Below are 49,471 nucleotides of genomic sequence, written 5' to 3'. Positions count from 1 at the left end.
AAAAGCCAGACATGCTTCGTCTGGCTTTTGACTTTATTATAACTTGGAGAGAAACACGCACGAGGCCGAATGCTTACTTAGCACTCTAGTGATGAAGTTTCATCATCCTAGTGAAACAACTTCATCACTAAAGTGAAACGATGAATTAGTCTAGGAAGCAAATGAGTATTCTTCCTGTCTTGAAAGTTAAGATGGAAAGCAGGTGCAATCTTTTGACCACGATATTGTATGACTCATTCTTGTCCTTTAGCATGATGGTCAAGGACATCGGTCCGGTGCGGGTGTTGCGGCGGCTGAAGGTGCTGACAGCGCACTGAAGGAACTACTGTCAGCCTTATGCGCTGTATATCAGATTTTTATTGTGGCTGAACACACTGAAGGATACTTTGAATTCCAGGGTATTGGTGAAGTGAGAATGATAAACGGGAAACTGGATAGGGTACTGCATACGTTTGCTTCTTACTGATTTTATAAAAAACGAAACTTCTGCCCGTAAAGATGAATCGGGCAGAAGTTTCGTTTCTCGAATATGGATTGCCGGAGTATTATCCCAGTAATTCTTTCACTTTAGCCGAGATGGCACGTCCTTCGGCTTTGCCTGCCAACTTTTTGGTGGCGACACCCATGACTTTACCCATATCCTGAGGACCGGCGGCACCCACTTCTGCAATTATTTCTTTCAAAGCGGCTTCCAGTTCTTCGTTACTCATTTGTTTGGGCAGATAGGCTTCAAGCACTGCCACTTGGGCCAGTTCGGCTTCAGCCAAGTCTGCGCGGCCCTGACCTTGGTAAATGGCGGCTGAATCTTTCCCTTGTTTTACCAGTTTCTGCATGATTTTCAATGCAGCGTCATCCGTCAAAGTGTCGTTGGCGCCCGGTGCTGTCTTTGCTTCAAGGAAGAATTTTTTCACATTACGCAAAGTTTCCAGTTTCACTTTGTCCTTGGCTTTCATAGCCTCTTTGATATCGTTGCTGATTACGTCAAATAAATCCATGGTTCTTTTCTATTTTAGTTGTTAAAATGTGATCGTTATTCCGCCGTTTTCGGCATCGTTATTGAATGTTTCCTCTTCTTCGGCTATTGCTTTAGACTGGATACTTTCCAACACAGTTTTGGTACGTTGGAAAGTAGGGGTCGTTTCCACCATACTGATAATGTCATCATTGTCCAGATCCTCCAGGCTGAAGATGTAAATGTTATGGCGTTTCTTCTTGTTGCTGTTCTTGAAGGTGTCTTTGCCGTAGTAATCTCCACGACGTTCATCCTTGCGCTGTTCCTCTTCTTCCAGTTCTTCCAGTTTCTTTTGTTCCTCGATGGTGCGTTTGTTCATCATGTTGTCCATGCCCGGTACATCCTTGATGCCGAAGCCGGTGGCAAGTACGGTGAACTTCACCTGTTCTTCCAGCGACTCGTCGATATAGAGCCCCCATTTGGTTTCCACGTCTTTGCCGAATTTGCTCATGAAGTCATGAACCTCATTCATCTCTTCCATCATCAACTCGCTCTTGGTGCTGAAAGAGATGTTGAACAGGATCTTCTTCGAGTTGAAGATATCGTTGTTGTTCAGCAGCGGGGAATGGAGCGCATCATTGATAGCCTGGCTCACGCGGCTTTCCCCTTTGCCGTATCCCGTACTCATAATGGCTACCCCACCATCTTTTAGTACTGTTTTCACGTCATTGAAGTCCAGGTTGATGGTACCGCGGATAGTGATAATCTCGGCAATACTCTTGGCTGCTATGGATAAAGTGTCATCCGCTTTGCCGAAAGCGTTCATCACGCTGAAGTCCGAATAAATATCACGCAGACGTTCATTGTTGATCACCAGCAGGGCATCTACATGCTGGCTCATTTTCTCCACGCCGTCCAGCGCCTGGTCAATCTTCCGGTTTCCTTCAAAAAGGAACGGAATGGTGACAATACCTACGGTGAGGATATCCATATCTTTGGCTGTCTTGGCAATGATCGGAGCCGCACCGGTTCCGGTACCTCCTCCCATTCCGGCAGTGATAAATACCATTTTACAGCCGTCGTTCAACATTCCTTTTACGTCTTCTATACTTTCTTCGGCTGCTTCACGTGCACGCTCCGGGCGGTTTCCGGCTCCTAATCCTTCTTTTCCCAGTTGCAACTTCACGGGAACGGGGGATTCGGCCAACGCCTGGTTATCTGTGTTGCACACAACAAATGTTACATCGTGTATACCTTCTTTATACATGTGATTTACGGCATTGCCGCCGCCACCTCCCACACCGATTACTTTAATGATAGTCGGGTTTTCTGCCGGGAAATCGAATGGCATTATAGTTTCATCAGACATAATCTTCTATATTATATTAAGGTGATGTAATTCGTTATTATTCTTCCAGAATCCTTCCAAACAAGTCGGTCAGCCGTTTGATCGGATTGTTGGCTTCTTTCAAACTCTTGATTTCTTTTTCCAGGTCGCGTATTTGGTTCAAAGCTTCTGCCACTCCCAGATCGCGTGCTTTGGCCAGTTGCGACAAGGCATTTTTGTATTTGCCTGCCTCTTTCAGCTCTTTTGCGTTTCTTATCAGGCTCTCGCAAGTGGCTTTTCGCAGCTTCTCCTCTTCCTCTGCTTTCTTGGCTGCCGCTGCTATTCTGGCTGCTTCTTCTTTCTCTCTTTTCCTTTTGTCTTCCACATTCTCGCCGCTTTCATCGAAGAGAGGTACTTGGATAGGACGTTCCGGGCGGTAACAGTTCTCTTTCCCGGCTCCTAGCAAAGCGATGATTGTATTGCATGTACCATCTTTTTTCAGTTCCATCATGCCACCTTTCAGGCTTAGCTGGCTTTCTTTGGCCATTCTTACCTTTTCTACTTTGGTACGGTTGCTGAATGCTTCCTCCATATTCTTTAGATTGGCGGCACCGCCGGTAATGATAGCTCCTGCCAGCAGTTTGTCTTCATATCCCGAAAGAACAATCTGGTTCCATACATTGGCCAGTATCTCATTGACACGCGCTTCTACGATGTCTTCCAGTAAGTGTGACTCAATACTGCATTTCCCGTCCAGCGAGTAGGTAGGGTTGTCATCTCCGTCTTCCGACTTGTCGGCATAGGCATTGCCGTATTTCTTTTTCAGTTCTTCGGCATCTTCCTCTTCAATCTGCTGGCTGCAAATGTCTTTGGTGATGTTGCTTCCTCCCAGTGGGATGACTGCCAAATGGCGGAGTATGTTGTTTTTGTAGACAGATACGGTAGTCGTATCTGCGCCAAAGTCGATGAACATGCAGCCCGAGCGTTTTTCACTGTTGGTCAGTACGGCATTGGCCAGAGCCAACGGTGAGATGATATAGTCGGCTATTTCGATTCCTGCCTGTTTGAAACATTTGTCAATGTTCTGCTTCACGCTGCTGCGGGCGATGATATTAAGGAAACGCCCTTCTATATGATCGCTGGGAACTCCTACAGGATCGGCCAGCAGGTTGATGCCTACTTTATATTCCTGGGGGGCCACTTCCAGTATTTCCTGGTCTATGATGGGGACTTCGCGGTTGCTGTCCATGATGGAGTCAATCAGTTCCTGTGAAATTTTGGTTTCTTCTTCCAGATGACGTACCTCCGTATTACGGATGGTGCGTAGAGATTGTCCTCCGATACCTACATAGACCTTTCCGATAGAAGCCTTTAATGTCGATTCCAGTTTCTTGATAATCGAAGTAAGGCTTTGTGCGGTTTTGTCCAGATTGTAAATCACTCCCTTACGGATAAAATCCGAAGAGTTTTCGCTGGCGAGGGCCAGCACTTGTATGCTTCCGTCCGCATGTTTCTTTCCTGCAATACCTGTGATCTTGGAGGATCCCAGTTCTATTGCTACTATAAAATCTGTTGCTGCCATATCTTACTTCTCTTTTTTAGTACAAATAATCTGATTATTAAATTCCAGACTGATGCGGCTGTACTTGTTCCAGCCTACTTGGTTCAGTCCTTTCTCATAAAAAGTTTTTAGTTTCTCGAACTTTTCCTCATAATTCCCGGGCTTGCCTAAGAATATGATATGTTCGCCAACCCGTGGAACCAGTTCCAGTTCTTTGGCTTGTGTCACGTTGATCTGCTCTATCTGGGCATCCCATAGCGGATGGGCCTGTAGAAAGACTCCTAAGGTATATAGTTCCTTGACGGCAAAATCACGATCCACGTATCCTGTAACAACAGCTACGTGTGCCGAACTGTTGGGTATCGGCATGATTTTTCCTTTATTGTCAATATAATAGTTGTCTCCGTTGTTTGCCATCACTCTGAGGATGGGGAGGCGCTGTGTCACTTCGATACCTATCTTGCATCCCGGTGTACGGTAACATTCCACATTTTCAATCAAGGGATGTTGGCTGAGTTCTTCTTCCAGCAGGCGGGTGTTGATGTCGCCCATCTTCTTACCCACAGGGGAGAGCTTCTTACCGTTCAGTAAGCGGAGTATCCCTTTCTGGCTGATAAAACCATGGTCTATACTGTCCTTGATAATCAATTCCATACCCTTGCAAACCTGGTCGGCAGGCTTGGTGTTGAAAGCGGTAACGGCTACAATAAGGTAGGCGGTTATCAGCAACAGAAACAGGAGTATGAGAATTTTCTTTATCATTTTTTATTCAGTAATCCGCAGATTTGGGGTACATAGTTATCTATGTCGCCCGCACCCAGGGTGATTAATACTTCTATATCTTTCTTGCTCAGTACGTCTAGAATTTCTTCTTTCTTGCACATGCTCTTCTCGATGCCCGGACGCAGATGGTCGTAAATCAGTTTGCTGGTGACGCCGGGGATGGGTTGCTCGCGTGCCGGATAGATATCTACCAGGATGACTTCGTCCAACAAGGAAAGGCTGTCGGCGAAATCTTTGTAGAAATCACGGGTACGTGTGTAGAGGTGCGGCTGGAAAACAGCCGTCAGCTTCTTGTCCCGATAGAGGGCACGCATGGAGAGTATGCTTTGTTTTATCTCGGAAGGATGGTGCGCATAGTCGCTCAGGAAAACCACCTTGTCGTTCTTTATCTTGAAATCGAAACGACGGTCTACTCCGCGGAAACTTGCCATACCTCTCTTTATTTCTTCATCAGTCAATCCGCTCATCTGCGCCAAAGCCATGGCGGCTACCCCGTTCTCAATGTTGATGCTGACGGGGACACCCAACTGTATATTGGGGATATTTCCCAAGGGTGATACGTAATCAAAGAAAATCTCACCGTTCCCAATACGGATATTCTCTGCATGAAAGTCACCCTCTTCTTGGGAATAGGTGTACAGTTTCACACCATTCTGCAAAGCCGGTTGCAGCTCGATGCCTTTACGTATAATCAATGCACCTCCCGGCTGGATGAGTGAGGTGTATTTGCGGAAGCTTTCCAGATAAGCCTCTTTGGTTCCGTAGATATCCAGATGGTCGGGATCGGTTGCGGTGATCACCGATATGTAGGGCGAGAGCCAATGGAAAGAACGGTCGAACTCGTCGGCTTCAATAACCATGTATTCACTGCTGTCAGACAACAGCAGGTTGGTGCCGTAATTCTTTGAGATGCCTCCCAAAAAGGCGTTGCATCCTACATGGGATTGGTGTAACAGATGGGCTGTCATGGTAGAAGTGGTGGTCTTACCGTGAGTGCCGGCTACACAAAGTCCTTTTCCTGCATGGGTAAGCATTCCCAATACCTGCGAACGTTTATGTATCTCGAAACCGTTTTCCCGGAAATAGGTAAACTCTTTATGTGTATCGGGGACAGCCGGAGTATAGACAACCAATGTAGTTGCCGGGTCGCGGAATGCATCCGTTATCAGTTCCGTGCTTTCTTCGTAATGGATGGCTGCTCCTTCTTCTATCAGCTTTTCTGTCAGTTCACTGGGCGTACGGTCATATCCGCCTACCTTCTTGCCTTTTGACAGGAAGTAGCGTACCAATGCGCTCATGCCGATACCTCCGGCACCGATGAAATAAACTGATTTTAATGTGTTAACGTCCATTTTCTTTTCTGTATTTATCAGCCAGTTTGAATACCTCCCGGGCAATAACGTTGGCTGAGTCGGTAAAGGCTAATTTAGCAATATTTGTACTTAAACTTTTCAATGTTTCCGGCTGTTTCACGGTTTCAACCGCTTTGTCCAGCAGAGCTTCTTTGGCAGCGGCGTCCTTGATATAGAGTGCTGCGTTTTTATTGACCAGCGCCAGTGCGTTCTTGGTCTGATGATCTTCGGCCACATTAGGCGACGGAACCAGAATGACGGGTTTCTGCAACAAACAGAACTCGGAGATGGAACCTGCTCCGGCACGGCTGATTATTAAATCGGCAGCACTGTATGCGGCGGCCATATCGCTGATAAAATCGGTTACGTGGAGCATTGGTAACTCACCGACCTGGGCTACTGCGGCACGTGCTTCGCCGATATATATTTTCCCGGTTTGCCAGATAAACTGCGCGCCGGATGCTTTAATCTTGTCCAAACCTTCCATCACGCAGTTGTTGATGGTGCGTGCTCCCAAGCTTCCTCCTACAATCAGGATTGTTTTCTTGGATGGGTCCAGCCCGAAGGAGCGGATAGCCTCTTCACGGCTGATGTGATGGTTGCGCAGTCCTTGGCGGACAGGGTTTCCGGTCAGGATAATCTTGTCTTTTTCAAAGAAACGTTCCATGCCGTCGTATGCCACGCATATTTTGCAGGCTTTCTTTGCCAATAGTTTGTTGGTTACTCCGGCATAAGAGTTCTGCTCTTGTATCAGTGTCGGAATACCCATCATCCCGGCCATTTTCAAAGTAGGACCGCTGGCATATCCGCCTACACCTACTGCTGCATGTGGCTTGAAATCCTTGATGATTTTGCGTGCCAATAGCTGGCTTTTGACCAATTTGAAAAGAACCGAAACATTTTTCAATAAGTTCTTACGGTCGAATCCGGCAACAGGTAATCCTTTTATAGGGTATCCGGCAGCAGGAACGCGTTGCATCTCCATTCTGCCTTCAGCGCCTACGAACAGGATTTCCGCTTCGGGATGTTGTTCCTTGATGGCGTTGGCAATAGAGACTGCGGGGAAAATGTGTCCCCCGGTTCCTCCTCCGCTGATGATGATTCTTAAATTTTCTTCCATAATTCCTTTTTAGTCGAATTATTCGCAAAAGTATAAATAATACTTTTAAAATGAATGGTTTATATTATATTTCTTCTTCCGGCTCCCGCTTCCCGGCTGCATTCAGCATTGCCTTCAAGTCATCGGGCAGCGAGTTCTCCTCCGGCGGGAGGGAAGTGGTGGCATTGTCACCCGACGGAAGTGTGGTAATGGCTTCCTGCATGGCAGCTACCATTTCCTGATGCCGTTCGGTCTTGGCTGCCAGTTCGGCTTCTTTCTGCGCTTGTTGCTCGGCGGCTTTCTGTTCTTCTTTCTCAGCCACGTAGCGGCTGACACTTAATATCATACCGATGTAGGCGCAGTTGATGAGTGTAGAGGTTCCTCCTTTGCTGATAAGCGGCAGGGGTTGTCCGGTGACGGGGAACAGACCTACGGCCACCATCATGTTAAGCATCGCCTGAGATACCAGTAACAGGGCGATGCCCATCACCAGAAAGGCAGGAAAACTTTTTTCACTTCTTCGGGCTATTTTACCCGCCCGCATCAACAGCCAGATGTAGAGAATCACTACAAAGGCGCCTCCCAGCAACCCCAGCTCTTCTATGATTATAGCAAAGATGAAGTCCGAGAATGCTTGTGACAGGAAATCCCGCTGCACACTGTTACCCGGCATCTTTCCTATGATGTTGCTGGAGGCGATAGCAATATTGGCGTGTGCTATCTGGGCGTCCTTGTCTATATCATATTTGGCGGCGGGAACGGCTTCTTTGTCCTCAAAGAAGCCTTTTATACGGTTCTGCCAGGTTTCTACACGGTGCATCATGGGGACTTTGTTCAGTTTGTGTGTGGGCATAATCATCACTATGCCTACAAAAAAAGCCACCATAACTCCGGCTATTCCCATTAACTTGGCCAATTGCTTCCAGGGTACCCGGCCGATCACCATCATTAAAAAGACTACTCCGAAAAGCAGTGCTGCGGTAGAGCCGTTTTCGGGAGCAATCAGAATGAAAACAATTCCGGTGATCCACATGATATATTTAAATGCTTTCGGATTGGCATTGTCTTCTTCCTGAAACTTGGATAGAATAAATGCGGTGACAATAATCACGGCCATTTTTGCCAGTTCGGAAGGCTGGAACTGGATACCGAAGAAAGTCATCCAACGGGCTGCACCATTGACACGGTCTCCGGTAATCAATCCCATACCCATTACAAATATCAGCAATAATGTCGATAGGGGTAGCAGGAAGACGGGAAACACACGGAAATATTTGTAGGGAATGTTATGTACCAGTACCACAATGCACACACCTACCATCAGGATGACACTGTGCTGGGTGATAGGTCCCCAATGATCCCCACTTTTGTAGGTAAGCGTGCTGGCGGCACTAAATACCTCGACGATAGAGATCAGACAAAGAAACAGGAAAATAATCCAGATTACTTTGTCGCCCTTGAACAAGTCTTTTATCAGATCCATTATCTATATACCTTAATACTATATTACAGGTTTCTTACACATTCCTTGAACTGCTCGCCACGGTCTTCGTAACTTTTGAAAAGGTCGAAGCTGGCGCAGCATGGACTTAATAATACGGTTTCGCCTTTCTTGGCCATCCGGTAAGCAGCGTCTACGGCATCCTTCATGCTTTGTACATCGGCTACAGGCAGGCCGAACTTGTCAAAGAAATCATGCAATTTCTCATTGTGCAATCCCATGTAGATCAATCCGGTACATTTTTCTTTTACCAAGTCGGCAATTTCGTTATAGTCGTTGCCTTTGTCTTTCCCGCCTAATATCAGGATGGTTTTGGTTTTCATGCTTTGCAAAGCATACCAGCAGGAATTCACATTGGTAGCCTTGGAGTCATTGATATAATCCACCCCTCTTACCCGGCAGACTTTTTCAAGGCGGTGTTCCACTCCCTTGAAATCACCCAAGGCCTCGCGGATACACTCTTTGCGGATACCCGCCAGGTTGGCAGAGATACCGGCCGCCATGGAGTTGAACAGATTATGGGTTCCGGTCAGCGCCAGTTCCTCCTGTTCCATGTTGAAAGCGATTGGTTCTGTAAAATAAACCTTGTCCTGTTCCACGTATGCGGCGGTTCCTTCCTCTTTCCTTTCGGCAAAAGGGTAGTAATGGCCATGAATGCCATATTTGTGTAATTCACGCTGGATGATGGGGTCATCGTTCCAGAAGATGAAGGCATCGTCCGGGGTCTGGTTCTGGATAATGCGGAATTTGGCATCCACATAGTTTTGCATCTGGTGGTCGTAACGGTCCAGATGATCCGGCGTGATGTTCATCAATACGGCAATGTTGGCATGGAACTTGTACATATTGTCCAATTGGAAACTGCTTAACTCGATCACATAATAATCATAGTTGCATTCTGCTACCTGATATGCCAGACTTTGGCCGATATTTCCGGCTAGTCCCACATTCATACCTGCTTTCTTGAAGATATGATAAATCAGCGAAGTAGTTGTTGTTTTTCCATTACTTCCTGTAATGCAAATCATTTTGGCATTGGTATAACGTCCCGCAAATTCTATTTCGGAGATGATAGGGGTGCCTTGTGACTTTAACTTAAGAATCATCGGGGCATCATTCGGAATACCCGGACTTTTGATTACTTCATCCGCATTCAGAATGAGAGATTCGGTATGTTTGCCTTCTTCCCATTCGATGCCTCGCTCGTTCAGTATGTTTTTGTATATGTCCTTAATCGTGGACATGTCTGAAACGAAGGTGTCGAAACCTTGTTTCTTTGCCAGAACGGCTGCTCCCGCACCGCTTTCTCCGGCTCCTAGTATGACAATTCTTTTAGCCATAATCTTCGTTTATCTTATCTTATCTTTAATGTAATAATCGTAATTGCAGCGAGTACGATGGTGACAATCCAGAAGCGTACCGTGATTTTTGACTCATGGAATACGCTGTTGGGTTTCATGAACAGATAACTGCAATTGGGGTCTAACTGTGCTAATGTAGTGCGGAAATGGTCGTGGATAGGGGCACGTTTGAATACGCGTTGCAAATGTCCTTTCTTTTTTCCGCTTTTGAAATATCTCACCTGTAGAATGACCGAAAGGTTTTCTACCAAGAAGATTCCACAGAGAATAGGTATAAGCAACTCTTTATGAATGATGATTGCAAATACCGCTATGATACCACCAATGGTCAAGCTGCCGGTATCGCCCATAAATACTTGGGCGGGAAAAGCATTGTACCAAAGGAAACCGATCAGTGCGCCGATGAAGGAGCAGATAAAGATTACCAGTTCTTCACTGCCGGGAATGTACATGATATTAAGGTATCCTGCATATTCGATGTGGCTGGATACGTATGCCAATATGCCTAAGGTAAGACCGATGATAGCAGAATTTCCGGCTGCCATCCCGTCCATCCCGTCATTCAGGTTGGCACCGTTAGATACGGCAGTAACTACGAAGATGGTAACTAATACGAAAATAATCCAACCTACAGCCTGGGCATTGTCTCCCAGAAAACCTACGAAATCAGCATAATCCAAATTGTTGTTCTTGAAGAAAGGAATCGTAGTTTTGGTGGACTTCTGATCTTGTTCCTTGTGCACCACTTCCACAATTTCTCCCCCTCTTTGTATTTCTACGTTCTCACGGATAACCACGCTCGGACTTAAATATAAGGTGAGTCCCACAATGAGTCCCAAACCTACTTGGCCGATGATCTTGAATTTGCCGTGCAACCCTTCTTTGTCTTTACGGAAGACCTTGATATAGTCGTCCAAAAAGCCTAACGTACCCAGCCAAATGGTGGTAATCAACATTAATATCATGTAAATATTATGCAGCTTTCCCAACAAGAGGCAAGGTATGAGAATTGCGACAATAATAATTATACCTCCCATCGTCGGCACACCAACTTTTTTCACATTAAAAGGGTCTATAGATGCGTCACGTTGGGTTTCGGTTATTTGTTTACGTTTGAGCAGGTTGATGAAATATTCACCGAAGATAGCTGAGATCAACAATGATAAAATGATTGCCATCAATGAACGGAATGAAACGTAACCGAACATACCGGCTCCGGGAAAATCGAACTTTTCTAAATATTGAAATAAATAATATAACATCTTTTGGTTGGTTTATTCATTAGCAAAAATATCTCTTAATACTTCTTTATCGTCGAAATGGTGCTTTATACCTTTGATTTCCTGATAATTTTCGTGTCCTTTCCCGGCAACTAAAATGACATCTTTAGCTTGGGCCAGCATACAAGCTGTACGGATCGCTTCTTTACGGTCGGCTATGCTTATCACTTTACGCATATCCTCTTTAGTCAGCCCTGCCAGCATATCATTGATGATTTCCTGCGGCTCTTCAAAACGGGGATTGTCAGAGGTGATAATGACTTTATCGCTTTGCTTTACCGCTTCTTGTGCCATCAAGGGGCGTTTGCCTTTATCGCGGTTGCCGCCGGCGCCTACTACCGTAATTACATGACCTTTGCCATTCAGGACCTCGTGAATGGCATTCAGCACATTTTCCAAGGCATCCGGAGTATGGGCATAGTCCACAATGGCGGTGTATCCCTTGGGTGAGCGCAGTGAGTCAAAACGCCCGGCAACGGGGCGAAGAGTACTCAATGCCAGCAATACCTCTTCTGCCTTTTTCCCAAGCAGGCAGGCTGCTCCATAGACTGCCAGCAGGTTGGAAGCATTGAAACGTCCGATGAACTGTACATTGACTTCCACATTATTTATATCAAGCAGCATTCCTTCGAATCCATCTTCCAGCACTTTTCCTTTAAAATCACTCAAGCTGCGCAGCGAATAGGTGTGTACCTTTGCTTTGGTATTTTGAGTCATGACCAATCCGTTTTTGTCATCCAGATTGGTTAAGGCAAAGGCTGTTTTAGGCAGACCGTCAAAGAATGCTTTTTTGGCTTTCAGATAGTTCTCTACAGTTTTATGGTAGTCCAGATGGTCACGGGTAAGGTTGGTAAATATACCGCCTGCAAATTTTAAACCACCGATCCGTTTTTGTGCGACTGAATGTGAACTTACTTCCATAAAGGCATATTTGCATCCTTCATCTGCCATGCGCCCCAGCAGTTTGTTTAGTGTAATAGGGTCAGGGGTGGTATGGTCAGTTGGAATGGCTTCCTCATCTATATAATTGCATACAGTGGAAATGAGTCCTGTTTTATATCCGAATTTACGGAACATATTATATAATAAGGTGGCAATAGTCGTTTTTCCGTTGGTGCCTGTAACACCGACCAGTTCCAATTTCGAGGTGGGGTCGCCGTAAAACGTAGTTGCCAGTTTCCCGACAACGTCTTCCGTATCGTTCACTTTGATGTAGGTAACATTCTCAATCAATGTCTCAGGAAGATTCTCACATACCACTGTACGGGCTCCTTTTTCTATTGCTTTTTGAATATAAGTGTGTCCGTCAGTCTGCGTTCCTTTTACAGCAACGAAAATATGACCAGGCTCTATCAGGCGCGAGTCCATGTTTATTCCCGAAATTTCTTGGGATGCATCACCTATGATTTCATTGACTGTTATTCCTTTAATAATCTTTTCCAGTTTCATATTCTTCCTGTTACACTGTTAATTTAATCGTAATTGTATGGTTTGTCCTTTGCGCAAAGTGTTGCCGGCCGGGATACTTTGTGACTTCACTTTACCGATGCCGGTAATGCGGGCTTTCAATCCCATGCTTTCAAGCAGATAGACAGCATCCTTTGCGCCCATACCAATAACACTTGGTACAAGTTTATTGTTAATGTCTTTTTTGTTGAATAATACATTGTCCGGATTACTAGTCACATTTCCCCATACCGGTTTGCCTTCGGTTGATTGTTCCGAAACTCCGGATGAATTTACATTTATCCGGTTCAGTACATAATGTGCCGCACTTATATCCCCGTTTTTCACATCCGGAATAAGGATAGAAGTTGAGTCTTTTGCTTCTTTCAAATCTTGTGCCAGATGTTTGGCAAATACGCGTTCGGCAATTTTACTGAACACGCTGCCGGCCATCAGACCACCCGAGGCGGGGAGTCCAGGTTTCTGGATGGCTACAATGCAACTGTATTTAGGCGCTTCTGAAGGAAAATATCCACAGAAACTTACCAAATAACGGCGTGTGCCATTCGTGTACCCGGCTTTTCCTTGTGAAACCTGTGCAGTACCGGTTTTCCCGGATACATGGAATTGCTTGGATCCTGCTTTCTTTCCCAGTCCTTCGCTGACGACTTTTTCCAAAATCGTTTGTATCTCGCTGATAGCCTTGGGGGAAGCGATGGCCGGGTTGAGTATTTCAGGAGCAATATCTTCCACGACCTGCCCGTCTTTGACTATTGATTTCACAAAACGGGGCTTGACCATTACTCCGTTATTGGCTATAGCATTATAAAATGCCAGTGTATTGATGGGGGGAATTTGGGTTTCATAGCCAATAGACATCCATGCCAGTGCAGTACGTGACCAATTGCTCAAGTCTTTGTTGGGGATGCGGATGTTCGGCTTGCCGGCACCGGGAATATCGAGATCTAACGGAGTGGCAATGCCTACTCGATGCAGTCCGCGTACAAACTTTTCCGGATTATCATGATAATGATCATCGATCAACCGCGATACACCGATGTTTGAGGACACCATCAATGATTTTGTTGTGTTGATAGTGCCGTAGCCTCCACGATGCCAGTTATGATCTTTCATATAGCGGCCGTGCATCATATAGACCCCGTTACCGGTTTCCACCACCGTTTCCGGAGTGATGACTCCGTCGTCCAGCGCTACCAGTATGGATGCGGTTTTGAAAGTAGAGCCTGGTTCCATCATGTCTGAGATAGCGTTATTGCGTATTTCTCTGTAAATGCCGTCATTGCATTTGGTCATGTTGACGATAGCTTTGATGTCTCCCGTCTGCACTTCCATCAGAATGGCAACGCCTACAGTAGCGTTGATTTCTTTCAATTCATCCACCAATGCTTTTTCTGCGATGTCTTGCATACCTACATCAATGGTCGTAATGATATCACAGCCATCTACAGGAGGAATATCTACAATGTTCAGGTATTTGTTCATTACCTTTTGACGGTGAGTGATACCGTTTCTGCCTTTTAATATGGAATCGTATGAAAGTTCCAACCCGTTCTTTGCACCTTGTTCTATATCTGGATACATATCTCCCAATGTACGCATTGCCAGTGAGCCAAAAGGCTTTTTCCGTTGATTGAATGCCTGTTCATGGAATCCGCCTTTGTATTTGTTCAGGTTAAATACGGGCAGACGTTTTGCTTCTTTATATTGTATATAAGAAATGCGTTTGGGGTAGAGCAACCAACTGCGGCTCTCTTTTTTTCTTCCGTTTTTGATGTGCTGTTTGAAAAAGGCGGCACTTTTATCAGGGAATATTTCATGTAACCCTTTGCAGATTGTGTCAAGGTTTGCATAAAGAACTGAGTCTTTGATATGTTGTAGCTTCAGCCGTGTCTTTTCCTCTTCTTCGGTTTCGCCCTTCCTTTTATTTATCATGAAGTCCATGTAAATCTTATATTCGGGAAGGCTGCTTGCCATCAGCTGGCCGTCGGATGAGATGATGTTGCCACGGGTAGGACGTACGGTGACGTTTTCTTTTACAAAACGGTCGGCTACGTCTTTCCAGTATTGACGCTCGGCAAACATGATGACGCCGGCTTTGCAGATAATGGCAATGCCTATCAACACCATGACCAGGATGATGAAGGAGAAGCGGAGCATTATGTTTTTTTGGTTGGGCATCATGGGCTTAGTCTTTCTTTATTAAATAAGGACGGTTGGTAGCCGTTTGCAAGGGGCTGTCTTCCGTCGAAATATATTCTTCAATACGTGACTGGCGGCTCTTTTCCATCAGTTCGGAAGAGCGTGTCAATGCATCGTATTTGATATCGATCAAATCTTTTTTCAACTTGTCAATTTCAATGAGTTCCTGTTGGCTGCTATAACGGTTGTCTATGTATAGTACAGTCAGGATCATGATGAGAATCAGCAAACGGGTCTGTCTTTTGAAAAAGTCGTTCGCAAGGATATCTCCTCCTAATATGCTGCGGATAGACATATGCTTGGGCGAAGCAGATTGTCCGTCTTTGGGTTGTTGTGTATTTTGTTTCAGTTCTTCTTCCATCTCGTTATCTCTTTTCTGCAATTCTCAACTTGGCGCTTCGGGAGCGCGGATTGCGTGTCACTTCTTCGTTGCCGGCAACAATAACTTTGTTGTTGACTAGTTTGAAAGGTGTCTGTACATTACCAAAGAAATCTTGTTCGGCCTTGCCTTCTATGTTTCCGGTTTTCATGATATTCTTTACCATGCGGTCTTCTAAAGAGTGATAGGTGATTACTACCAGTCTGCCTCCCGGTTTCAGTGCCTTGGTTGCTGCATAAAGCATTTCTTTCAATGCTTCCATTTCCTGATTTACCTCTATGCGTAAAGCTTGGAACACCTTTGCGAGCTCTTTCTTTTCACGTTCCCGCCCGAAAAACGGTTTGATGACTTCGAGGAAATCACCGATGGTGACAATTTGTTTTACACCTCGGGCTTTAACGATGGCTGATGCCAGTTTGCGGCTGTTCTTCAATTCACCATATAAATAGAAAATATTAGCCAAACGTTCTTCGTCATAGGTGTTCACTACATCAGCAGCTGTCATACCTGCGCGTTTGTTCATCCGCATGTCTAATTTGCCCTCGAAGCGGAATGAGAATCCACGTTCGGAGTCGTCAAAGTGATGTGAGGAAACGCCCAGATCGGCCAAAATGGCATCCACCCCTTCCACGCCATAATAACGTAGGAAGTTGGGAAGGTAGCGGAAGTTACTACGCACAAAAGTGAAGCGGCTGTCGCTTACAATATTCTTCTCGGCATCTTCATCTTGGTCAAAACTATATAGATGCGCGGTGCTATCCAGCCGGCTTAGAATTTCCTTGGAATGTCCTCCGCCGCCGAAAGTGGCATCTACATAAATACCTCCGGGTTGGATGTTCATTCCGTCTACGCTCTCGTTTAATAATACCGGTACATGATATATCTGTTTTGCTTCACTCATTCTATTTCTACGTTGTTATTAGTTCCCATAATTTCTTCCAATTCTTTTCCAAAGTCCTCCGGTGTGATGAAGGGTTTGTCTGCTATTTCTTTAGACCAGATTTCTATAGTGTCGTCCAATCCGATAAAACGTACATCTTGCTGTATTTTAGCTAATTTCAAATATCGTTTTGGAATCAGAAAGCGCCCGTTTCCATCCAATGTGATAACTTCTACATCCGAAACGAACTGACGGAAAATCATTTGGTGTCTGGAATTCCAGCGATTGAGTTTGCAACGTAGTTCGTTCATTTGTTCGTTCCACACATTTTCAGGGTAAAGTACCAGGCAGTCTTGGTAGGTGTCTTTGCGTAAAATCAGGCACTCCTGGGAGGCAGCTTGTAGCTGCTTCCTGAATACGGCAGGCAGGAACACTCTGCCTTTTGCATCCGTCTTTGCTTCAGAATTCCCAAGAAATCGCATGTTTACACCTTATTATATTGTTCAAGGTGTAAAATTACACAATTCCCCACAATTCCCCACAATATTTTAAGAAAATATTTCGAGAAGTTTTCAACAGGCTGTTAATGTAGCTAGTAGCTTGGTAAACAGGAGGTTTAAAATTAATAATTTTATGATAAAAAATAATGGAAAGGGCAGCTTCTCGGAGGTTGAAAAACGAAACCAAACTATTGCACATTCGTTTTTGTTTTGCGCAAAAATGAAAGAATTTGTATAGTTTCATACACAAAAACTCTTAATTTCTTTAGAGATTAAGAGTTTTTTCTGTCATAAATTGCCAATATAAAAAAAGATAAGTTACTTTTGCATGGAAAAGAACGTTTGCAAAATGACTGACGACTCTATATTTTTAATCGACATAGAAAAGATATTGAAAACGAAAGCCGGGAAAAAATATAAATATATTCCCCGTTTTGTCGTTTCGTACCTGAAGCATATCGTGCATCAGGATGAACTGAATGTCTTTTTAAAAGACTCCAAAAATAAAGTCGGAGTTGACTTTCTGGAAGCTTGTATGGAGTTCCTGGATGCAAAAGTGGAGATAAAAGGTTTGGAAAACTTGCCTGAAAACGGTAAATGCACTTTTGTCAGCAATCACCCGCTGGGGGGACAGGATGGAGTTGCTTTGGGGTATATATTGGGAAAACATTACAATGGTAATGTACGCTATTTGGTCAATGATTTGTTGATGAATTTGCATGGTTTGGCTCCTTTATGTATTCCTATCAATAAAACAGGCTCGCAATCCAGGGATTTTCCGAAGATGGTAGAGGCAGGGTTTGCCTCGGATAATCATATCATTATGTTTCCTGCGGGGTTATGTTCCCGTAGACAGGGTGGGGAAATCAAGGATTTGGAATGGAAAAAGACATTTGTCACTAAAAGTATTGAAACGCATCGTGATGTGGTACCTTTGCACTTTGAGGGCCGGAACTCAGACTTTTTTTATAATTTGGCAAATATATGTAAGGCACTTGGCATTAAGTTTAATATTGCTATGCTTTACTTGGCAGATGAAATGTTGAAAAATCGTCATAAAACCTTTACCTTGACCATTGGAAAACCCATTCCTTGGCAAACTTTCGACAAGACAAAGACCCCGGCTCAGTGGGCGCAGTTTGTAAAAGATGTAGTCTACAAGCTATAATAGACAAAAGAGAGAAAAAAGATATGGAAGAAATTATTGCACCGATTAGCAAAGAGATTCTGAAGGCGGAACTTTCCGAGGATAAACGCCTGAGGTTTACGAATAAAAGTCATAATGAAATTTACGTCATAACGTATCAGGATTCGCCCAATGTGATGAAGGAGATTGGCCGGTTGAGAGAAATAGCCTTTCGTGCTGCAGGTGGCGGAACAGGAAAGGCGATGGATATCGATGAATATGACGTGATGGAAAATCCATATAAGCAATTAGTTGTATGGAATCCTGAAGCGGAGGAGATTTTGGGAGGTTATCGTTATCTTTTGGGGGATGAGGTGCAATTTGATGAACATGGGAAGCCTGTGCTGGCTACTGCTCACATGTTTAATTTCTCGGAAGTTTTTTTGAAAGAATATTTGCCTTACACGGTGGAGTTGGGACGCTCATTTGTTACATTGGAATATCAGTCAACCCGTGCCGGTTCCAAGGGATTGTTTGCTTTGGATAATTTGTGGGATGGTTTGGGCGCATTAACCGTGATTAAGCCTAATGTGAAATATTTTTTTGGTAAGATGACTATGTATCCTAGTTATCATCGTCAGGGGCGTGACATGATATTATACTTCCTGAATAAACATTTCGGTGATAAAGATAAATTGATAACTCCGATGAAACCGCTGGAAATAGAAACAGATAAGAAAATGTTGGAAAATCTTTTCTGTTATGATTCCTTTAAAGAAGATTACAAGATCTTGAATACGGAAGTGCGTAAGCTGGGGTATAATATTCCTCCTTTGGTCAATGCATATATGAGTCTGTCTCCTACAATGCGTATGTTTGGAACAGCGATTAATTATGGATTCGGAGATGTGGAGGAAACCGGAATTCTGATTGCAGTCAATGAAATTCTGGAAGACAAACGGGTACGTCATATCGAATCGTTTGTAAAGCAACATCCTGAGGCTATGAAAATAACTTCAGGCGCTCATCCCATACTGACCAAATAATCGGACTAATAGTAGTATTTGGGGAAACATTGTCAGGTGCAGATAAAATTTACAGGATTCATCTTGCTCGCATCTGACAATGTTTTTATTATACTGCCGGCAGACTGTTGCCTTTGATTTTCCGGTAGAGGTCGAGCGCATATACGTCTGTCATGCCCGATATGTAATCCAGCACGGCTTGAATTTTTCCATATAAAGTAGGTGCGTTGACATTGTACTGTCCGGATATGCGGTTGATAAGTAGTTGTGAATACGCTTTTTCCGGAGAGCGCACTGCATTAATCATCAGGTCAATCAAGGTACTGATAACCCTGAATCCTGCCAATTCTATGTCCAGCACATCGCTGGAACGATATATTCTTTGAAAGGCAATTGCAGAACAATTGTCATAGGCCTCTTTCAATGGACTGCAAATGTGCATTATCAGGGTGCCTTCAAATTCCCCGGTCAATATCTTTTCTTCATTTTCAGTGAATACTCGTGTGCATTCCTTTATCAGTGCGCCTATGACCGAAGAACGTAAATAAGCTATCTGTTCATTGACGTCTGTTACAATCCGGCAAACTTCTTCAATGCGTTTTCTTCTTTTCTCATCAAAGAACTGCATATACAGTCCTTTGGTTTCATCATGTGTCAGAAGTTTTAATTTATGTGCGTCTTCTATGTCCATCATCTGATAACAAATATCATCTGCGGCTTCTACCAGGTAGACCAACGGATGGCGTGCGTAGCGTAAAGGCTCATCCGGTTTGCTGAGCCGGATAATCCCTAATTCTCCGGCTATTTTCTGATAATCAGCCTCTTCGCTTAAGAAGAAGCCGAATTTTGATTTCTTTCCTGCCAATTGTGAGGAAAAAGGGTATTTTACGATGGACGCCAGTGTGGAGTAGGTCATCACGAACCCTCCTTTCCGTCTTCCTTCAAACTGGTGGGTGAGGATGCGGAATGCATTGGCATTTCCTTCGAAGTGGGTTAAATCATCCCATTCCATCGGTGAAAGTTCTTTTTTCAATGCCATTCCTTGTCCTTCCGAGAAGTAAGTTGAAATGGCTTTTTCTCCCGAATGACCGAAAGGAGGATTTCCCAGATCGTGTGCCAGACATGCGGCTGAAACGATGGAACCTATTTCCGATATATGGGAGTCGGCCAAGGCTGGGTGCTTCTTCAGAAGCTGGCTGGCGACATCGTTTCCTAAAGAACGCCCCACACAAGAGACCTCAAGGCTGTGAGTCAACCGGTTGTGTACAAATACGCTACCTGGTAAAGGAAATACTTGAGTTTTGTTTTGCAAACGACGGAAAGGTGCTGAGAAGATGAGACGGTCATAATCGCGTTGGAATTCGGTACGGTCATCTTTACGGGCCTCGTGTAGTTCTTCCATGCCGAAGCGTTTATTTGATATTAATTGTTTCCAGTTCATAATTCAGGCTTTATCTGTTTGCAAAAGTAAGAAACTTCCGTTTAAAAAACTGTAAACGCTTAGATAAATCCATCTAAATGTGTAAATTCGCACCTTATTAATCATGTGGCAATGTGTTGATTCGTCAATATGCCAATGGGCTGTATCATGTCTGGACTGTGTTTGTTGTCTGCAAATTATTAGCACATTGCCATATAAGCATATTGATAAATTATTAAAATTATGAAAATACAGGTAATCAATAAATCAAAACATGCTTTACCCGAGTATGCTACCGGGCAATCGGCAGGGATGGATATCCGTGCTAATCTTGACGAACCGATTGTGCTGAAACCCTTGCAACGTTGTTTGGTTCCTACGGGACTTTATATCGCATTGCCTGAAGGTTTTGAAGCGCAAATCCGTCCACGTAGCGGGCTGGCTATTAAGAAAGGCATCGGAGTCCTGAATTCTCCGGGCACAATTGATGCCGATTATCGTGGTGAAATTTGTATTATCCTGGTCAATTTGTCATCTGAGGATTTTATGATAGAAGATGGGGAGCGCATTGCGCAAATGGTTGTAGCCCGTCACGAACATGCCGAATGGCAGGAAGTGGAGGTGCTGGACGAAACGGAACGTGGTGCAGGTGGCTTTGGACATACCGGAAAAAAGTAAAAGGAAACAATGAATAGAAGATTGAAATATGTGCCCATGCTATGTGTATGTCTGATAGGCATGCTTGTTTCATGCGGTACGGTGAAGAGAGCTTCCGGCTTGTCCGGAAATAAAGCTGTTGTGGAGGAAAAGGATCCGCTTACTCCGGAGCAGCGCCGTAAATACGACTATTTCTTTTTGGAAGCGCTTCGGATGAAGGAAAAAGGTGACTTGGATGCGGCTTTCGAAATGTATAGTCACTGTTTGGACATTTATCCGCAAGGAGCCGCTACTTTGTTCGAAATTTCCCGCTTCCATATGTTTCTCAATCAGCCGGAAAAAGGGGAGGAAGCTTTGAAGAAGGCAGTGGATGCCGATCCTAAGAGTTTTTGGTATAAGCAAACTTTGGCAGCCTATTATCAAGGTAAGGGAAATTACCCGAAAGCCATTTATGTTTATGAGGATATGGCGAGCCAGTTCCCCTCACGTCTGGAACCGTTGATGGCTTTGATTGATCTCTATACCCGTACCAAGGACTATCAGCAGGTAGTTAATACATTGAACCGCCTTGAAGCCTTGGATGGGAAGTCTGAACAAATCAGCATGGAGAAATTCCGTATGTATCTGGCCATGAACAATGACCAGCAGGCATTTACGGAGATTGAGAATTTGGCAAAAGAATATCCATATGACATGCGTTATCTTACCATTTTGGGAGATGTCTATCTGAATAACGGTAAGGAAGAAGAAGCATACGAAACTTATCAGAAAGTATTGAAGGAAGAACCGGGCTATGCGCCGGCGTTGCTTTCCATGGCTTCTTATTACGAGAAAAAAGGGCAGGATAGTTTGTATCAGGTACAGTTGGATACTATTTTGCTGAATGATAATGTGGATAGCGATACAAAGATGAACATTATGCGCCAGCTTATTCTGCGTTCCGAGCAAACGAACAAGGACAGTACGAAAATAGCAGGCCTGTTTACTTCTATATTGAAGGAAAAACAAGAGAATGCAGATATTGCTATGTTGGCGGCCCAATATCTTCTGACGAAAAAGATGGATAAAGAGGCAACCCCTGTTTTGCACCAAGTGCTTGAAATTGATCCGGAAAATACGCCGGCACGCTTGCAGCTATTGAGTTTTGCCATTCGTGAGCAGAATATGGATGAAGTAATCAAATTGTGTGCTCCAGCTTTAGAATATACTCCGGATGTATTGGAATTCTATTATTATATGGGATTGGCCTATCATCAGAAAGAGAAAACAGACGAGGCATTGGAGGTTTTTAAAAAAGGAGTGAATCAAGTAACAGATAAAAGCAATAAGGATATCGTTTCTGATTTCTATGCCATTATGGGGGATCTTTATCATATAAAGAAGATGAATGTGGAGGCATATGCCGCATACGATTCCGCTTTGGTTTATAAGGAAAACAATATAGGGGCCTTGAATAATTATGCCTATTACCTGTCTGTAGAGCGTAAAAACCTGGATAAAGCGGAAGAAATGAGTTACCGTACCGTAAAGGCCGAACCTACCAATGGTACGTATCTGGATACCTATGCCTGGATACTTTTTGAGAAAGGTAAATATGTAGAAGCAAAAATTTACATTGACCAGGCTATGCAGAATGATGGAAGTAAAAGTTCCGTTGTTGTAGAGCATTGTGGAGATATTTACTATATGAATGGAGATCGTGAAAAGGCTTTGGAATATTGGCAACAAGCGGAAAAATTATCCAAGGAGCCTCCTCAAGAAGGTAGTGAAGAACGTAGTGAAAAGGAATTGAACTTGTTGAGAAAGAAAATTGTACAAAAGAAATACTTTGCAGAATGATGAAACGTGTCTGTTTTTATTTGTTTAGCGCTTTGCTGATTATATTTATTTCTTCATGTTCATCTACCCGGAGTATGAAGAAAGGGGTATCTATTGGCAATTTATCCGAGTCGGAATATATGGAAGAGCTGATTAGCCGTTCTCCGGGATGGGATGCAATTACTGCGAAAATGTCATTGGCCGTTGACTTGAACGGTAAAGGACCGACTAAAGTAAATGGTACGTTGCGCATGAAACGTGATGAAGTAATCCAGCTTTCTATCGCTCCATTTTTGGGTATTGAAGTGGCACGTGCTGAAATATCTCCGGACGGAGTTTTAGTGATGGATCGCATGAACAAACGTTATGTACAAGTTCCTTTTGATGAATTGAAGAATCTGGCAAAGGCTGATTTGGATTTTCATACTTTGCAGGCCTTGTTTATGAATGAAATTTTTCTTCCGGGAAAAAAGGTGCTGACTGTCCGTGATATTTCGTCCTTTGCTGTGCGTCCTGAAAACGAAAATGCATTAATAGAAGTTAAGAACGGCAAACATTTCGCCTACCGTTTTCGTACCAATACAAATGATGGGCTGCTGAAAGAAAGTCATATCGGCTTGTCCGGTACCCAGTACGGGATAAATTGGCGTTATGATAAGTTTCGTCCGTTGGAGCAGAGACAGTTTCCGGGAACTATGACGGTTTCTTTTGAAGGGGCTGCCAAACCGGTTACGGCTGTATTTGAACTTTCCCGCCTTTCTACCAATAAGGATTGGGAAGCTCATACCGAAGTGCCCGGAAAATACGAAAGAATAGAATTGCAAGATTTGCTAAAACAGCTTATTAAATAATGAAACGTATCTTCTTACTACTCATAGCCTGCTGCTTTTTAAGTACTATTTCAGCGCAAAGTACTCGGAAAATAAGGGAGCTTGAAGCCAAACGGAAGGAACTTCACCAGCAGATTGCCGAGTCTGAAACTTTGTTGCAATCTACCAAAAAGGATGTGAAAAGCCAGTTGGACAACCTTGCTTTGCTGACAGGTCAGATTGAGGAGAGAAGAAAATATATCAATACCATAGAGAGTGATGTTCATACATTGACAAGTGAGATCGCTTCTTTACAGAAACAACTGAATAAACTTCAGCGTGATTTGAAAGACAAGAAGCGGAAGTATGAAACTTCGGTGCAATACATGTATCGTAACAAGTCTGTTCAAGAGAAATTAATGTTTATTTTTTCTGCCGAGAATTTGAGTCAGACTTACCGTCGTATGCGTTATGTGCAGGAATATGCAAACTTCCAGCGCCTTCAAGGAATGGAGATAGAACGTAAGCAGAAGCAAATTGCCGCTAAAAAAAGAGAAGTGGAACAAACTAAGCATGCCAAACAGAATCTTTTAAAACAGGGTGAGGTTGAAAAGGCCAAACTGGAGATTCAGGAAAAGGAGCGCCAGACTCTTTTGGCGAATTTGCAAAAGAAGCAGAAAGGTATACAAAGCGAGATAAGGAAGAAAAAACGTTCGGCTGAGCAATTGAATGCCCAGATTGACCGTTTGATTGAAATTGAAATAGAGAAAGCTAGAAAGCGTGCAGAGGAGGAAGCTCGTAGGAAAGCCGCTGCTGAGGCTGCCGCAAAGGCGGCAGCAGCTAAGAAAGCGGAGCGTGAAACTACGGGAGGGGCGTCCCGTTCTAAATCTACGGAAAAAAATGAGTCTACAAAGAAGGTCGCTCCGGTGGAGAAGTTCAGTCTGAATAATGAGGACCGCCAGCTGTCGGGCAGTTTTGAACGTAACCGGGGTATTTTGCCGGTTCCCATTACCGGTCCATACGTGATTGTCAGCCATTACGGACAGTATGCCGTAGATGGTTTGCGTAATGTGAAACTGGATAATAAAGGGATTGATATCAAGGGCAAACCGGGAGCGCAGGCACGTGCCGTTTTCAATGGAGAAGTTTCGGCTATTTTCCAGTATAATGGTTTGAACAATATACTGGTGCGTCATGGTAATTACATCTCTGTCTATTGCAACCTTTCTTCCGTATCGGTTTCTAAAGGCAGCAAAGTCAATACACGTACCGTTCTTGGTACTATCCATACAGATAGTTCGGGTAATACGGTCTTGCATTTTCAACTTCGTAAGGAAACGGCTAAACTTAATCCGGAATTATGGTTGGGAAGATGAAAAAGATAAGTTCTCTTTCTGTATTTTATTACTTTGCGGTTTCTCGCAGCTTGTTTGGAAACTGAAGAATTTTCTGTAGTTCCTGTTCCTGAAATTTCTTCCATAATAATTCCTTCTACGGAAAGTATCTGGCCTGTTGCTATAAAGAATGCTGATCTGGCTGGAGATTGGTTATCTTTTTGATATGTAGTACAGGATAACTTTCTGTATAATAGCTTTTAAAGTATAAATATGTATTTGAGGAACAGTTATTTCCGTTCTAAAACTTGTCTGTTCTTTCAAAGAGAACGAAAAAACATTTATTATTAAAAATAAATCTCCAATTAGTTTTGAGTTCAAGTCTAATTGCGTACATTTGTCCCCTGCATTAAGTATCCTCATAGAAGTACATTAATACTTTTCCAACTTATTCTTTAGTGATGATGGTAGAATCGTTTGTCTCTCTGTAAGATTCCTAATAGCAAAACGCACTTATTTTTTTATTAAAACATTTATTTTAAAATGAACATTTTTATTGCAGGGCTTAACTATAATATGAGTGAAGCCGAACTTGGAGAATTATTTGCAGAGTATGGTGAAGTTGTTTCTGTTAAGATTATAATGGACAGAGAGACCGGTCGTTCTAAGGGATATGGTTTTGTTGAAATGGCTGATGATGAAGCTGGAGATAAAGCGATTGCAGCTCTTAATGAAGTTGATATGGATGGAAAAACTCTTTCTGTGTCAGTAGCTCGTCCTAGAGAAGAACGTCCGCGTCGTAGCTATGGCAACAATGGCGGTGGTGGTTATCGTGGCGGTAACAACAGTCGTGGTGGTGGCTATGGTGGTAGTCGCGGAGATAATGGCTATGGCGGTGGCAGAAACAGATATTGATCTGTATCTCTATAAAATATAAGGGAACCTGTCTTGGACATTTGAAATGCTGAGGCAGGTTTTTAAGTGCCTGTTCAGGATATCTTCAAAAGACTTTGGCTGTCGGTTATTTCTTTTATTTATGGCAAGCAGAAGATGTTCCATTGAGGGTAAAAACGGTTAATTTATTAAGCATGGTCAATAATTTCTACATAAATTCCAGGTACTTCTCTCTTTTATAGAAAGGCTATAAGTATTATGCGTGTTATATTCAACTTCATTCTGGATTATTCCAACAAGAAAGAAGATGATTGAGTATGGAGAGATACTTGTTTCCTAGAAAATAGATTCCTGTGTCTGTGTTGTCAATAGTTCCAGCGCCTTGATTCCCATAACGGAATTTCCTTTTGGATTCAATCTCGGGCTCCACACTGCAACTGAATATCGTAGTGGGTAAACTGCGGCTATACCGCCTCCCACACCACTTTTCCCCGGAAGACCTACCAAATAAGAAAATTCTCCTGCTTCGTCATAGAATCCACATGTTTGCATGATGGCATTGATACGTTTCACTTGAGAGGCGGTCAGCGTGATTCCTTCGAATGTAAAAGCCTGTTTATGGTTGGCAAACGGCAAAAAGGCTTTGGATAAATCATAACAACTCATTTCTATGGAGCATTGCAGGAAATAGAAATGAAGTACACGTTCTATGTCATTGTCGATGTTATGATAATATTTCAACAGGTTGGTGATTGCCGCATTCAGATAACCGTTTTTACGTTCGGACAGGGCAACTTCTTCATTATAATGAATTTGGTTATTTCCGCTGATTGAGCGGACGAAACGAAGATATTCTTCTTCGGGGTGTTTCAGATGGTTCAGCAGGATATCTGTCATTACAATGGCTCCGGCGTTAATAAAGGGATTCCGAGGAATTCCTTTTTCTACCTCCAGTTGTACTAGTGAGTTGAAAGCTGTTCCCGAAGGTTCTTTACCTACTCTTTTCCATAGATTATCTCCTTCAAGACTCAAACACATGGCAAGTGAAAAAACTTTCGAAATACTTTGGATGGAGAAGCCGGTGGTGGCTTCTCCATGCATGAAAGTTTTGTTTTGTATCGTATGGATACACATTCCGAATTGATCTGGGTTGATTTTGGCAAGTGCCGGAATGTAATCAGCCTGTTTGCCAATAGAGGCGTAGGGCTGGATTTCTTGATAGATGTCTTTTAGAATCTGTTGATAATCCATAATTTGGACGTTTTATTTTTCTGTATAGTCACCATTGGCTTTGATGAGCTCGATCAACTTCTCAACAGCCTGATCTTCGGGAATGTTTTTTTCTATGCATTCTTTCTTTTTATAGAGGCTGATTTTTCCACGACCGGCACCTACATAGCCATAGTCGGCATCCGCCATTTCGCCGGGACCATTGACAATACAGCCCATAATGCCGATCTTCAGACCTTTCAAGTGCGAGGTAGCTGTTTTGATACGGGCGATGGTAGACTCCAAATCATATAAGGTACGACCACATCCCGGACATGAAATGTATTCCGTTTTGCTGGTTCGGATTCTGCCGGCTTGCAGGATACCAAATGCAGTGGTATCTACCACTATATGACTCAAGGGGCCTTGGTTGTACAAGAAGATTCCGTCACAGAGTCCGTCAAAAATTAGTGCACCCATATCAGCTGCCGCTTTGATTTGCAGGTCTTCAGCTTTCGTTTCCTGATAGTATTGGAAGAATACGACCGGATTCTCTAACCCTTCATTCATCAGTTCGTGTGTCATGGCACGATATTCGCCGAGGCGGTTGGGATGATTGCTTTGGGCGATGATTACCACTTCGGGATGTAGTTTAAGGGCTGCGATTACTTCGTCATTCATAGCCATATAGGGCAGAAACAGGAATTTCAGATCGGAAACCGTGTGATGTAATTCTATCATCTGCTGGTAGTTAAATGCCGGATAGACATTTTTGTCTTCTGGATTCCATGCATTGGCATCTACTAGATAGGCTATATTGTTATCTCGTGATTGGGGCACACTTCCACCGCAATAAATATAGTCAGGTTTGAACTGAGGATTAGTTTCGAAAGACCCTTCCAGACGTTCGGCTATTACTACGGGAAGATTATCTCCTCCAATGTTTCGGACAGCCTTAGTCTTCCGGCGCCCCGGAGATAGGTAGTTGAACTGCGGAGCTTCTTTTCCAGGAATAAAAGGATGTCCTTCCCGAGTTAGTATATAATCAACCAGTTTGCGGGCTACCGGAATTTCGTTTTCAGGAGCCTCGCTCAATGAAACACGAATGGTATCTCCCAAGCCATCTGCAAGGAGTGCGCCTATTCCTAATGCGGATTTTATTCTTCCGTCCTCGCCGTCCCCTGCTTCGGTAACCCCCAAATGAAGCGGGAAAGCCATGCCTTCCTTTTCCATTTCCTTTACCAGCAGACGGACCGTCCTGACCATTACTACGGTATTGGATGCTTTGATGGAAATAACCACATCGTTGAAATGTTCCGCAACACAGATACGCAGAAATTCCATGCACGATTCCACCATACCTTCAGGGGTGTCACCATAATGAGACATGATGCGGTCTGACAGAGAACCGTGGTTTACCCCGATGCGGATGGCGGTGTGGTTTTCCTTGCAGATATTTAGAAAAGGAATGAAGCGGGCACGTATCTTTTCTATTTCTTGCGCATATTCTTCGTCAGTGTATTCCAGTTTCCGGAAAGTACGTCCCGGGTCTACGTAATTTCCCGGATTGATGCGTACCTTTTCTGCATATTGTGCCGCTACATCGGCTACTTTGGGGTTAAAATGTACATCGGCCACCAATGGAGTATCATATCCTTGAGAGCGTAATCCGATATTGATATTCTTCAAGTTTTCGGCTTCACGGACACCTTGTGTGGTGAGGCGAACGTATTCACCGCCGGCATCTATAATGCGTTTGGCTTGTTCCACACAGGCTTCGGTATCCATAGTGACGGTATTTGTCATGCTCTGAATACGGATGGGGTTGTTGCCACCCAAGGGAGTGGCTCCGATATTCACTTCGGAAGATTCGCGGCGGGAGTAATTGAATAAATCCATAGTTAGTGATTAGTGGTGAGTGGTTAGTGATTAGTGGGCTGCGCTGAAATATTAACCACTTACCACTAATCACTAACCACTAGTTAATTTGTTTTATATTCAAACTTGACTTCTTTCAGTTCTTCGTTGGCTTTCACGATTTTCTTTTTCAAGCCGGTCTTGTAGTCTGCAAACTTGGTGGCTAGTTCTGTATCACTCAATGCTAGCATTTGTACGGCCAGAATAGCTGCATTCATGGCTCCATTGATTGCTACGGTAGCTACAGGAATTCCGGGAGGCATTTGGATGATAGAATAAAGTGCGTCTACGCCATCAAGAACAGAACCTTTAACGGGGACACCGATAACAGGCAATGTGGTATTTGCAGCAATGACACCGGGAAGTGCGGCAGCCATGCCGGCAGCGGCAATGATGACTTTAATTCCACGGCCTGCAGCATTTTTCGCAAATTCCTCCACAGCTTCGGGAGTGCGGTGTGCCGAAAGGGCGTTCATTTCGAAAGGTACGTGCATCTCGTCCAGTAATTTGGCAGCTTTTTCCATTACGGGAAGATCGGAAGTGCTACCCATGATAATGCTTACGATAGGTTTCATTGTTTTTTGTTATTGTTTGGTTTATATATTTACTTCAAGCACGGGTTATACGGATGAACGCGGATAGAAAAATCCGTGAGGTCCGCGTAATCCGCGCTTGAACAATTCCTAATGGGAATCTATATTATTCGTTGACTAATGCTTTATATCCTTCAGCATCCAGCAAATCGTTAACGTCATTAGAGTCATTGGGCTTGATCTTAATCAGCCACCCTTTACCATACGGGTCTTGGTTTACTAATTCGGGATTGTCGGCCAATGCTTCATTCTGTTCCAAAACTTCTCCTGAAACGGGAAGGAACAAGTCCGAAATCGTTTTTACTACTTCAATAGTACCGAAAACTTCATCTTTTTCTAAAGTTTCTCCTTCAGTTGTGATATCTACGAATACGATGTCACCCAGTTGCTCTTGTGCATAATCAGTGATGCCTACATAAGCTATATCACCTTCTACTCGTATCCATTCGTGTTCTTTGGTATACTTTACATTGCTTGGAAATTCCATAATGCTTTCAATTTATAAGGTTAATACTAATTTTTTTCAAATAAACAAAATTCCAATGACACCACAAAACAATCCGACAATAAATCCGGCTAAAACTTCTAATAAGGTATGCTGTTTTACAATGATACGGGCTGTGCCAAGCATCCCGGATAGCAAAATGAAAAAACAGAGCCACCATACAGGATTGAAATTGAATATAAAGCTGTAGGATAATAATCCGCCTACCATCATGCCGCTGCTTGCCACGTGTGTGCTGATTTTCCACTTGAAATTGATCAGCGTGCAAAGGATCATGCAGATGAGGGCGGCTACGATAATACCTGACATATAGCGGGGCAGGTGTATCTTATACATGGTGATGAGACAAGTGACATAGCTGATGATAGTCAACGCATATGGTACGAAACGTTTTTCGCGGTGTCCCAATTCATGAATACCCCAACCGTTTATTTTTTGGAACAGGTAGATGGCGAGCATCGGCATCAGAATGGTGAAACAGTAGACTATGCCCAATACTATCAGTTTGTACTGGATGGGCATGATACGAAGATAAGTGAAGAAAAAAAGCAGGAAAAATGCCACAAAAGGAATCATAAAAGGCGTGAATATGCCTGATATGATACGTGAACTGACTTCAAGCGGACTGTTTTTCTTGCCTACTGCTATTGTTTCGGTTGTTTCGTTAGCTTCCATATAATTTATATTACCTTCTTAATCGTGCGACGGGTATGTTAAGCTGTTGGCGGTATTTGGCTACAGTACGGCGGGCTATGGGGTAGCCTTTCGTTTTTAGTGTTTCGGCCAGTTCATCATCAGTGTACGGTTTTTCCTTGTCTTCGGTGTCTACACATTCTTTCAGAATACGCTTGATTTCGCGGACAGAGAGTTCTTCACCGTCTTCGGTAGTGTAACCGTCGCTGAAAAAGAATTTCAACGAATAGATACCATAGTTTGTTTGTACATATTTGCTGTTGCTTACCCGTGATATGGTGGAAATATCCAATCCCGAGCGTTCGGCTACATCTTTTAGGATCATGGGCTTTAGCAGGGATTCGTCTCCTTCCAAAAAGAAGGGGCGCTGAATATCTATAATGGCTTGCATGGTGGTGAGCAACGTATGTTGTCGCTGTTTTACGGCGTTGATAAAACCTTGTGCGGCATCTACTTTTTGTTTTAGGAACATCAGTGCGTCCTTTGAGGCTTTGCTCTGATTATCTTTGTTGCGGGTGTGTTCATCCAGTAGTTCGGTGAACTGGCGGCTCAGACGCAACTCAGGAACATTACGATTGTTTAAACTTAGAGTAATGGTGTCATCCTCATACGTTTCTACAATGAAGTCGGGAATGATCTGCTGCATATTTTTACCCATTGCTTCACCCAGTGAACTGCCCGGACGAGGATTCAGTTTGGTGAGATCGCTCACCGCCTCATTATATTGTTCTTCGGTTATACCTAGTTTTTGGATAATCCTTTCTTTGTTTTTGCGGGTAAACTCATCACAGCATTTACCGATGATGTCCAGTTCTATTTGTTTTAACGGTGAATCGGCTTTTCTTTGTATTTGTAGCAGAAGACATTCTTGTAAACTGCGGGCACCGATACCTGCCGGATCAAAGTCTTGGATTATTTCCAAGATTTTATTTAATTCCTCCTCAGTGGTATAGATGCCTCGATAGATGGCAAGTTCATCCATGATAGACTCCATATTTTTGCGTAACAGGCCGTCATCGTCCAATGAACCGATCAAGTATTCTGCTATATCTCGTTGTTCTGGGGTAAGTTCCTGCATCTGCAACTGGTCTTTCAATATTTCATAAAAAGATACGGCATCCGAGAAAGGGATTTCTTCGGCTACTCCTTCTTTGGAGCGATTATGTTCCTGTAGTTTATAATCGGGAATATCATCTTCGTTGCTGTAATCGCCTAATGAAAAATCTTCGTTCGAGTCTGTATTTCCGTCTTCGTTCTCAACGTATTCTGTGTTGTCATCTTCATTTTCGGGCATTTCTTTCCCTTCCTCCAGGGCCGGATTATCCAGTATTTCGGAATGGATACGTTCTTCCAGCTCCACAGTGGGCAGTTCCAGCAATTTCACTACCAGTATCTGTTGTGGAGATAAGGTTTGTATTTGTTGCTGGGCTTGTGTTTGTACTTGACGTGAGCCTTGTGCCATAATATTTTTATTTCCTTGTTTATTGCGACAAAAATAGGAAATTGTATTGTAATAATCTTCCTTTTTGGGGGGATTATTTTAAGGGGATGGCTATCTTTACCTGTCATCTATATAAAAAACATAAGATTATGTTTGCAAAAGAAACTTATACAACCCGTCGTAACAGTTTGAAAAAACGTGGGGATAGGTTTCTTGCTATTTTAGATAACGAGGAGAGTGGCGACTATGCGGATAATACTTATCATTTCCGCCAAGGTTCTACTTCTCTTTATTTTTGGGACTTGCCCTATGCCGGATTGGCGATATGGATATCATATTGTATGGATGGGATCCAGCCTGCCTTGTGTGAGAAAGCGTAGAGGGTGGGAGTGACAGAAACTGGTTCTGCCGCGGATTTGAAGAAGTGTTTGGAAAAAGCAGTTGCTAAAAGACAGGTGATTCATTAGAAAAGTACTTAGGTCAGCCGTAAATTATTAAGGCTGGCCGGATCTTTGGAACCGGAATTTGAACTTACTATAGAACCGGGTATCTATATTAATAGATTGTTGGAAAGCGGAGAAATGCTTTAAGGATTTTATCGATTATGATAAGTTGGAGAGTTATCGTGAGTTTACAGAGTTGCGTAATGAGGAAGATTATTTGATAACGGAGGACGGGGCACGTTTTTGGGGTACGAAGGTCCTTTTACTACAGAACGATGATATATAATTATCCACCTATGGTTGCTTTTAAACCGTAATCAGTCAAGATTTGTATGCACTGCTGTTGTACTTCCTCGGATGGCGTTTGCATTTTATATCCTTTAGGGTTATAGATACTGCCTAGCTTTGCATGCTTTCCCTTTCCTATATCATGGTAAGGTAATAGGTTAATTATCTCAGGATGCCGTGGAAGACTGGCCAAAAATTCGGCAGACAGCTTTATGTTCTTTTCATCTGCATTCACTCCTTCAATCAATGGAATACGGATATAATAAGGGAAGTCAGCTTCTGCTACTCTGCGGATGTTCTCCAAAATTAATTCATTGGGAACATCACAGAATGTCTGGTGTACGGTACTGTCCATTGATTTTAAGTCGATAAGCAATAGTTCACAATTCCGCATCACTTCATCCACTGTTTCTTTGCGGGCAAGCAGGGTGGTATCTACCGCCCGATGAATTCCCTGTTGTCCGCAACGTTTCAGTATATCAATCAAGAATTCGGGATGAAGCAACGGTTCTCCACCACAAAAAGTAACTCCACCGCCCGATTGATCCATAAATGGAATTTCCTTTTCTATTTCATGCATCAGGTATTCGGCGGTATATTCCGTTCCTGATATCTCGATAGCCATTGCCGGACATTCTTCGGCACAGCGTCCGCATAACACGCATTTTTGTTTGTCGGTGATAATACCCTCGGGAGCCAGTGTCAGTGCCCCGTTGGGACATGCTTTCAGACAAGTTCCACAGCCGAGGCATTTCTTGGCTGTGTATAGTTTGTCTTTTCCGTTACGAATGCCTTCGGGATTATGGCACCATATGCACGAGAGCGGGCATCCTTTCATGAAAAGTGTGATGCGGATGCCCGGTCCGTCATTGATGGCATAGCGTTTGATGTCGAAAATCAGACTCATCTTGTCAGAAGGTTTCTTGTGCCGTGCGGGCTATTACGTCATATTGTAAATCTGTATTCATGTCATTGAAGTAATCACTGTATCCAGCTACGCGTACCAATAGGTCCCGGTATTCTTCCGGATGTTTTTGGGCGGCATGCAGGGTAGCGGTATCTACTATGTTGAACTGAATGTGATGTCCTCCTAAAGCAAAATAGCTGCGGATGAGGCTTGCCAGTTTGGCTATGTCTTCATCGTGTTTAAGAAGTGAAGGCAGGAAGCGCTGATTCAATAGAGTGCCTCCGCTTTTCACCTGGTCCAGTTTTCCTAATGATTTTATAACGGCGGATGGCCCGTGGGTATCTGCTCCGTGTGAGGGTGAGGTACCGTCACTGATGGCACGTCCGGCCAGACGGCCGTTGGGGGTGGCATTCATCATTTTGCCGAAGTAAACGTGACAGGTGGTAGACAACATGTTCAGATGGAAACATTCGCCTTTGGTGTTCGGCTTTCCCTCGATGGCATCGTAAAGGTCATTAAAAATCTGGATGGCGATGCGGTCTGCATATTCGTCATCGTTACCGAAGAAAGGGGTACGGTTCAGTATGAACTGTCTCATGGCTTCCTGTCCTTCGAAGTTGGTATCGGTAGCATGGATGATTTGCTCCATATTGAATTTACGTTCTTCGAATACATGTTTTTTCAGAACGGAGAGGCTGTCGGTAATAGTACCCAAACCGGTGCATTGAATATAGCTTGTGTTATAACGCGGTCCGCAGTTATAATAATCTTTTCCTTTGGCGATACAGTCATCAATGAACAAAGACAGGAAAGTGGCGGGAGCGTATTTGGCGAACATACGGTCAATGTAGTTGCTGACGCGTACTTTCATATCTACAAAATAATGGATTTGTTTAAGAAATGCGTCATAAAGTTCTTCATAACTCCGGAAGGTGCAGGGATCTCCTGTTACCAAGCCTACTTTCTTGCCTGATACAGGATCTGTTCCGTTGTGCAAGGTGACTTCCAATATCTTGGGTACGTTAAGGTAACCGGTCAGTATGTAAGCTTCTTTTCCGAAAGCGCCTACTTCTATGCATCCGCTACATCCGCCTTCACGAGCGTCCTCCGGTGTTTTTCCCTGTCGCATCAGTTCCATGACGTATGTGTCGGGATTGAATACAGATGGGTAGCCATAGCCCTTACGGATTACTTTGCAGCCTTCGCGCAGGAAACGCTCCGGGGTGCATACACTGATGTGCAGGGCGCTTCCGGGTTGTAACAGGTGAAGATCATCTACTGTTTCGAGCATGATATAGGATACTTCGCTGACTCCGTTGCTACCATCACGTTTGATGCCACCGATATTCAGATTGGTAAAGTCATTGTAGGTACCGCTTTCTTTGGCGGTGATGCCAACTTTGGGTGGGGCTGTCTGATTATTTACTTTGATAAAGAAACATGACATCAGTTCTTTGGCCTCTGCACGGGTCAGTATTCCTTCTTCCAGGTCTTTTTCATAGAAAGGAGCGAGGTGCTGGTCAAAATGTCCTGGATTCATGGCGTCCCATCCGTTCAGCTCTGTAATGGTGCCGAGATGGACAAACCAGTACATTTGTATGGCCTCCCAATAAGTACGGGGGGCATGTGCAGGAACCCATCGGCAGATTTCCGCTATTTTTTTCAGTTCCTCTTTGCGTTTCGGATCGGTTTCTTGTCCAGCCATCTTTTCGGCCAGTTCGGCATGGCGTTCGGCAAAAATGATAGCGGCATCACAGGAGATGGACATGGCGGTCAGTTCTTCTTGTTTGTCGGTTGCTTCTGGATCATTCATAAAATCCAGATTTTTCAACTCATGTGCAATACGTTCTTTCAAATCCAGCATGCCATGTTGATAAACCTTTCCGTCCAGAGAAGTATGGCCGGGGGCTCGTTGTTCCATGAATTCAGTGAACATTCCTACTTCGTAAGCTTCTTTCCATTCTTTGGGAACGTGATTGAAGATGCGTTCGCGTTGGGTGCGCCCTTTCCAATAAGGAATTACCTCGCGCTCATAGGTGTCTATATCTTCCTGGCTGATGGTGTAACGCTGCAATTCGCGGGTGTTCAATACATGAAGGTCTTCCACGCTGTGACAGGTCAGTTCAGGGAAAGTCGATACGGCTTTGGGGCGTGGTCCACGTTCACCTACAATCAGTTCGTCTTCACCTATGTATATAGTTTTCCGTTTACAGATTTCAAGGAAGTTCAGTGCTCTTAGAATAGGAATTGGATACTTTCCTTCGTTTTCTTTGTAAAATTCGGTTTCTATCAGAGCACGTTCTATGGACAAAGAAGGTTGTGTATCAAAAGATTCTTGACGTAGGCGTCGGATACGGTCTGTCATACCGTTGATTGTTGTTTTCATAAGAGTTATAATAAGGTCTACTGGTTCATAAATAGAAATTTCCATAAGGGCGGATTAATGGATCCGACCAATTGATGTGCAAGAGAATAAGATATCAAATAGAAAGAAACGTATGCCAAAAGTAAGATACGCTGTCATTTAATCCATCTTTATGGTGGTGTAATGTACAGTCTGCTGGCTTTTGGCATACCCTCCTGAAGAAGAAATGTTCTTAGTAGTAGAACATCAGGCAGTTGAACAGTTTTCTATAGCCTTTGGAGTGCATTCACTTATACTTGTTTAATAATGGCCGAAATTACAGTTTGTTTTGCACATAAACAAAACTTATATACTGTTTAATAACAGGTTAATACCGGAAACTGCTTCCTCCTAAAAACTCTCTCAGTAAAGAAGTGGGAGGCAATTCTTTATCTTGTACCGAAGCGAAATATTCCAAGAATTTGCGTAAACGGTATGCTTCTGAATATTCCGGTTTGTTATTGGGAACATTCCTTAGAATAGGAATGGCATAATCCTTCATAATGGCCAGTTCAAACAACAGGGCAGAATTGAACATGGCATCTGCATTTTCCTGATATGGGAAGATCCATTTTTCTTCTCCGGCGCGTACGCTGGGCCATCTTCTGATTGTTTCCTCTGCGGAATAGCCACGGTATTTGTAATCGCGGATAATACGGCGCAACAAACGGTTGTCGGTAGTCGGAATATAATTATGATTGTCCAGCAGAATAGTGGTTAATGCCGATACATATATTTTATATTTATTCTCGGCGGGAATATGAGGGGTTAATTCGGGGTTAAGTGCATGAATCCCTTCGAGAATCAATATCATGTTATCGTCAATCTTAAGTTTGTCACCTTTAAATTCCCTTCTTCCTGTGGTGAAGTTGAAACGTGGTAACTCTACTTCCTTTCCATGAAGCAGATCTTGTAATTGCTTGTTGAAGAACTCCAAATCCAATGCATACAATGATTCGTAATCATAATCACCTTTTTCATCTTTTGGTGTCTTTTCTCGGTCAACAAAGTAATTGTCCAGGGAGATGGGGTAAGGTTTCAGCCCGTTTGCCATCAACTGGATACTGAGTCGTTTGCTGAAAGTCGTTTTACCAGAAGAGGATGGACCGGAGATAAGAACCAGTTTTACTCTTTGACCGTTTTTTCCTCTGTGGTATATCTCATCAGCAATATTGGAAATTTTTTTTTCCTGCAAGGCTTCAGACACATTAATCAGATCGGTGGCATAACCTTCATTACAGGCCACATTGAAATCTCCTACAGTACCCACACCTAAAATCTGATTCCAGCGTCGGTGCTCTTTGAATACTTCCAGCATTTTTTCTTGTTTTACTACTTCCTCCAATATTTCCGGATTCTGACGGTTGGGGACTCGCAGCAACAAGCCGTCATAGTATTTAACAATGTCGAATTTGCGGATATATCCGGTGCTGGGCAACAGACTGCCATAGTAGTAGTCAATGGTATCTTCTAAAGTATAATAATAGGAGTAAAGTTCCCCTGAAGTTTCAAGCAGTCTAACTTTGTCCATCATTCCTTTCCGGCGGAATAGTTCTACTACTTCAGTTGTGTGACATTCAAAACGGTGGAAAGGGATGTTGGCTTCCACAATCTCTTTCATTCGCTGCTTAATACGGGAAACATCATCCAGCCCGGTTTCGCGTCCTATCTGCAAGGCGCAATAATATCCTTTGGATACGGGATGTTCAAGCATGATTTTTCCATCAGGGTATAAGTCCTCCACCGCTTTGCACAAGATGAAGCAGAGAGAACGGACATAGGTACGCATTCCTGAAGGATTCAGTATGTTCAGGAACTCTACATCCTTATTATTATAGGCCCGGTAATTGAGTCCTTCTACTTTGTTATTGACTTTGGCACTGACCGGCCCGTATGGGATATCTAGATTAAAACCATTATAAATATCCAAAAGTGAGCTTCCGATTGGGAAGTTCTTTGAAATATTGTTATTTTTGCAACAGATTTGTAACATAATCGTAATAATTATTACTAACGTAGTGAAACGGCTTGAAATTTACTGAATAAAAGGGAGATTAGCCAATTCCTACCAAATTAATTAAAGATGGAGTATTCTTTTTATGATTTCTTAAAGCTGCTAGGTTCACTGGCGCTATTCCTTTATGGAATGAAAATCATGAGTGAGGGGCTGCAAAAGTTTGCTGGTGACAGACTGCGTAAAATCCTCACAGCGATGACCACCAACCGGGTAACCGGAGTGCTAACCGGTGTTCTTATCACTGCGTTAATTCAATCCTCTTCTGCTACTACTGTTATGGTAGTAAGTTTCGTTAATGCCGGACTCCTTACACTTTCACAATCAATTGGAGTCATTATGGGGGCAAATATCGGTACCACTGTCACTGCATGGATTATATCTGCGTTAGGGTTTAAAGTAGATATTGCTGCTATGGCACTTCCGTTATTGGCTGTTGGCGTACCCTTATTATTTTCAGGAAAGAGTAACCGTAAATCCATTGGAGAATTTATATTCGGTTTCTCTTTTTTGTTTATGGGCCTCTCTCTCTTGAAGACGAATGCTCCTGACTTAAGTAGAAACCCCGAAATGTTGTCTTTTGTTCAGAACTATACTGATATGGGATTTGGCTCTGTTATCTTATTTGTTGTCATCGGTACAGTTCTTACCATGATTGTACAGGCATCGGCTGCAACGATGGCTATTACTTTGATTATGTGTGCCAATGGTTGGATTAGTTTTGAGCTGGGGGCTGCGTTGGTACTTGGCGAGAATATTGGTACCACTATAACCGCTAACCTTGCCGCACTGACTGCCAATACGCAGGCCAGGAGGGCTGCGCTGGCTCATTTGGTGTTCAATGTTTTTGGGGTTATTTGGGTGTTATGCCTTTTCAAGCCTGTAACTATGGGGGTTTCATGGTTTGTAGAAGATATAATGAGAACAGCAGATCCGGCTGTTGCCGTATCTTTTAAACTGTCTGCTTTTCATACTACTTTTAATATATGCAATGTGTTGATTCTTATTTGGTTTGTCAAGTTGATAGAGAAAACTGTCTGTAAAATCATTCCTCAGAGAGAGCAGGATGAGGAATATCGTTTGCGCTTTATTACAGGTGGTATGCTTTCTACGGCAGAGCTTTCTATATTGCAGGCACGCAAGGAAATCAATCTCTTTGCAGAGCGTACTCATCGTATGTTTGGCATGGTGCGGGATCTGCTTCACACCACTAATGACAATGACTTTAACAAATTGTTCAGTCGTATTGAGAAATATGAGAATATAAGCGATAACATGGAGGTGGAGATCGCTAATTATCTGAATCAGGTATCCGACGGGCGTTTGAGTTCTGAAAGTAAGTTGCAAATTCGTGCTATGCTTCGTGAAGTGACTGAAATAGAAAGTATCGGGGACAGCTGTTATAATTTGGCACGTACTATCAATCGTAAACATCGCAGTGATATGGATTTTACTCCGAAACAGTATGATCATATTCATCAGATGTTCCAGTTGACTGATGATGCTTTGTCTCAGATGATTTCGTTGGTGGAAGATGAGCATCATGTGGTAGATGTGAATAAATCGTTTAATATAGAGAATGAAATAAATAACTATCGTAATCAGCTAAAGAACCAAAATGTGCTGGATGTGAATAATAAGGAGTATGATTATCAGATGGGGGTGCACTATATGGATATTATTGGAGAATGTGAAAAACTGGGCGATTATGTAGTAAATGTGGTGGAAGCCAGTAGCAATGTGAAGGAAAAGAAATCCTGACCTGAAAGGGCTATGGTGAACAGAATAGGTGCAGAGGTGCAAGGTTTAACCTATGATGGGTTAAATACTTTGTGTCTCTGTGTTTTTTAATAAAGTGTAAGAAAGAAGAGAGTCTAAATAAAAGAGAATCTACATGTCAATATTTGTTTTTTTGAAACTGATAGGCTCACTGGTACTTCTGATATATGGTATGAAAACCGTGAGTAAGGCTTTGCAAAAACTGACAGGTGGGCATTTGCGCCATATTTTGGGTGCTATGACCACGAATCGCTTCACCGGATTGTTGACAGGTGCATTGTACAGCCTTCCACTGCAACAAATAGTATCTTTGGAAGAAGACGGATATCATTTGGTTGATCCTAACAAATCATTTAATATAGAGAATGAGAGAAACAATTACCGCAACCAGTTGAAGGATCAGAATGTATTGGATGTGAATAATAAGGAATATAATTATCAGACGGGGGATTATTATATGGATATTATCAGCGAATGCGAAGAATTAGGCGATTATGTAGTAAATGTTGTTGAGGCACGTACAGATATAAAGGAAAAGAAAATTTGATTTGTAGAAGGACAAGTTAAAAGAAAAGCGTGAGACACGAATGTTCCACGCTTTTTTGTAAATCGTATTAAAATGAGGTTATTTTTCGATTCCAACCAGTTCTACTTCGAAAATCAAAGTAGAGAAAGGTTTAATCTGACCGGCTTCACGTGCACCATAAGCCAAGTCTTGAGGGATGTAAAGTTCCCATTTAGAACCTACTGGCATCATTGTCAGTGCTTCAGTCCATCCTTTGATTACTTGATTAGCACGGAAAGTAGTCGGTTCTTTACGATCATATGAACTGTCGAACTGAGTTCCGTCAATCAAAGTACCTTTATAGTTTACTTTTACTTTAGAAGAATCGGTAGGAACAGCGCCGTTACCTTCTTTAATTATCTTATATTGCAATCCGCTTGATGTAGTTTTAACACCCTCTTTCTTTGCATTTTCAGCTAGGAATTTTTCACCGGCAGCCTTATTTTCAGCGAACTGGGCTTCAGTAGCTTTTGTTTTGATTGCTTCTGCTTTAGACTGAACGTAGGCGTTGGCTTCTTCCATAGTAACATTCATGCCTTTTTTTTGCAAAGCAGCCATGAAACCTGCCAGGAAGTTTTCTTTACTTAAACTTTGAGTAGAGTCATTTCCGAAAATACGTTGGCTCATCATATCGAACATACGTCCACCAACTTGTTGACCAATCTGAAGACCTGCCATATAAGCAACGTCTTTAGGACTTGTCTTGCTGGTACCTTCTTTAACACCTCTGATGAAGTCGGCCATATAGGCTGTGTCAACGCCCAGTTGTTGGCTCATATACATATCCAGACCTTGCGTGTTGGTGATACCCATCATGTAAGAAAGTGAGTCTACGTCATTCTTCATGTTTGCTTTCGGTGCTTGGGCTGTACAAGAAGCCAAGCTGGCTGCAGCAGCGATTGCTACAAAAAAACTAATTTTTTTCATTTGCCTTAAATGCTTTAATAATTATAATACTTCGATTAATTCTACTTCAAAAATCAATGTGCTGTGAGGAGGAATCATTTCTCCTGCCTGTTGTGCTCCATAGGCTAATTCTGAAGGAATGAAAAGTTTCCATTTAGCACCTTCAGTCATCAGTTGGAGTGCTTCCACCCATCCTTTGATTACTTGGTTCACACCAAAGATAGCCGGTTCGCCGCGTTTGATAGAACTGTCAAACAAAGTCCCATCAATCAAGGTACCTTCATAATGGCATTTTACACGGTCGGTTGCACTCGGTTTTTTTCCGTTACCTTCTGTGATAACTTCGTACTGTAAGCCGCTGGGAAGTGTCACGACCCCCGGTCTTTTTGCGTTTTCCTCCAAAAATGATTTTCCCTTTTCAATATTCTCTGCATTCAATTTGGTTTCCAGCTCTTCAAAGTACTTGTTTACGATTTCACGTGCTTCGTTGTGGCTGATAGCCGTTTCTTTTCTATCTAATACGTCTTTGATTGCTTGAGCAAAGTCTTCAACATTAATACTTTGAGCACCCATGCTCAATAAATTCTGGCCAATACCAAGGCCGATGGCGTAACTGAATTTATCCATAACTATTTATTTTATAAGATGTTTTATACAAAACGCACAAAGGTAGGTGTTTTATTTGAATGAATCTGTTTTTAACAATTTAATTTTTCTTATTTTTGTGTGTTTAGTTAAAAGAGGAGGACTAGAAATGAAGAATTTAGTAGTTTTAACAGGTGCTGGAATGAGTGCAGAAAGCGGTATCAGTACATTTCGTGATGCAGGTGGTTTATGGGATCAGTATCCGGTGGAACAAGTGGCTACTCCGGAAGGGTATGCGGCAAACCCTAAATTGGTGATTGATTTTTATAATGAGCGTCGTAAACAGTTGCTTGCTGTAAAGCCTAACCGGGGGCATGAACTGGTTTCTGAGATGGAAAAGTTCTTTAATGTGACTGTTATCACTCAAAATATTGATAATTTGCATGAGCGTGCCGGAAGTTCGCATATTATTCATTTACATGGCGAACTGACCAAGGTGACATCTAGTTGGCAACCTAATAATCCAGCTTATATTAAAGAATTAAAGCCGGAAGAATATGAGATACATTTGGGAGACTTGGCCGGAGACGGTTCCCAGTTTCGTCCGTTTATTGTATGGTTTGGTGAATCTGTTCCTATGATTGAAACTGCAATTGAATATGCTGAAACAGCTGATATCTTTTTAATTATAGGAACTTCGCTTAATGTATATCCTGCTGCCGGTTTGTTGAATTATGTGCCTGCCCGCACTCCTGTTTATTTAATAGATCCTAAGCAGGTGCCCATTGCATCGGGACGTAAAGTGCATGTAATTCAGAAAGGTGCGTCCGAAGGAATGGAAGAGCTTAAAAAAATATTAGTGGGATAGTTTGCAAGTAAACAATTTCCTTGTATATTTGTTATGTATTTAAAGAATATTTAAAACATAAAACAGAGACAATTATGAAAAAGTACGTTTGCACAGTATGTGGTTGGGTTTATGACCCGGCAGAAGGAGATCCTGAAGGTGGAATCGCTCCGGGAACAGCATTTGAAGATATTCCAGATGATTGGGTTTGCCCTCTTTGCGGAGTAGGTAAAGATGATTTCGAAGTTCAAGAAGATTGATCCTACCTTATAACCGGATATCATATAAAGCGGAGGAATTTCTTTTGTATGATATATCAGATAGCGCGACTAATTATTATTTAGTTGCGCTTTTTTATTTTACATTATTATTAATGGCTTGCCTTAAAAAAAAGAGCGTAACCTATAACAGGTTGCGCTCTTTATGGTATAAAAAAGAATGTTCTTATTTCTTTTCTTGCTTTTCAGGACGAGGCAGTAATACTTTGTGAGAGAGCTTGAATTTACCTGTCTTGGGATCAATATCAAGTAACTTCACTTCTATTTCATCCCCTTCTTTTAAACCGGCCTCTTCTATTGTTTCAAGACGTTTCCAGTCAATTTCAGAGATGTGTAACAATCCGTCTTTACCAGGCAAGAATTCTACGAACACGCCATATGGCATTACTGAACGGACTTTACCTACATAGACTTCACCGACTTCGGGAACGGCAACGATACCCTTGATAATGCGCATAGCATCGTCAATACATTTCTTGTTTGTTCCCGCAATCTCAATGCGACCTACTCCATCAGTTTCTTCAATCGTGATGGTTGCTCCGGTTTCTTCCTGCATACCTTGGATAATCTTTCCGCCCGGACCGATGATAGCCCCAATGAACTCTTTAGGAATAGTCATCGTTTCAATACGAGGAGCATGCGGTTTCAAATCTTTACGAGGTTCGGCTATACATTCGGTTAACTTGTTAAGAATATGTTCGCGACCTTCTTTTGCTTGCAGTAACGCTTTTTCCAAGATTTCGAATGATAGACCATCTACCTTGATGTCCATCTGTGTAGCAGTGATACCATCACGAGTACCTGTAACCTTGAAGTCCATATCACCCAAGTGATCCTCATCTCCAAGAATATCAGACAATACGGCATATTTTTCTTCACCTGCATTCTTAATCAAGCCCATGGCAATACCTGAAACTGGTTTTTTCATGGCAACACCGGCATCCATTAATGCAAGCGTTCCTGCACAGACAGTAGCCATTGAAGAAGAACCATTTGATTCCATGATATCAGATACTACACGTACTGTGTATGGGTAGCCTGCAGGAATTTGTCCTTTCAAAGCACGCCATGCCAAGTGCCCGTGACCGATTTCACGACGACCTACACCACGTTGTGCTTTTGCTTCACCGGTAGAATAAGGGGGGAAGTTGTAGTGTAACAAGAATCGTTCTCTGTGTTGATCCAGAACATCGTCTACGATTTTCTCATCTAGCTTGGTGCCTAATGTGACAGAAGTTAAAGACTGAGTTTCACCACGGGTGAAAATGGCAGAACCGTGAGGGCCGGGCAGATAACCTACTTCGCACCAGATAGGGCGAATTTCAGTTGTCTTACGTCCGTCCAGACGCTTGCCTTCATCAAGAATACAACGACGCATGGCTTCCTTTTCCACATCGTGGTAGTAACGGTCGATTAATGCACCTTTTTCTTCCAGTTCTTCTTCTGTATATTGAGTTTTGAATTCATCGCGGATGGCATCAAAAGCATCTTGACGTTCATGCTTGTTTCTGTTTCCTGAAGCAGCGATGGCGTATGCTTTATCATAACAAGCTTCGCGTACGGCTTTGCGTAAATCTTCATCGTTTTCTTCGTGGCAGTATTCACGTTTTACTGTAGAACCGACTTCTTCCATCAGTTCCATCTGCGCTTTACAATGAACTTTGATTGCTTCGTGAGCAGCCTTCATGGCAGCCAGCAAGTCTTGTTCGCTGACTTCCTGCATTTCGCCTTCTACCATCATGATGTTGTCATATGTGGCTGCAACCATCAGATCCATATCAGCTTTCTCAAGTTGTTCGAAAGTGGGGTTGATAACGAACTGGCCATCGATACGTGCTACGCGTACTTCAGAAATCGGTCCGCCGAAAGGAATGTCGGAAACGGCTAATGCTGCTGAAGCGGCCAATCCTGCCAATGCATCAGGCATATCTATTCCATCAGCTGAGAAAAGAACAATGTTTACGTAAACCTCTGCATGGAAATTATCGGGGAATAAAGGACGCAATGCGCGGTCTACCAGTCGGCAAGTCAGGATTTCATAATCTGAAGCTTTGCCTTCTCTTTTGGTAAAGCCACCGGGAAAACGTCCGAATGCTGAATATTTTTCTTTGTACTCTACCTGAAGGGGCATAAAATCTGTACCGGGAACTGCATCTTTTGCTGCACAAACAGTAGCTAGCAACATGGTGTTACCCATGCGGAGCATTACAGAACCGTCTGCCTGTTTTGCCAGCTTTCCCGTTTCGAGTGTGATGGTTCTACCATCAGGAAGCTCGATCGTCTTAACAATTGGATTGATCATAAAAAATGTTTTAATATATTTTTCGTCTAAAATTCGTGCAAAGATAGGCATTTATTCTTCTAATTTGGTGAGAATGAGATAAAAAGTTACTATGATTACTGTTTTTTTTCATTTTAATGTGTAAGAAGGTGGATAAATGCTTTGACAAACCACGAAAAGACGTATCTTTGCATCCAAAATTATTAAGAGAACACACATTTATATTAATTTTAGCGATGAAAAAGAATGTATATTTTTTGCTCGCACTTCTGTTGATAGGGTTGAGCGCCTGCGATAATGCACCGAAGTTCAAAGTTCAAGGTGAAATTAATGGTGCTGAAGATAAGATGCTTTATTTGGAAGCGTCGGGATTGGATGGCATAGTAGCGCTTGATTCGGCAAAATTGGGCAGTAGCGGAAGTTTTAGTTTTGCACAGAAGCGCCCGGAATCTCCTGAATTCTATCGTTTGCGTTTAGATAATAAAGTGATAAACTTTGCTGTAGACTCTACGGAAACAGTATCAGTTAAGGCTGAGATAAATGATTTTGCGACTGCCTATCGTATTGAAGGTTCGGAAAACAATTTGAAAATAAAGGAATTGGTGTTGCTGCAAGCTGATTTGCAGAAGAATGTGGACAAACTCGGTCAGAACCGTAATATCCCTGCGGGCATCGCACAAGACAGCCTTTTGGCTATGGTAAACAATTACAAGAATAAAGTGAAACGAGAATATATTTTTGCGGCTCCAAATATGCCATATGCTTATTTCGCTTTATTCCAGTCGTTGAATGGGTATATGATTTTTGATCCTTTGACAAATAAGGAGGATGTGAAGTGTTTCGCTGCGGTGGCTACGAGTCTGAATAATGCTTATCCACATGCCGACCGTTCACGCAACTTGTACAATATGGTTATAAAAGGAATGAAGAATACCCGTACTCCCCGTCAGCAGACCATGGAAATTCCTGAAGATAAAATCAAGGAAGCCAGCATTATTGATATTCAGCTGAAAGACTTGAAAGGCAATACACGCAGTCTGACCGATTTGAAGGGTAAAGTGGTGCTGATCGATTTTACTGTATATAACAATGCAATGTCTGCTGCACATAATTTGGCGTTACGTGAACTTTATAATAAGTATGCTTCTCAAGGGTTCGAGATTTACCAGATTTCACTGGATGGTGATGAACACTTTTGGAAAACATCTGCAGATAATCTGCCTTGGGTCTGTGTACGTGACGCTAATGGCGCTTATTCTTCATACATTTCATTATATAATGTAACTAATCTGCCTTCGGTATTTTTGGTAAATCGTAATAATGAATTAAGTGCCCGTGGTGAGAATATTAAAGATTTGGATGAAGCCATTAAAAAACTCTTGTAAAAAGCTAATTATGAGTTGAATTTGTTTAAACATGTTACATAGCATCCTTATAAACTTGACTCGTATTAGATAAAAGTCTATCTTTGCAAGACTTGAAATACCAAAGAGGGTTCCGACATTTCCATGTCGGAATTCTTTTTGTTTTTATAGGCATAACTGGAACAATGAATAATTATATAATTTAAAAGGAGGAAAACATTATGGCTTATATGTCAGAAGAAGGTTACAAGCAACTGATTGAGGAACTGAAATATCTGGAATCAGTAGAACGTCCTAAAATTGTGTCGGCTATTGCCGAAGCGCGTGATAAGGGAGACTTGTCAGAAAATGCCGAATATGATGCTGCCAAAGAGGCGCAAGGTCTATTGGAGATGAAGATCAGCCAGCTGAAATCAACTATTGGTGATGCTAAAATTATTGATACTTCAAAAATGAATGCAGATACAGTGCAAATTTTGACGAAAGTAGAATTGAAGAATGCCAAGACCGGAATGAAGATGGTTTATACTATCGTAGCCGAAAGCGAAGCGAATTTAAAATTGGGCAAGATTTCGGTAAACACTCCGATAGCACAGGGTTTGTTAGGAAAAAAAGTGGGTGATGTGGCTGAAATCACTATTCCGCAAGGTAAAATCAGCTTAGAAGTTGTGAATATTTCATTTTAATATATAAGGCAGGTCCGCTATGCGGGGCTGCCTTATTTAATACTTATAGATATGGCAACAATATTTAGTAGAATTATTACAGGTGAGATTCCTAGCTATAAAGTGGCTGAAAATGACCAGTTCTATGCTTTTCTGGATATCAATCCGTTAGCCAAAGGGCATACGTTGGTTGTTCCGAAATGTGAGGTGGACTATATCTTTGATTTGGAGGATAATGAACTGGCTGCTATGCATGTTTTTGCAAAGAGTGTGGCGCTTGCTATTCAAAAGGTTTTTCCGTGCAAGAAAGTAGGTGAGGCAGTAATCGGATTAGAGGTTCCTCATGCACATATTCATCTGATTCCTATTCAGAAAGAGTCGGATATGATTTTTTCTAATCCGAAGTTGAAACTGACAAATGAAGAATTTGTGGAGGTGGCAACAGCAATCAATCAAGCCTGGGAAGGTGGTGACAAGTAATCTTTTTCTTTCTTAGTAAATATAAAGAGCGGGAAACGGATATTCTGTTTCCCGCTTTCCTTTATGATTAAACTCCGGTTACCTGTTTTTATACAAACTGATCTCCTAGTTTGATTTGTACGTCATTTACGAATTTTCGGATAGCGCTTTCGTCATCTTTTTTGCATATGAGTAATACATTGTCTCTTGCGGCTACTAAATAACCTTCTAGATCCTGTATTACGGCTAATTTCCCTTCTGGCACTACTATTACATTATTATAGCTGTTATATAATAAGGAGTTTCCGTTTACTACGACGTTACCTTCTTGGTCCTTGGATGATATATCATACAAGGAGTCCCATGTACCTAAATCTGCCCATCCGAAGTCGCACAATTGGACGAAAACATTGTTGGCTTTCTCCATGATTCCATAGTCAATGGAGATATTGGGACAGGAGGCAAAATCTTCTTCTCCGTTAGTCAGTTTGGTACAAACTTCGGGCATAATCTCATTGAAGGCTTCTAAAATTGTATTGATATTCCATAAGAATATTCCTGAGTTCCAATAGAATTCTCCACTTTCTACGAATACTTTGGCAAATTCCAATTGGGGCTTTTCAATGAATGTTTTTACTTTAAAGAATTCTCCTTGTTTTTCTTCCTCAATCTGAATATAGCCATAGCCGGTTTCCGGTCTGTTAGGTTTGATACCTAATGTTAGTAATTGAGGAGAGTTTGAAACAAATTCCAAGCCTTTCAAAATTGCAGCTTTGAACTCATCTTCTTTTAAAATCAGGTGGTCGGACGGTGCGACAATGACATTGGCATTTGGATTGAGTTTTTTTATATGATAGGAAGCCCAAGCTATACATGGAGCAGTGTTTCTGCGGGTGGGTTCCAATAAAATTTGTGATTTGTCCAATTCTGGGAGTTGTTCTTGGATCAGTTCTTTATACAATACATTGGTTGTAATAAAAATGTTTTCTATAGGGACTATTTTTTTATAACGATCAAACGTTTGCTGTATTAGAGAACGTCCGGTCCCGAAGAAATCAAGGAATTGTTTAGGAAGGTTTTTGCGGCTATATGGCCAGAACCGACTACCTATACCTCCCCCCATGATGACACAATAATTATTGCTGTTTGTCATGATATAAAATCGTTTTAAAGTTTCCGCTAATATAGGGCTTATTTTTAGAAAACCATTGTCCGTTATCCCATAAATCGTAGTATATTTATCTTTTTTTGAAAAAAAATGCCGAAAAGTTTGCAGGTATGAAAAAAAGTCGTACCTTTGCAACCGCAATCGAGAAACAAACAATGTTTCAAGAGATGCCCAGATGGCGGAATCGGTAGACGCGCTGGTCTCAAACACCAGTGGATTCACTTCCATCCCGGTTCGACCCCGGGTCTGGGTACGAAGAAAAAAGCTAAGTAATTGATAATTCAATACTTAGCTTTTTCTTTTTATCGGAGATGTTCCCAAATTGTTCCCAATCATCCTTATGTATTCCACCAAAGATGGGCTCAGCGGAAATTTCTGGTTGTTAAGTTTTAAAATTAGCTACCTTTGCTTACCTTTGTTTTATGAAACCCGAACG

Annotated in this window: 42 protein-coding genes, 1 tRNA gene and 3 pseudogenes; 18 read left to right on the top strand and 28 right to left on the bottom strand. The window is 42.6% G+C overall.

Annotated features, from left to right (window positions below; translation table 11 throughout):
• Positions 1–545 precede the first annotated feature (545 nt).
• The 14 genes from RE317_RS18165 to mraZ all read right to left on the bottom strand — a co-directional run bounded on the left by RE317_RS18165 (position 546) and on the right by mraZ (position 16,623).
• Positions 546–995 (bottom strand): GatB/YqeY domain-containing protein, encoded by a 450-nt coding sequence (locus RE317_RS18165; RefSeq protein WP_005845298.1) that lies wholly within the window; start codon positions 993–995, stop codon positions 546–548.
• Positions 996–1,016: 21 nt separating this feature from the next.
• On the bottom strand, positions 1,017–2,321 hold the full coding sequence (gene ftsZ / locus RE317_RS18160; protein ID WP_005845300.1) for a cell division protein FtsZ: 1,305 nt from the start codon (positions 2,319–2,321) through the stop codon (positions 1,017–1,019).
• Positions 2,322–2,358: 37 nt separating this feature from the next.
• On the bottom strand, positions 2,359–3,861 hold the full coding sequence (ftsA, locus tag RE317_RS18155; protein WP_005845303.1) for a cell division protein FtsA: 1,503 nt from the start codon (positions 3,859–3,861) through the stop codon (positions 2,359–2,361).
• Between the two features lie 3 nt (positions 3,862–3,864).
• Positions 3,865–4,602: a cell division protein FtsQ/DivIB gene (locus tag RE317_RS18150; protein ID WP_005845306.1), complete on the bottom strand. Its 738-nt coding sequence runs from the start codon at positions 4,600–4,602 to the stop codon at positions 3,865–3,867.
• Positions 4,599–5,975: a UDP-N-acetylmuramate--L-alanine ligase gene (gene murC, locus RE317_RS18145; RefSeq protein ID WP_008668485.1), complete on the bottom strand. Its 1,377-nt coding sequence runs from the start codon at positions 5,973–5,975 to the stop codon at positions 4,599–4,601. Before murC ends, RE317_RS18150 begins: the two co-directional genes overlap by 4 nt.
• A complete protein-coding gene (gene murG / locus RE317_RS18140) occupies positions 5,965–7,095 on the bottom strand; it encodes an undecaprenyldiphospho-muramoylpentapeptide beta-N-acetylglucosaminyltransferase (RefSeq protein WP_008668482.1) in 1,131 nt (376 codons plus the stop codon). Before murG ends, murC begins: the two co-directional genes overlap by 11 nt.
• Before the next feature lie 64 nt (positions 7,096–7,159).
• A complete protein-coding gene (locus tag RE317_RS18135; RefSeq protein ID WP_005845316.1) occupies positions 7,160–8,557 on the bottom strand; it encodes an FtsW/RodA/SpoVE family cell cycle protein in 1,398 nt (465 codons plus the stop codon).
• Between the two features lie 23 nt (positions 8,558–8,580).
• Positions 8,581–9,915 carry a UDP-N-acetylmuramoyl-L-alanine--D-glutamate ligase gene (murD, locus tag RE317_RS18130; RefSeq protein WP_008668480.1) on the bottom strand — a complete coding sequence of 445 codons (1,335 nt, stop codon included), beginning with the start codon at positions 9,913–9,915 and terminating at the stop codon, positions 8,581–8,583.
• Between the two features lie 14 nt (positions 9,916–9,929).
• Positions 9,930–11,198, bottom strand: coding sequence for a phospho-N-acetylmuramoyl-pentapeptide-transferase (mraY, locus tag RE317_RS18125; protein ID WP_005845319.1), 1,269 nt, complete (start codon positions 11,196–11,198; stop codon positions 9,930–9,932).
• A gap of 12 nt (positions 11,199–11,210) precedes the next feature.
• Positions 11,211–12,665: a UDP-N-acetylmuramoyl-L-alanyl-D-glutamate--2,6-diaminopimelate ligase gene (locus RE317_RS18120; RefSeq protein ID WP_008668477.1), complete on the bottom strand. Its 1,455-nt coding sequence runs from the start codon at positions 12,663–12,665 to the stop codon at positions 11,211–11,213.
• An 18-nt stretch (positions 12,666–12,683) separates the two neighbouring features.
• Positions 12,684–14,864, bottom strand: coding sequence for a penicillin-binding transpeptidase domain-containing protein (locus tag RE317_RS18115; protein WP_005849607.1), 2,181 nt, complete (start codon positions 14,862–14,864; stop codon positions 12,684–12,686).
• Between the two features lie 4 nt (positions 14,865–14,868).
• A complete protein-coding gene (locus tag RE317_RS18110) occupies positions 14,869–15,243 on the bottom strand; it encodes an FtsL-like putative cell division protein (RefSeq protein WP_005845324.1) in 375 nt (124 codons plus the stop codon).
• 4 nt (positions 15,244–15,247) lie between these two features.
• Positions 15,248–16,162 carry a 16S rRNA (cytosine(1402)-N(4))-methyltransferase RsmH gene (gene rsmH / locus RE317_RS18105; protein ID WP_008668475.1) on the bottom strand — a complete coding sequence of 305 codons (915 nt, stop codon included), beginning with the start codon at positions 16,160–16,162 and terminating at the stop codon, positions 15,248–15,250.
• Entirely contained in the window at positions 16,159–16,623 is a 465-nt protein-coding gene (mraZ, locus tag RE317_RS18100; protein ID WP_005845333.1) for a division/cell wall cluster transcriptional repressor MraZ, read from the bottom strand. The genes rsmH and mraZ overlap by 4 nt, the downstream gene beginning before the upstream one ends.
• A gap of 367 nt (positions 16,624–16,990) precedes the next feature.
• Here mraZ and RE317_RS18095 point away from each other — a divergent pair, with 367 nt between their 5' ends.
• Positions 16,991–17,809 (top strand): 1-acyl-sn-glycerol-3-phosphate acyltransferase, encoded by an 819-nt coding sequence (locus RE317_RS18095; protein WP_005845335.1) that lies wholly within the window; start codon positions 16,991–16,993, stop codon positions 17,807–17,809.
• A gap of 23 nt (positions 17,810–17,832) precedes the next feature.
• Positions 17,833–18,813: a GNAT family N-acetyltransferase gene (locus tag RE317_RS18090; protein ID WP_005845337.1), complete on the top strand. Its 981-nt coding sequence runs from the start codon at positions 17,833–17,835 to the stop codon at positions 18,811–18,813.
• 88 nt (positions 18,814–18,901) lie between these two features.
• On the opposite strand, the gene RE317_RS18085 is transcribed toward RE317_RS18090, so the two are convergent.
• Complete coding sequence (locus RE317_RS18085; RefSeq protein WP_008781261.1) at positions 18,902–20,233, bottom strand: deoxyguanosinetriphosphate triphosphohydrolase; 1,332 nt, start codon at positions 20,231–20,233, stop codon at positions 18,902–18,904.
• Positions 20,234–20,455: 222 nt separating this feature from the next.
• Between RE317_RS18085 and dut the strand changes: the two genes are divergently transcribed.
• The 5 genes from dut (at position 20,456) to RE317_RS18060 (ending at position 25,745) form a co-directional block, all read left to right on the top strand.
• Positions 20,456–20,890 (top strand): dUTP diphosphatase, encoded by a 435-nt coding sequence (gene dut, locus RE317_RS18080; RefSeq protein ID WP_005845350.1) that lies wholly within the window; start codon positions 20,456–20,458, stop codon positions 20,888–20,890.
• Positions 20,891–20,899: 9 nt separating this feature from the next.
• Positions 20,900–22,708, top strand: coding sequence for a tetratricopeptide repeat protein (locus RE317_RS18075; RefSeq protein ID WP_005845352.1), 1,809 nt, complete (start codon positions 20,900–20,902; stop codon positions 22,706–22,708).
• Positions 22,705–23,538 carry a DUF4292 domain-containing protein gene (locus RE317_RS18070; protein ID WP_008668467.1) on the top strand — a complete coding sequence of 278 codons (834 nt, stop codon included), beginning with the start codon at positions 22,705–22,707 and terminating at the stop codon, positions 23,536–23,538. Before RE317_RS18075 ends, RE317_RS18070 begins: the two co-directional genes overlap by 4 nt.
• The gene (locus tag RE317_RS18065) at positions 23,538–24,872 is read left to right on the top strand and encodes a murein hydrolase activator EnvC (RefSeq protein ID WP_005845356.1); all 1,335 of its coding nucleotides are present in this window, start codon (positions 23,538–23,540) and stop codon (positions 24,870–24,872) included. The genes RE317_RS18070 and RE317_RS18065 overlap by 1 nt, the downstream gene beginning before the upstream one ends.
• Positions 24,873–25,373: 501 nt before the next feature.
• Positions 25,374–25,745 carry an RNA-binding protein gene (locus RE317_RS18060; protein WP_005845358.1) on the top strand — a complete coding sequence of 124 codons (372 nt, stop codon included), beginning with the start codon at positions 25,374–25,376 and terminating at the stop codon, positions 25,743–25,745.
• 315 nt (positions 25,746–26,060) lie between these two features.
• On the opposite strand, the gene RE317_RS18055 is transcribed toward RE317_RS18060, so the two are convergent.
• The 6 genes from RE317_RS18055 to rpoN form a co-directional block, all read right to left on the bottom strand.
• Entirely contained in the window at positions 26,061–26,975 is a 915-nt protein-coding gene (locus RE317_RS18055; RefSeq protein ID WP_005849590.1) for a glutaminase, read from the bottom strand.
• A 12-nt stretch (positions 26,976–26,987) separates the two neighbouring features.
• Positions 26,988–28,832, bottom strand: a complete 1,845-nt coding sequence (locus tag RE317_RS18050; protein WP_008668464.1) for a 4-hydroxy-3-methylbut-2-en-1-yl diphosphate synthase — start codon at positions 28,830–28,832, stop codon at positions 26,988–26,990.
• Between the two features lie 83 nt (positions 28,833–28,915).
• Positions 28,916–29,425, bottom strand: coding sequence for a 5-(carboxyamino)imidazole ribonucleotide mutase (purE, locus tag RE317_RS18045; RefSeq protein ID WP_005845363.1), 510 nt, complete (start codon positions 29,423–29,425; stop codon positions 28,916–28,918).
• Between the two features lie 124 nt (positions 29,426–29,549).
• Positions 29,550–29,930 (bottom strand): glycine cleavage system protein GcvH, encoded by a 381-nt coding sequence (gcvH, locus tag RE317_RS18040; RefSeq protein ID WP_005845365.1) that lies wholly within the window; start codon positions 29,928–29,930, stop codon positions 29,550–29,552.
• 36 nt (positions 29,931–29,966) lie between these two features.
• A complete protein-coding gene (locus RE317_RS18035; protein ID WP_005849586.1) occupies positions 29,967–30,623 on the bottom strand; it encodes a phosphatase PAP2 family protein in 657 nt (218 codons plus the stop codon).
• Positions 30,624–30,633: 10 nt separating this feature from the next.
• A complete protein-coding gene (gene rpoN, locus RE317_RS18030; RefSeq protein WP_005845369.1) occupies positions 30,634–32,103 on the bottom strand; it encodes an RNA polymerase factor sigma-54 in 1,470 nt (489 codons plus the stop codon).
• Positions 32,104–32,231: 128 nt separating this feature from the next.
• On the opposite strand from rpoN, the gene RE317_RS21015 reads away from it, so the two are divergent.
• Both RE317_RS21015 and RE317_RS21010 read left to right on the top strand, forming a co-directional pair.
• A complete protein-coding gene (locus tag RE317_RS21015) occupies positions 32,232–32,462 on the top strand; it encodes a Xaa-Pro aminopeptidase (protein WP_032939399.1) in 231 nt (76 codons plus the stop codon).
• A 105-nt stretch (positions 32,463–32,567) separates the two neighbouring features.
• Positions 32,568–32,811: pseudogene (locus RE317_RS21010) on the top strand (aminopeptidase P family protein); the annotation flags it as partial.
• Here RE317_RS21010 and RE317_RS18020 read toward each other — a convergent pair.
• The 3 genes from RE317_RS18020 to RE317_RS18010 form a co-directional block, all read right to left on the bottom strand.
• Complete coding sequence (locus tag RE317_RS18020; RefSeq protein WP_008668463.1) at positions 32,812–33,720, bottom strand: glycyl-radical enzyme activating protein; 909 nt, start codon at positions 33,718–33,720, stop codon at positions 32,812–32,814. It lies immediately after the preceding pseudogene.
• 4 nt (positions 33,721–33,724) lie between these two features.
• Positions 33,725–36,106 carry a trans-4-hydroxy-L-proline dehydratase gene (gene hypD / locus RE317_RS18015; protein ID WP_050541155.1) on the bottom strand — a complete coding sequence of 794 codons (2,382 nt, stop codon included), beginning with the start codon at positions 36,104–36,106 and terminating at the stop codon, positions 33,725–33,727.
• Positions 36,107–36,452: 346 nt separating this feature from the next.
• Entirely contained in the window at positions 36,453–38,126 is a 1,674-nt protein-coding gene (locus RE317_RS18010; protein ID WP_085930160.1) for a nucleoside kinase, read from the bottom strand.
• A gap of 81 nt (positions 38,127–38,207) precedes the next feature.
• On the opposite strand from RE317_RS18010, the gene RE317_RS18005 reads away from it, so the two are divergent.
• From RE317_RS18005 to RE317_RS21000, 3 genes and pseudogenes are all read left to right on the top strand, one after another.
• Positions 38,208–39,899 (top strand): Na/Pi cotransporter family protein, encoded by a 1,692-nt coding sequence (locus RE317_RS18005; protein ID WP_005845382.1) that lies wholly within the window; start codon positions 38,208–38,210, stop codon positions 39,897–39,899.
• Positions 39,900–40,032: 133 nt separating this feature from the next.
• Positions 40,033–40,155, top strand: a pseudogene (locus RE317_RS21005) (Na+-dependent phosphate transporter); the annotation flags it as partial.
• 54 nt (positions 40,156–40,209) lie between these two features.
• Positions 40,210–40,464 (top strand): annotated as a pseudogene (locus tag RE317_RS21000) (Na+-dependent phosphate transporter); the annotation flags it as partial.
• 78 nt (positions 40,465–40,542) lie between these two features.
• Here RE317_RS21000 and RE317_RS17995 read toward each other — a convergent pair.
• Together RE317_RS17995 and RE317_RS17990 are read right to left on the bottom strand one after the other, a co-directional pair.
• Positions 40,543–41,409, bottom strand: a complete 867-nt coding sequence (locus tag RE317_RS17995; protein WP_005845386.1) for an FKBP-type peptidyl-prolyl cis-trans isomerase — start codon at positions 41,407–41,409, stop codon at positions 40,543–40,545.
• Between the two features lie 21 nt (positions 41,410–41,430).
• The gene (locus RE317_RS17990; RefSeq protein ID WP_005845388.1) at positions 41,431–42,015 is read right to left on the bottom strand and encodes an FKBP-type peptidyl-prolyl cis-trans isomerase; all 585 of its coding nucleotides are present in this window, start codon (positions 42,013–42,015) and stop codon (positions 41,431–41,433) included.
• Positions 42,016–42,142: 127 nt separating this feature from the next.
• Here RE317_RS17990 and RE317_RS17985 point away from each other — a divergent pair, with 127 nt between their 5' ends.
• The gene (locus RE317_RS17985; protein ID WP_008668454.1) at positions 42,143–42,841 is read left to right on the top strand and encodes an NAD-dependent deacylase; all 699 of its coding nucleotides are present in this window, start codon (positions 42,143–42,145) and stop codon (positions 42,839–42,841) included.
• 74 nt (positions 42,842–42,915) lie between these two features.
• The gene (gene rd, locus RE317_RS17980) at positions 42,916–43,080 is read left to right on the top strand and encodes a rubredoxin (RefSeq protein WP_005845392.1); all 165 of its coding nucleotides are present in this window, start codon (positions 42,916–42,918) and stop codon (positions 43,078–43,080) included.
• Between the two features lie 184 nt (positions 43,081–43,264).
• Here the strand turns inward: rd and pnp are convergent, their stop codons facing one another.
• Positions 43,265–45,400: a polyribonucleotide nucleotidyltransferase gene (gene pnp / locus RE317_RS17975; protein WP_011965175.1), complete on the bottom strand. Its 2,136-nt coding sequence runs from the start codon at positions 45,398–45,400 to the stop codon at positions 43,265–43,267.
• A gap of 215 nt (positions 45,401–45,615) precedes the next feature.
• Here pnp and RE317_RS17970 point away from each other — a divergent pair, with 215 nt between their 5' ends.
• The 3 genes from RE317_RS17970 (at position 45,616) to RE317_RS17960 (ending at position 47,888) form a co-directional block, all read left to right on the top strand.
• The gene (locus RE317_RS17970; protein WP_005845396.1) at positions 45,616–46,764 is read left to right on the top strand and encodes a thioredoxin-like domain-containing protein; all 1,149 of its coding nucleotides are present in this window, start codon (positions 45,616–45,618) and stop codon (positions 46,762–46,764) included.
• A gap of 200 nt (positions 46,765–46,964) precedes the next feature.
• Positions 46,965–47,429, top strand: coding sequence for a transcription elongation factor GreA (gene greA, locus RE317_RS17965; protein WP_005845398.1), 465 nt, complete (start codon positions 46,965–46,967; stop codon positions 47,427–47,429).
• Between the two features lie 51 nt (positions 47,430–47,480).
• Entirely contained in the window at positions 47,481–47,888 is a 408-nt protein-coding gene (locus RE317_RS17960) for an HIT family protein (RefSeq protein WP_005845399.1), read from the top strand.
• A gap of 88 nt (positions 47,889–47,976) precedes the next feature.
• Here the strand turns inward: RE317_RS17960 and RE317_RS17955 are convergent, their stop codons facing one another.
• Positions 47,977–49,020: a mannose-1-phosphate guanylyltransferase gene (locus RE317_RS17955; protein WP_008668453.1), complete on the bottom strand. Its 1,044-nt coding sequence runs from the start codon at positions 49,018–49,020 to the stop codon at positions 47,977–47,979.
• Positions 49,021–49,204: 184 nt separating this feature from the next.
• Between RE317_RS17955 and RE317_RS17950 the strand changes: the two genes are divergently transcribed.
• Positions 49,205–49,288: transfer RNA gene (locus tag RE317_RS17950), tRNA-Leu, on the top strand.
• The last annotated feature ends 183 nt before the right edge of the window (positions 49,289–49,471 follow it).

The organism is Phocaeicola sp. GP0067 (assembly GCF_031119655.1).
In the GTDB taxonomy this organism is placed as follows: Bacteria; Bacteroidota; Bacteroidia; order Bacteroidales; family Bacteroidaceae; genus Phocaeicola; species Phocaeicola vulgatus.
The sequence above is the reverse complement of the archived record's forward strand: the minus strand, read 5'-3'. Positions and strand labels throughout refer to the sequence as shown.

What these genes read in the sequence shown, in the direction of transcription:
- RE317_RS18165 (WP_005845298.1), bottom strand. Translation starts at nt 995, where the DNA reads ATGGATTTATTTGACGTAATCAGCAACGATATCAAAGAGGCTATGAAA.
- ftsZ (WP_005845300.1), bottom strand. Translation starts at nt 2,321, where the DNA reads ATGTCTGATGAAACTATAATGCCATTCGATTTCCCGGCAGAAAACCCG.
- ftsA (WP_005845303.1), bottom strand. Translation starts at nt 3,861, where the DNA reads ATGGCAGCAACAGATTTTATAGTAGCAATAGAACTGGGATCCTCCAAG.
- RE317_RS18150 (WP_005845306.1), bottom strand. Translation starts at nt 4,602, where the DNA reads ATGATAAAGAAAATTCTCATACTCCTGTTTCTGTTGCTGATAACCGCC.
- murC (WP_008668485.1), bottom strand. Translation starts at nt 5,975, where the DNA reads ATGGACGTTAACACATTAAAATCAGTTTATTTCATCGGTGCCGGAGGT.
- murG (WP_008668482.1), bottom strand. Translation starts at nt 7,095, where the DNA reads ATGGAAGAAAATTTAAGAATCATCATCAGCGGAGGAGGAACCGGGGGA.
- RE317_RS18135 (WP_005845316.1), bottom strand. Translation starts at nt 8,557, where the DNA reads ATGGATCTGATAAAAGACTTGTTCAAGGGCGACAAAGTAATCTGGATT.
- murD (WP_008668480.1), bottom strand. Translation starts at nt 9,915, where the DNA reads ATGGCTAAAAGAATTGTCATACTAGGAGCCGGAGAAAGCGGTGCGGGA.
- mraY (WP_005845319.1), bottom strand. Translation starts at nt 11,198, where the DNA reads ATGTTATATTATTTATTTCAATATTTAGAAAAGTTCGATTTTCCCGGA.
- RE317_RS18120 (WP_008668477.1), bottom strand. Translation starts at nt 12,665, where the DNA reads ATGAAACTGGAAAAGATTATTAAAGGAATAACAGTCAATGAAATCATA.
- RE317_RS18115 (WP_005849607.1), bottom strand. Translation starts at nt 14,864, where the DNA reads ATGATGCCCAACCAAAAAAACATAATGCTCCGCTTCTCCTTCATCATC.
- RE317_RS18110 (WP_005845324.1), bottom strand. Translation starts at nt 15,243, where the DNA reads ATGGAAGAAGAACTGAAACAAAATACACAACAACCCAAAGACGGACAA.
- rsmH (WP_008668475.1), bottom strand. Translation starts at nt 16,162, where the DNA reads ATGAGTGAAGCAAAACAGATATATCATGTACCGGTATTATTAAACGAG.
- mraZ (WP_005845333.1), bottom strand. Translation starts at nt 16,623, where the DNA reads ATGCGATTTCTTGGGAATTCTGAAGCAAAGACGGATGCAAAAGGCAGA.
- RE317_RS18095 (WP_005845335.1), top strand. Translation starts at nt 16,991, where the DNA reads ATGACTGACGACTCTATATTTTTAATCGACATAGAAAAGATATTGAAA.
- RE317_RS18090 (WP_005845337.1), top strand. Translation starts at nt 17,833, where the DNA reads ATGGAAGAAATTATTGCACCGATTAGCAAAGAGATTCTGAAGGCGGAA.
- RE317_RS18085 (WP_008781261.1), bottom strand. Translation starts at nt 20,233, where the DNA reads ATGAACTGGAAACAATTAATATCAAATAAACGCTTCGGCATGGAAGAA.
- dut (WP_005845350.1), top strand. Translation starts at nt 20,456, where the DNA reads ATGAAAATACAGGTAATCAATAAATCAAAACATGCTTTACCCGAGTAT.
- RE317_RS18075 (WP_005845352.1), top strand. Translation starts at nt 20,900, where the DNA reads ATGAATAGAAGATTGAAATATGTGCCCATGCTATGTGTATGTCTGATA.
- RE317_RS18070 (WP_008668467.1), top strand. Translation starts at nt 22,705, where the DNA reads ATGATGAAACGTGTCTGTTTTTATTTGTTTAGCGCTTTGCTGATTATA.
- RE317_RS18065 (WP_005845356.1), top strand. Translation starts at nt 23,538, where the DNA reads ATGAAACGTATCTTCTTACTACTCATAGCCTGCTGCTTTTTAAGTACT.
- RE317_RS18060 (WP_005845358.1), top strand. Translation starts at nt 25,374, where the DNA reads ATGAACATTTTTATTGCAGGGCTTAACTATAATATGAGTGAAGCCGAA.
- RE317_RS18055 (WP_005849590.1), bottom strand. Translation starts at nt 26,975, where the DNA reads ATGGATTATCAACAGATTCTAAAAGACATCTATCAAGAAATCCAGCCC.
- RE317_RS18050 (WP_008668464.1), bottom strand. Translation starts at nt 28,832, where the DNA reads ATGGATTTATTCAATTACTCCCGCCGCGAATCTTCCGAAGTGAATATC.
- purE (WP_005845363.1), bottom strand. Translation starts at nt 29,425, where the DNA reads ATGAAACCTATCGTAAGCATTATCATGGGTAGCACTTCCGATCTTCCC.
- gcvH (WP_005845365.1), bottom strand. Translation starts at nt 29,930, where the DNA reads ATGGAATTTCCAAGCAATGTAAAGTATACCAAAGAACACGAATGGATA.
- RE317_RS18035 (WP_005849586.1), bottom strand. Translation starts at nt 30,623, where the DNA reads ATGGAAGCTAACGAAACAACCGAAACAATAGCAGTAGGCAAGAAAAAC.
- rpoN (WP_005845369.1), bottom strand. Translation starts at nt 32,103, where the DNA reads ATGGCACAAGGCTCACGTCAAGTACAAACACAAGCCCAGCAACAAATA.
- RE317_RS21015 (WP_032939399.1), top strand. Translation starts at nt 32,232, where the DNA reads ATGTTTGCAAAAGAAACTTATACAACCCGTCGTAACAGTTTGAAAAAA.
- RE317_RS18020 (WP_008668463.1), bottom strand. Translation starts at nt 33,720, where the DNA reads ATGAGTCTGATTTTCGACATCAAACGCTATGCCATCAATGACGGACCG.
- hypD (WP_050541155.1), bottom strand. Translation starts at nt 36,106, where the DNA reads ATGAAAACAACAATCAACGGTATGACAGACCGTATCCGACGCCTACGT.
- RE317_RS18005 (WP_005845382.1), top strand. Translation starts at nt 38,208, where the DNA reads ATGGAGTATTCTTTTTATGATTTCTTAAAGCTGCTAGGTTCACTGGCG.
- RE317_RS17995 (WP_005845386.1), bottom strand. Translation starts at nt 41,409, where the DNA reads ATGAAAAAAATTAGTTTTTTTGTAGCAATCGCTGCTGCAGCCAGCTTG.
- RE317_RS17990 (WP_005845388.1), bottom strand. Translation starts at nt 42,015, where the DNA reads ATGGATAAATTCAGTTACGCCATCGGCCTTGGTATTGGCCAGAATTTA.
- RE317_RS17985 (WP_008668454.1), top strand. Translation starts at nt 42,143, where the DNA reads ATGAAGAATTTAGTAGTTTTAACAGGTGCTGGAATGAGTGCAGAAAGC.
- rd (WP_005845392.1), top strand. Translation starts at nt 42,916, where the DNA reads ATGAAAAAGTACGTTTGCACAGTATGTGGTTGGGTTTATGACCCGGCA.
- pnp (WP_011965175.1), bottom strand. Translation starts at nt 45,400, where the DNA reads ATGATCAATCCAATTGTTAAGACGATCGAGCTTCCTGATGGTAGAACC.
- RE317_RS17970 (WP_005845396.1), top strand. Translation starts at nt 45,616, where the DNA reads ATGAAAAAGAATGTATATTTTTTGCTCGCACTTCTGTTGATAGGGTTG.
- greA (WP_005845398.1), top strand. Translation starts at nt 46,965, where the DNA reads ATGGCTTATATGTCAGAAGAAGGTTACAAGCAACTGATTGAGGAACTG.
- RE317_RS17960 (WP_005845399.1), top strand. Translation starts at nt 47,481, where the DNA reads ATGGCAACAATATTTAGTAGAATTATTACAGGTGAGATTCCTAGCTAT.
- RE317_RS17955 (WP_008668453.1), bottom strand. Translation starts at nt 49,020, where the DNA reads ATGACAAACAGCAATAATTATTGTGTCATCATGGGGGGAGGTATAGGT.